The organism is Candidatus Symbiobacter mobilis CR (genome assembly GCF_000477435.1).
Taxonomy (GTDB): domain Bacteria; phylum Pseudomonadota; class Gammaproteobacteria; order Burkholderiales; family Burkholderiaceae_C; genus Rhodoferax; species Rhodoferax mobilis.
The window spans coordinates 518,367-574,312 of the sequence record NC_022576.1 but is presented as its reverse complement, the minus strand read 5'-3'; the positions used below and the strand labels follow the sequence as shown (position 1 = coordinate 574,312).

The following is a 55,946-nucleotide window of genomic DNA, read 5'->3' as shown; positions in this document are numbered from 1 at the left end:
TGCTCGTCGAGATCCAGGCCCTCGTCGATAGCGCAGGCCCCAGCCCGCGCCGCCTAAGCGTGGGGCTGGATCGGGACAGGCTAGCCATGTTGCTGGCGGTATTGCACCGCCATGCCGGGGTGGCCTGCGGAGACCAGGATGTGTTCGTCAACGCTGTCGGCGGGGTGCGCATCGGCGAACCTGCTGCGGATTTGGCGGTGGTGTTGGCCATCGCTTCTTCTCTGCGTGGCCAGCCCTTACCGCGCGGGCTGTTTGCCTTTGGCGAAGTCGGCCTGGCCGGGGAAGTGCGCCCTGCGCCGCGCGGGCAGGAACGCCTGAAGGAAGCCGCCAAACTCGGTTTCGGCATTGCCGTCGCCCCCCGTGCCAACGCCCCCAAAAACCCCCACGCCAAGGAATTCGCAGGCTTGACGATCCACGCCGTCGATCGCGTCGAGCAGGCGATGGAGGTGGTGCGGGGGTTGCCATAGTCAGCAGTCGCGCCCATGCTTATCTCCCATTCGATGCCCTTGCACGATCGCCACAACGGCACAACGGTGGACGCGCTCCACCACGATCCCCATTCCGGGCTGGTGGATCGGGAACGGCTGTATGCCGCTCTGGAGCAGGAATGGGATTTGCCGTGGCAGCCTTGGCATGACTTGCGCCCGCATCTGTTCGCGGCCAATGCCGTGTTTGTGCCGCCTCGGGCGGTCGCTGCGATGGCAGAGGCCGTCGCAGCCATCGAGCGCATCGCCGCCCTGCCCGGTTACGCACAGCATGTGCTGCAAGCAGCCGACCCCCTGGCTTTGCAAGACTGGGGGCTGCGTGGGGCATGCATGGGGTACGACTTCCACGTCGTGGGGGACGAGGCTTTTCTGATCGAAATCAACACCAACGCTGGGGGATGGCTGCCCAATGCCGCGCTGGCCTGCGTTGCTGCGAATGCGGACTGGGCTGCGCAACCCTGCACGGCGTCATCCACCTGCCATCAGGAACACGGCGCTGCCGTGATGCAGATGTTCGAGGCCGAATGGCGCTTGCAGCGTGGGGATGCGCCCTTGCGCACCGTCTGCATCGTGGACGTGGCGCCCGGCGAACAATTCCTGGCCCCGGAGTTCGAGATGTTCCGTGCGCTGTTCGCCCGGCATGGCGTGGAAGCGCACATCGCCGATCCGCAAGCATTGCAATGGTGTGGCGACCACCTTGCCTACGAAGGCCAGCCTGTGGATATGGTCTACAACCGCCTGACCGACTTTGCGCTGCGTGACGCTACATCCCAGGCGCTGCGCGCTGCGGCCGAGTGTGGAGCCGTCGTGCTTACCCCCCATCCCCGTGCGCACGCCCTGCTGGCCAATAAGCGCAACCTGGCTGTGTTGGGCCAGCCCGAGCAGCTTGCTGCCTGGGGCGCGGATGCCGCAGACATTGCCACGCTGGGCCGGGTCGTCCCCGCCACCCTGCCCTTGACTGCCGACAACGCGGCTGCGTTATGGGCGCGGCGGCGGGAGCTGTTTTTCAAACCCGTGTCGGGGTATGGTTCCAAAGCCGCATACCGGGGCGACAAACTCACGCGCGGCGTCTGGGAACAGCTCCAGCAACGCAGGCCACACGACATCGTCGCGCAAACCTTCATCGCCCCCCCCACCCGCTACGTGGACGTCGGCGGACAACCTACCTGGCTGAAGTACGACATCCGCGCCTATACCTACGCCGGTGTCGTGCATCTGTTCGTGGCGCGGCTGTATACAGGGCAGACGACCAATTTCCGCACCCCCGGCGGGGGCTTCGCGCCTGTGTGTGTGGTGTAGTGTGTATGGGGCTTGGATATAGCCTATCTACACTCCCCGAGATCGGCAGGTGGCGCCCTCCCGCAGTGGGTACGGCCTATGTCGTGCGTCAGTTCGTCACCATGGGTTTGCAAGAACTTCTTTCCACGCCTTTCGTCATCCCCAGCATCCCACGGGTCGTGGCACTGGCATTGACGGAACTTGGTCGGCCCCGGCCCGATTTGCGCCGCCTTGCCCAATTGCTGGGTACTGACCCAGCGTTGTCATGCCGTTTGCTGCAAATCGCCAATGCAGCGGGGCTGGCTGGCAAGCTGCACGGGGTGTCAGAAGCGCTCGCCGTGCTGCGCTTGGACGAGGTGCGTACTCTGGTGATGCATGCAGCGTCGAGTGCGACGTTCAAGGCCGTTCCGGGTATCCAGCTTGCGCAGTTCTGGTCGTACAGCCTTGATGCAGCGCGGGTATCACGCGCCATCGCGGGCTTGTTGCACCTGGACCCACAGGCCGCGTATTGCGTCGGGATGATCCACGCCGTGGGCGAGCTGCTGCTGCGCGTGGCTCTGCCGAATATCGTGGCGTTGGATGCCAAAGTCGGCGTTTTCGAACCCAAGCGCGCCCGCGCAGAGTTGCAAGCAGTGGGCTTTTGCTTTACCCAGGTCACAGCCGGGCTGGCACGCCAGTGGAAACTGCCGCACAACATGTTCGATGCGCTGGAGTTTCAACACAAGCCTTTCGACAACGACCCCTACGAGCCTTTGGCGGGGGTGTTGCATCTGGCGCTGTGGCGTGCCCGCGCACGGCAGCTCCAGTGGTCCCAGCGTGCGCTGGCGGTGAGCTTTCCTGCCCTGGTGGCGGAAGTGCTGGGGTTGGACATCGATATGGTGCTGCAACAAGACCCCATCGACTGGACGCCCGTTCGTTCAGGCCCCGCACCGCAACGCAGCCGCACAGCGGTTTCTTGAATCGGCCTTGCCCCGTGGGCTGCCCACGGATTGCAAGATTCGCCCGCGCACGGCGGGCCGTGCAACATAGTTTGGAGGACACGCCGATGATTTCCCTATTGCCGCCCTTTCCTGCGGAATTCGTCTGGGCTGCGGCCATCGCCGTGGCATGGCTATCGGGGGAACTCTGCCACCGGTGGGCTGCACTGCCGCGCATCAGTGGGTATGGCATCGCCGGGTTCAGCATGGCAGCCAGCCAAGGCGGGTTTTTGCCCAACCCTTCCGGCACGCCCCTTGCGCTGTTGGCCAGCTTTGCCATGGCGCTCATCCTGTTCGAGTTGGGGTACCGCGTCCACTTCCCCTGGCTGCGCCGCAACCCTTGGCTGGGAATGATGGGGGTTCTCGAAGCCCTGGGCACCTTTGCAGCGGTGTACTGGGTCGGCTGGATGTGGGGGCTATCCCCTCTGGTCGCTACGCTGCTCGCGGCCTTGTCGATGTCGACGTCTCCGGCAGTGGTGTTGCGCGTATCCAATGAATTGCGCAGCGCCGGGCAGGTGACGGATCGGCTCGTGCATCTGACTGCCATGGACAGCGTGCTGGCCATCCTGTTCTTCAAAGCTGCCGTAGCCTATGTGGTGCTGACCAGCGATGTCGGCATCTTTCCGGCGTTGTGGCACACATTGCTGGTATTGGCTTTTTCCGCAGGGCTGGGCGCATTGTTTGCCGTCGTCGTCCCTGCCATCCTGCGCTCCCTGGCCGTCGCGGATCAGGACGCTACCGTGGCCTTTGCCATCGCTGTGCTCTTGTTGACTGCATTGACGCATGCGCTGCAATATTCCCCGCTCGTCGCCGCGATGGTTTTTGGCTTGGTCAGCCGCCACCGCAGGGTGTTGTTCGGGCAGGCGCAACGCAACTTCGGCGCCCTGGGGGAAGTGTTGACGGTGTGGCTCTTCGTGTTCGTCACGGCCACTTTGCAATGGATTCCCGTGGTCGAAGGCATGGCATTGGCTGTGGCCATCATTGCCATGCGCCTTGCAGTCAAGGTCGGCGTTACGGCCCTGTTGGCCCGACCCAGCGGCATTCCGCTTCGCAAGGGGATATGGACGGGTGTGGCCATGGCACCCATGTCTGCGCTGGCCATCCTATTGCTCGAACAGACGAAGCCCCTGCAATTGCCAGTGCTGGAGCAGTTGCCCGCCATCGCGGCGATGACGTTGGTGCTGGAAATTTTTGGCCCCATCGTCACGCGCTATGCCCTTGTCCACTGCGGCGACGCAGACCACCGTGGAGCACCCTGACCATGCCCCTCGAACCTTTTGCGCGCAGCGAAGCCTTGACCGTCGGCATTGAGCTGGAATTGCAGCTCGTCGACCATTGCGACCACGATCTCACCCCCGCTGCAGCAGACCTGTTGCACTGGCTGGGCCGCAAGCCGTTTCCCGGTGACGTCAAGCCCGAGATCACGGAGAGCATGATCGAGGTTGCGACGGATGTGCATACGTCATATAAGGCGTGGCTGGCGCAGTTGCGCACCATGCGTGACGCGCTGGTTGACGCTGGCGACCGTTTCAATGTGGCGATTTGCGGCGGAGGCACGCACCCTTTTCAGCGCTGGTACGAACGGCGCATCTACGCCACCCCGCGTTTTCGGGAGGTCTCGGAGCTATACGGCTACCTGGCCAAGCAGTTCACGGTATTTGGCCAGCACGTACACATCGGCTGCGCCAGCGCGAACGAGGGGTTGTATCTGCTCCATGCCCTGCATCGCTATCTGGCGCATTTCATCGCGATGTCGGCATCGTCCCCGTTCCTGCAGGGGGTGGATACCTTGTTTGATTCGGCGCGGCTCAACTCCGTGTTTGCCTTTCCCCTGAGCGGGCGGGCACCCTTTGTGCTGGACTGGGATACGTTTGTCGAGTCCTACTTCACGAAGATGGAGCGCACGGGCGTCGTTCGCAGCATGAAGGATTTTTACTGGGACATCCGCCCCAAGCCCGAATTTGGAACAATCGAGCTGCGGGTATGCGACACCCCGCTGACCGTGGACCACGCCGCCGCGCTGGCCGCCTACTTGCAAGCGTTGTGCAAGATGTTGCTCGAACGCAAGGACGTTCCGCTGAACGAAGACATGTACCTTGTCTACAACTACAACCGCTTTCAGGCGTGCCGCTTCGGCCTGGATGGCGTGGTGATCGACCCCGCCACGAACGAGCGCCTATCCTTGCAGGAAGACATCCTCGCCACACTGCGCGCCCTGGAACCTTATGCGGTTTCCCTGGGCAGCCTGCCCGCGCTGGAGCACCTCCACCGCACCGTGGCCTACGCGGGAAACCACGCCAACCAATTGCGCGCCCACCATGCACAGACCGGCAGCATCCAAGCCGTCGTCGATCTGGCTATGCGGATGTTTCGGGGAGAGGGGGGCAATGCAGCGTATCGATGACCCCCTACGCTACACTCCGCGCCCGCTGGAGCGGTGGATGAGCGGTCTAAGTCACACGCCTGGAAAGCGTGCGTGGGGTTATACCCACCGCGGGTTCGAATCCCGCCTGCTCCGCCAGCGATTTTTCTAGGAGGCTGCCCCGGTAATCGTGGCGAAGCCGTTGATTCCCAACCCCGCCCTGTGCGGGGTTTTTTATTACCTCCCCGCCCCGTGCGGGGTTTTTTATTACTTCCGGCCCCGCAATCAACGCCGCCCGACTACCACCTGGGCTACCAGCGCTTGCATCTGTTCCCCAATCTGCTGCTGCAAGGTCTGGTCGATCACGTTGCCTTCGGCGTCAAAGCCGCCCGCAAAGGCATTGGCAAAAACCTCTGGCTTGTTGAGGGGGCGGATGTCGAGATAGACGCATACCTGCCGCAAGTGGTATTGCGCACGGGTACTGCCCATGCCCCCCGCCGCGCCCAGTATGGCCGCTGGCTTGCCAGCCAGGAGCGCATTACCCGGCTCGCGCGAGGCCCAATCCAGGATGTTTTTGAGGGCAGGCGCCATCGAGTAGTTGTACTCGGTGCAGGCCAGTACCAGTGCGTCGGCCTTTCCCATTTGGGCCAGCACGCGTTCCACGCTGGCAGGTTTTGCGGCAATGTCCGGGTTGTACAAGGGGACGTCGGTCAGGTCTGCTATTTCCATGTCAGCGCTGGCTGGCAGGGTGGCCTGGGCGGCGCGCAACATGCCCCGATTGGCCGACGCTTTGCGCAGGCTTCCGCAAATACCGAAAAGGTGGACTGGGGTCATGATGGATCTCCTTGTGGGTCGTGAGGGGTCGTATCGGTGCCATCGTCATAGCTGGGCACTGTGGGCACTCTACCATTGCCGATGGAGACAGCACGCACAGTTTCTTCCATAGAAAATCCGCTCCCCACACGGTCTGCGGGCTGCATTCCAGCGATCTTTCCGGCTTTATCACGACTTCATCACGGCTCTATCACCACACCATGCAACACCCACCCCAAACCCTTGAAGACATTCGCCTGGCTATCGTCGGGCTGGGATACGTCGGCCTGCCCTTGGCCGTGGAATTCGGCAAGAAGCGGCCTGTCACCGGCTTCGACATCAACGCCGCACGCATCCATGCCCTGCAGGCAGGGCACGATGCCACGCTCGAAGTCTCTGATGAGGAACTCCGCACAGCCACCGGCTTGCGCTACACCACGGAATTGGAAGCGCTGCGCCAATGCAATGTCTATATCGTCACCGTCCCTACCCCCATTGACGAGCACAAGCGGCCCGACCTCAGCCCGCTGATTTCCGCTTCGCAAACAATAGGCAAAGTGCTCAAGCCGGGCGATGTGGTCGTGTACGAATCCACCGTCTACCCCGGCGCCACGGAAGAGGATTGCGTCCCCGTTCTGGAGAAAGGTTCCGGGCTGCGGTGCAATACGGACTTTTTTGTCGGCTACAGCCCTGAACGCATCAACCCCGGCGACAAAGAGCACCGCGTGTCGTCGATCCGCAAAGTCACTTCCGGTTCGACCCCCGAAACCGCCGACATCGTTGATCGGCTCTACCAGCAGATCATCGTCGTTGGCACGCACAAGGCGTCCAGCATTCGGGTGGCAGAGGCAGCCAAGGTCATCGAAAACACCCAGCGCGACCTCAACATCGCACTGATCAACGAGCTGGCGATCATCTTCAACAAGATGGGCATCGATACCGAATCCGTGCTCCAGGCGGCGGGAACCAAGTGGAACTTTTTGCCCTTCCGCCCCGGGCTGGTCGGCGGCCACTGCATCGGCGTCGATCCCTACTACCTGACGCACAAAGCCCAGTCCATCGGCTATCACCCTGAAATCATCCTCGCGGGGCGGCGCATGAACGACGGCATGGGGGCGTATGTCGTCTCCCAGCTCGTCAAGGCCATGCTGCAACGGCGCATTCACGTCCAAGGCGCGCGCGTGCTCGTCATGGGCCTGACCTTCAAGGAAAACTGCCCGGACTTGCGCAATACCCGGGTGGTGGACATCGTTCGCGAACTGCGCGAATACCACGCCGTCGCCGAGGTCTACGACCCCTGGGTCAGCGCCGAAGAAGCGCAGCATGAGTACGGCTTCACCCCCATCGCCGCCCCCACCCCCGGCGCGTATGACGCCATCATCCTTGCCGTGGCGCACCGCCAGTTTCGGGAGATGGGCGAGCAGCGCATCCGCGCGCTGGGCAAAACGCCCCACGTGCTCTACGACCTCAAATACTTGCTGCGTGCGGACGAATCCGACTTGCGGTTGTGATTCGTCACTCCGCCACTGCGCCATTCCGTCACTCCATCCCTCCCACCACGCGCCCACCATTCCCACCAGCGCAAGGAACGCCAATGACCCCCTACGAATCCCTGCAAGACACCTTGCGCGCTGCGCCACGCACCTGGCTCGTTACGGGCGTGGCCGGCTTCATCGGCAGCAATGTGCTCGAAGCCCTGCTGGCGCTGGACCAGCGCGTGGTGGGGCTGGACAACTTTTCCACCGGCTACCGCCACAACCTGGAAGAAGTGCAGCGCCGCGTGCAGCCTGCGCAGTGGGGGCGGTTCCGCTTTATGGAAGGCGACATCCGCAACCTGGCGGATTGCCAGCGTGCTTGCAAGTGGGAGGGCTATGAAGGGGACTATGAAGGGGGCTATGCGGTGGACCATGTGCTCCATCAGGCCGCGCTTGGCTCGGTGCCCCGCAGCCTGGCTGACCCCATTGCCACCAATGCCAACAACGTCGATGGCTTTTTGTGCATGCTCACCGCCGCGCGCGACGCCGGGGTGCGCAGCTTCGTCTACGCCGCCAGCAGTTCGACGTATGGCGACCACCCTGGGCTGCCCAAGGTGGAACACACCATCGGCAAGCCGCTATCCCCTTACGCCGTAACCAAGCTCGTCAATGAGCTGTACGCAGACGTGTACGCTCGTTGCTACGGCTTTGCCAGCATTGGCTTGCGGTATTTCAACGTCTTTGGCCGTCGGCAAGATCCCAACGGCGCCTATGCCGCCGTCATCCCTAAGTGGACTGCCGCGATGATCGCTGGCGCAGACGTCATGCTGCATGGCGACGGGGAAACCAGCCGAGACTTTTGCTATGTGGCAAATGCCGTGCAAGCCAATCTGCTTGCCGCCACCGCTACCGAAGAGGCAGCGCGCAACCAGGTCTACAACGTTGCCGTTGGCGGCCGCACCACGCTGCAACAGTTGTTCGATGCGCTGCGCAATGCCTTGGCTGACAACGGCGTCGAGTACGGCCGACCCCCTATCCACGACGACTTCCGCCCCGGTGACGTGCGCCACTCGCAAGCCGACATCGGCAAAGCCGCCACCCTGTTGGGCTACGTTCCGACCCACGATGTGCGTGCAGGCATTCAGGAAGCCATGCCCTGGTACATCGACTTTCTGCGCCGCTAACCCACGCCGTGCCACCATGCGCCTGACTGCGAATAGCAAGCAATGCATCGCACGCCAGGCTAACGCTACTGTGCAGGCTATTCGCGGCCCGGGGTTTTGGCGGCCGTGCTGTGGTCGAGGTCCGGGCGGTTCCATGGGTCCAGGTGCGTCATCAGGCGTAGCACCCTGTGGTGCTGCAGAACACGCTCTTCGGCCTGCACTGCAATCTCGTGGGCGACCTCGATCGTCAGCGTAGGGTCGACTTCGATGTGTACATCAACGACGATCATGTCGCCCATCTTGCGGGTACATACGTCATGGATGCCCAGCACCCCTGGGGTTTCGAGCAAGGTGGCGCGGATGGCGGCTACGTCTTCCACATTGGCAGCGTGATCCATCAGGTCTCGAAAGGCTTCGGCTGTAAAGCTCCACCCCATTCGGCCCACCAAAAAGGCGACGAGCAGCGCGGCGATGGGGTCGAGCAGCGGGTACCCGGCCAGGTTCCCGGCAATGCCCACCACCACGACCAGGGAAGACGCTGCGTCCGACCTTGCATGCCAGGCATTGGCCACCAACATGCTGGATTTGACGCGCTTGGCCACGGCCAGCATGTACCGAAACAGCAGCTCCTTGGCCACCAAGGCACCGCAAGCCACCCACAGCGCCATCACATGTACCTGCGGCACTGCGGACGGCACTTCCAGCTTGCGGAAAGTTGCCCACAGCATTCCTACCCCCACCGCCAACAGCAGCAGGCCCAAGATCAGGGAAGCCGCCGTCTCGAACCGCTGATGCCCATACGGGTGCTCTGCATCGGCGTCCTTTTGGCTATGGTGCCCGGCAAAAAGGACGACGAAATCCGAAATCAGGTCGGAGAAGGAATGGATGCCGTCGGCCACCAGCCCTTGCGACTGCGAAACGACCCCCGCCACCAACTGCGCCGCTGTCAGCAGCACATTGACGACGACGCTGACCCAAGTGCTGCGCATGGCCGCAGCAGCGCGCTCTTCCTGGGAATACAGCCCGTCTGGAGATGCAGGAATGGATTCGATAACGTTCATCGAAAGTTCATGGAAAAACGAACACCGGTTGGATACCCTGCGCATCCCTGCGGCTGCCGCAGCTCCGGCCCCGTGCCCACTTCAACGGGACGCGGGTTCTGCACCCATGCTCTCTGTAGCAACGGTGATGCGGAACTGGGCCATGCATCGTTCCAATTCCGGTATCGCGGTGCGTACCTCGTCGATGTGCCCGGCCAGCGCTTGCTCTTGGATACCCGCAGCGCAGGCGGATAGCGCCATGGCGCCGACGCTGCTCGCTGCGCCCTTGATGCTGTGGACGTGGCGTACCAGTGGCTCGGATTTCCCGGTCTCCAAGGCTGCCTTGATCACGGCGATGTCTTGCACTGCGCCTTGCAACATCAAATCGACCATCTCTTGCAGCAGACGTTCGTTGTGCCCCAACCGCTCCAGGGTGGCCAAGCGGTCGAACACCGGCGGTTTCGCGCCCTGCACTGCTGCATGGGCTACGGCGCTTTCCTGCGGGCGGGGGGCCACTCCAGCACCATCGTCCTTCGGCAGCCATCGTACCAACGCCTCCGCCAAAGCCATGGGGGAGATCGGTTTGGCCAAGTAATCATCCATGCCCGCAGCCAGCGCCTTGTCCCGCGTGCCGGGCATGGCATCGGCCGTCAGCGCGACGATGGGAATGCGCGGTTGCAGCACATGCGAACCCGCAGCGCGAATTTTGCGCGTGGCTTCGTACCCATCCATCTCCGGCATCTGGCAGTCCATCAGTACCAAGTCATGGGGAATCGTGGCAAGCACTTGCAGCACTTCCAACCCATTGCCCACTGCGTCGGCATGGTGGCCCAGCTTGGAAAGCATGTGCAAGGTCACTCTCTGGTTGGTCGGGTTGTCTTCCGCCACCAAAATCCTGCAACGCCGTTGGGGCGTGCCGGACGGCGCCCGGTGGTCTGCCCCCTGCCCTACCCGTAGCCCATGTGGCGCAGCGCCCAGCACCGAAGCAAAACAACGGTACAACTGCGCGTGCTTGACTGGTTTGGAAAGGTACGCCGCCAGCCCACACTCGGCAGCCAGCGCAGCATCGCCGTTTCGCGTCACCGAAGTCAGCATGATGAGCGGCAGCGCCTTCCAATGCGGATCAGCGCGGATGACACGCGCCAGCATCAGGCCATCCATATCCGGCATCTGCATATCCAGCACGCTGACGTCGATGCGCCGCCCCGCCGCAGCCTCCGTCACCAACTGCGCCAAGGCGGAAGTGCCGTCCTCCGCCAGCAGCGGCGTGCAGCCCCAATGGCGCAACAGCACGTCGAGCAAGCGGCGGTTGGTCGCGTTGTCATCGACAACCAGCACCCGTTTGCCTTCCAACCGCCCTTGGGGCTGCGATCCCTGCCTTGTGGGCTGGGTGAGGAAGGGCAAGCGGAACCAAAACGTAGACCCCCGGTTGGGCACGCTCTGCACCCCGATGTCCCCACCCATCCTCTCGACCAACCGCTTGCAAATCGATAGTCCCAGGCCGGTGCCACCGTATTTGCGGGTCATCGACGCATCCACCTGCGTAAAGGCGCTGAACAACTGGGACATTTTGTCCGCCGGAATGCCGATGCCCGTATCGCTGATGGCAAAGTGCAGCAGCACGCTACCTTGCGGGGCGCCCTGTTCTTGCGACACTTCCACAGCCACCTCCCCGGCGGGGGTGAATTTGATGGCGTTGCCGACGAGGTTGATCACGATCTGCCGCAGGCGGCCTGGGTCACCCCGCAAGAGCGTGGGAATGGCGGGGTCTACATGGGAGACCAGTTCCAGGTGTTTTTCCTCAGCGCGGATTGCGAGCAGGTCGGCGGATTCTTCGAGCAGTTCGCGCAGATCGAAATCCGTTTCCTCCAGCTCCAGCTTGCCCGCTTCGATTTTGGAGAAATCGAGGATGTCGTTGATCAACGTAAGCAGGGCCTCCCCGCTGCTGCGCACGATGGATGCATATTCGCGCTGGTCATCGGTCAGCTTTGTCTCCAGCAACAGGCCCGTCATGCCAATCACCCCGTTCATCGGCGTGCGAATCTCGTGCGACATATTCGCCAGAAATTCCGACTTGGTGCGGTTGGCAGTCTCGGCAGCGGCGCGGGCATCTTCCAGCCGCTGGATGCCTTCGAGATGGAAGGCCTTGAGTAATGCCAGCACCGCAGCCGCGATCAACACGGCACACCCAGCGCGGAACAACTGCACGGGGATTTGGGTTGCCTCCACAAAACTTTCCTGGCTGAGCACCGAAGCCGGGAACCAGTCCGCCCGGGGAACCACCAGCCCCCCAAACAGCGCGTACCCCAAAAAAGCAGCACAGGCGGTGTAGCTGGCCCATTGCAGCCTCCGGTGCTCCGACTGCGGCATATACAGCACGAGCCGGTTGCGAAAGTACAGCAGGAACCCCACGCCACATAGCGCGGCGCCGGGCACGCCCGTCAAATAGCGCGACGCAATGTTGAGCGCCAACAAGGGCTTGTCCGACATCCCCACCCAGGCAGCGATGGCAAGCAGGATGGGTGCGTACAACTCCACCCCCAACAAGCGGCCCCATGGCGTGGCCAATGCGGATGGTTCCAGCGACACCCGCACCAGTCGGCGGCCAAACTCCATCAGGAACAGAAAAGACACCAGCAATAACACAGGCCGCGCCACCGTCAGCCAGTCTGGATCGCCACGCACCACGCGCCACAAGTCCGTCCACTCCAACAAGCCGTGGCTGAACCCGAACCCCGCCAGCAGCGGGAGAATGTGCGACAACGCCAATTCGCTTTGGTATTCATAGCGCAAGGCGATTCCCATCCCCATCGCCAAAAAGGCCAAGCCGTACACGAGAAACACGACATCCATACCAGCAGCCCCTTGGACGAGGAGGAATAGGCAGAAGCCCAACAACAGCGCCACAGTTTGCTACAGCAAACCAGAAAATCCCCACGCAATACGGTAGACCGTATACCGCATTGGGATGGGGTCTCGCAGTGTAGAGAAATTCCGCTCCCCTATCGCGGATTTCGATGCGAACAAAGAACCTATTCCAGTAGGGGCTGCGCCATCGCATTGTTCTTGGGTGCGAGGAAGCGATAGAAGTGCTGCACATCAAGCAACGCCGATGGTGCCCACTGTATGACAAGCTTTATGCCATAACGGGCTATAAAAATGCACAAAACTTTCATTTTATGCAAGTATCATGCATGAATGCAGACACTCACAGAAAAGCTCATCCTGGCTGGTTGGGGTGGGCGGGTTATTTCGAAAGCACAGTTGGCGCGTCTACTGGATGGCACGCCACAGCGGCGCTACAACTTGGTGAACCGCGCGTTGCAGCATGGCGAGCTGCTGCAACTGCGCCGTGGGCTATACCTGCTGGCACCGCATCTGCAAAGCCAGCCGCCGCACCCGTTTGTGCTGGCGCAGGCACTGCAACCAGGCTCGTATATCTCGTTCGAAACCGCGTTGCGCTTTCATGGCTGGATTCCAGAAGCGGTGCCGGTCACGCTGTCGGTAGTGCCTGGACGGCGGCGGTTGGAGGTAAATCTGAGGTCTTTGGGCTTGTTTCGCTTTTATCCGCTTGCGCTGCAGGCAGGACATCTTCTGGCGGCAGTAGATCGGCATACGTTTACTGGTCAAACAGCATTGGTGGCCCAGCCCCTGCGGGCATTGCTGGATATGGTTTGCCTGCGCAAGCTGGAGGATACCGACCTCCCAATGCTGACCCAATCCATGCGCATTGATGCAGAGCTATTGCAGCAAACGCCAGCCTCTGCGTGGCAGGCGCTGCAACAGGTGTATGCCCACAAGCGTATGAACACCATCACCACATCACTACAAAAAATGATGCAACCTGTACATGCCGCATGATTGACCTGCTGCGTCAACGCCTGCAAACCCTCGCGGCTGGCAATGCCGTGCAAGAAGAGCAGGCACTGAAAGAAATGTTGCAAGAACTTGCGCTGTATGCACTGTGGCGCGGCGGCTTCTTTGATATTGCTGCCTTCCAGGGCGGCACCAGCCTGCGCATCTTGCACGGCCTGCCACGTTTCTCTGAAGACCTCGATTTCATCCTGCTCCAACCCAACCCGGCCTTTCAATGGGTGCATTACTTTGACGCATTGACGACGGTTTTGGCGCAATTTGGCGTGCAATGCGACTTGACTGACCGCAGCCACATGGACAAGGCCGTGCGCCAGGCCATGCTCAAGGACGACTCCATCGGTCGCCAACTTGATCTATCGTTTTTTGATCCCAAGAACGCCCGCAAGCTCAAGGTCAAACTGGAAATTGACACCAACCCGCCAGCCGGTCCCAATACATGCTGGCACTTTCTGGACTTCCCGGTGGACTTTGAAGTTTGCGCACAAGACCTGCCCAGCAACTATGCCCTCAAACTGCATGCCCTGCTTTGCCGTCCCTACCTGAAAGGCCGCGACTGGTTTGACTTTGCCTGGTACTGCAAGCAAAAGACGCGGCCCAATTTGCTGCATTTGGCGCACGCCTTGCACCAAACCGGCCCATGGCAGGGCCAACATGTGCCAGTAGATGCACCATGGTTAGCCGACGCGCTCACTGCAAAAATCAAGTCGATCAACTGGCCACTGGCAGCGCAAGACGTGGCCCCCTTTCTTCCCCAAGCCGAACAAATGAGCTTGACGCTGTGGAGCGAAAGATTCTTTGCAGATAAAGTCAACAGGCTTACAAAAGCGCTTTTAGCAGAAACAAAACCATAAATTTATTGATAAAGTGAACCCCGAATTTAAGACAAAAATTGAAGATGTCTTTCAATCCAGGGAATCCAGAATCATGAGTGAAAATCGGACATCTTTCTTGACAAACACCGCTTTCCTCCCGATGGGGATTCGGTATGGATGCGAAAGCGGGAATCCCGTGCTATGTGGGTATTTCCGCTCGAAGATGGGTCAGTAACTCCACCAGCTCGACAATCGCTGTGAACGGTTCCGGCTCCGTTCGTGCATTGAATTGGGCAGCCAACGCCTTGGCGCGCTGCGTGGCCACGGACAACCGCTCCCGGGTCATGCTGAAGGCTCGCGTTGCCCCCTTCTCGTAGCCTGGGATATGGATTTTGAGGCGTCGCATGACCTCATTTCGATGCAGCGGGTGCTGAATGTCTTCGTAGTGCAATAGTAGCCAAAGCTCGAAACTCGGCACGGATGCAATCGCCTGAAAACGTACGAATTGCTTGTTGTCGTTTTTCAACTTGCCGTCGAGCGACTCTGCCACCTGCAAGGCATCGAAGTAGCTACCGTGATCATCACGGTCAAAGACAGCGTACACCTGCTCGAATGCTCGCTGCTGGATGTTCTTGTGCTTGTCGCCAAACTCGAACAGCTCCTTGGCGTACCGAACGACCTGGATGGGTGCGGTTCCCAACTCACTGGGATGGACTGCGACATTGGCAGTGTGCAGCCGGTAGGCATGCCGAATCTCGCCGAAGTAGCTTGGCTCTGTCTTGCTGCCTTCTGAGACGATCAAGATGCGGTCATAACTGGCGCGTCGAGCCAGTTTGCGTTCGAGCTGTTTTCGTTGGCGCTCTTTCGGGGAATGGTCGCGCGCCATCAAGGATGCACCCCCAGCGCATGGTCGAGAAAGGGAATGCCGCCATACCGGCCCATCAAATAACCACGCTCCAGGGCCTCATTCTTGCGCGGGCTGAATTCCGACAGACTGACCAACGCGGAGGCTTGGTCTTGATCTTTCTCCACGAACCATATCTGGTCTCGGCGGAAGATATCCGGGGCATCCAGCAAGGACGTATCGTGGGTCGTGAAGATCAGTTGCGCACCACCGGTATTGATTTCGGGACGGTGAAACAGTCGCACAAGCTCACGCACCAACAAGGTGTGCAGGCTGGTGTCCAACTCGTCGATCACCAGCGTCAGTCCTGTACGCAGGATGTGCAGCACAGGGCCAGTCAGAAATAGCAGGTTCCGCGTACCGTTCGACTCATCCATCAGATCCAAGACCGCCCGGCCCTGTGCTGTCACGTGGGAGAAACGAAGCTGGTGCTCCTCGACCTCCTCGTTGCGCACCTCAGTCTTGCCGGCAACAAGATCGAAATGCACAGCCTGGCCAGGCACCTTGCGGGTGACCACTTCAATATCCGCAATGCTGATATCGGCTGCCGACAAGAAGTCACAGATCTGCCGACGACCTTCGGCCTGCTGCAACATCTGGATGGACACCTGCGGGCTGAGCTTGGCCTGTTCATTGAAGATCACCAGGCGATGGACGAACCAATCAAATACTGGGCGCAACACATCGCTGTTGAGCTGGACCGCCATCGACAGGAACAACGCATTCGGACGTGTCGCCCCTTCCCAAAGGTTCTTCGGCCCTTTGAGTCCGGGGCCAAACTCATACACATCCTTGCCCGTCCGGGCATCGTAGCGACGCTCGTACCAACGCTGAGGCTTGAAGGCCTTGTAGACCAGCAAGTGCTCGCTGACGATACGCTGAGTCGTCATTGAAAAACCGTACTGATAGCGGACACCGTCGAGGATGAAAGTCACCTCCAAGGCGGTAGGCTCCTTGGCCGACTGCTCGTCCAGTCGGAATGGCTGCACGGCAAAGGTCTGACCTGGCTGAATGACCGTCGCCGACTCGGCAACAACGCCACGCATGTACTGGAGCGCCTTGATCAGGTTGGACTTGCCGCTGGCATTGGCACCGTAGATGGCTGCACTGCGCAGCAGGCCGGGGGCCGCCTTGAGCCCTGTGTTCACTGTGTGTGTGTCGTGCAGCGTTTTGTCCTTGGAGGCGACAAGGCTCAGCACCTGCTCTTCGCGCAGGGAGCGAAAGTTTTCCACTCTGAACTCGACAAGCATCATTCAACCCCTGCAAACAAAAAGTAAACAAATATTTTGCGCTATGACTACGTAAATGCAAGGTATTTTATAGTTCAGTAGAAAAATAACGAGGCCCACGGCGGATAAGTTGGTGAACCCGTCCAGTGCCCCACTCACGAAGAGCTGCCCGGTACGGAATGAGTCACCCATCGGAACGGTGTGGCTGAACCCACCCAAAGAACATCGGATGATCCCCGGAAGTGAGAGTGTCTGACTAAAAAATCGGACATCTTTCTTGACAAACGCCGCGTTGCATGAGTGGCTGGGGTTGACCGTGTACCGCGCCACACGCTGACCGGCGTGCTCTGAATCCGGGCAGAAACACCACCACACGACTATGGATGAACCCACCGTACTCCCCCTGTTTCGCCATACCATCACGACATGGCTTCCGAACACGATAGCGGCTACAAGTTTCTGTTCTCGAACAGGGAGATGGTGCGCGACCTGATTCTGGGTTTCGTTCCAGATACTTGGCTACGTAGCCTGGATTACGACACGCTTGAAAAGGTTCCGGGCAGCTACATCAGCGACGACTTTCGCCAACGCGCCGACGATGTAGTCTGGCGCGTCCAAGTGGGCGGACAGTGGGTCTACCTGTACTTGCTGATCGAATTCCAAAGCAGCGTAGACCGCTATATGGCGCTGCGAATGCTGGTGTATCTGGGCTTGTTGTACCAGGATTTGGTACGACGGGGTGAAGTTTTGCCCGATGGCCGTTTGCCCCCTGCGCTGCCGATCGTGTTATACAACGGTACCGCCCGTTGGACTGCGGCTAACAATATCAGCGAGTTGATCCCACCCGTGCCGGGCTTGGTCGAGAAATTCAAGCCGAAGTTTCAGTACCTGCTTATCGACCAAAACGATTACACCGACAACACGTTGGCCCCACTCAACAACCTTGTTGCCGCAGTTTTTCGGCTCGAACAGCTTGCATCACCCGAAGCACTCCAACCCTTGATTGCATCCCTGCAAGAATGGCTTGCAGATGAACCGGACTTGCGGAGAATGTTCGCAATATGGATTCGCGCAACATTGATGCGCAAAAAACGATACCAAATAGAGTTACCCCAAATCGATGATTTACAGGAGATCAGAGTCATGTTGTCAGAACGGCTGGAAGAATGGGCGAAAGGATATGAAGCCAAAGGGATGCTGCTAGGCATAGAGCAAGGCATAGAGCAAGGCATGGAGCGAGGCAAACGCGAAGGAGAAGCATCGATCTTGCACAAACTGCTGACCAAGCGTTTTGGCCCTGTGCCAGAAACTTTGATGGCACACATTGATGCAGCATCGTTGGAACAAATCGAAGCATGGATCGACGGTGTTTTGGATGCACCGAATTTGGAATCCCTATTTGCGGATCCACCAGATTTCCCCCTATCGCACTGAATCGCGTCAATCCCCCACCCCCGGTAGCGTGGATGCCTACGTGAAAACCAGGTACCTTTTTTACAACCGCCGCCACCCCTTGCCCAGCCAGCAGCCCTGCACCCGCGTGCCGCCAAGGCTTGGGAGCGTTGGATGCACTGCGGGGAAGCCACCCGGTGCGGAATCGGTCACCCATCGGAACGGTGTGGCTGAACCCACCCACAGAACATCGGACGTACCCCCAAAACCCCCCGCGTACACTCCCCCGCCGTCCACACGGGGTACCCGCCGTGCGGCGGAGAAAGCCCCCTCCCCTTTCCCACGTCCGAAACCGAATCGTTGACATGTGCGGCCTGGCTGGTACTTTTGTTGACAGCAACCAAGCAGCACATGGCTGCATACGCGGCCTCACAGCCTCTATAAGCTCTGGGAGCAAATAGATTGGAAGTATTGGTCACTGGCGCGGCCGGGTTCATTGGGTCTGCATTGGTTTTGCGCCTGCTGGAGCGTGGCGACGTTGTCGTTGGCATCGACAACCATAACAACTACTACGACCCTGCACTCAAAGAAGCCCGCCTCGCACGGCACGCTACCCATCCCCATTACACCCATTTGCGGATGGACTGATGGCGCATCTACAACATCGGCAATAACCACCCTGTCGAATTGATGGATTACATTGCGGCCCTGGAAAAATCCTTGGGCAAAAAGGCGGTTATCAAAATGCTTCCCTTGCAGCCCGGTGATGTTTTGGACACTTTTGCCGATGTGTCTGATCTGGTGGAACAATTTCAATATAAACCAACCACTCTTGTGGAACAGGGCATCGAACACTTTGTGGCATGGTATCGTGAATATTACAAAACATGATATATGTTTGTTGCAGATCCCCCGCTTTATGCGCTTAGTAAAGAAAAGTGGTCGGATTGTTGCATTGCTCACTTGCAATATGCGGTTAGTCTGACAAGTACACCATGAAGCTCTTGCACATTACTCTACAAAATTTCCGTCGCTACGAAGCTGCACGCTTCCACTTCCATGAGCGTTTTACGGTCCTCATCGGTAACAACGGCAAGGGCAAGACCACTGTGCTGGATGCAGTGGCCATGATGCTGAACACCTACTTCCAGGGTTCGCATATGCCCACAGGGGGTGGAAATATCAGCAAAACTGATGCACGTGTGGTATTCACAGAAAAAGAAGGGCAAGTGTTTCGGGAGCAGAAAACCGCCGTTAGCCTCCATGCCACAGCGACGATCCACGGCAGTGCAGTGCATGGCAAGGACGTAGTTTTTACCCACTATCAGCAGGCGCGTGGCGAACTTATCCGGCGCATAGGGGAGTATTGTTCAGGATGATCGCGTTGGTGGGGTTGGACTGCACCCTGCAAAATAGTACTGCCTCTGACCGGCGTTGGCAAAACCGCCGAGAAGCGTGGGATGTGGCGCAAGACTCTCTTCAAAACCTTTTGAGTCAAGACACTCCCGCGATGAGACATCAAATTGTTTTGACGATGCAAGGCACGGGGTATTGGTCTGTTTGGATGACGGTATTTAAAGACCATTCCAATATGTTGCGAGGCCTGATTCAAGCATTGCCAGGTACAGATGCAACTTGTTTTGACCCAGAGCAAGACTACCGGCCAGTACCACGTCTGAATCGCCCCGGGAATGGAGGAGGCTCCACAATTTGAACAATGGATCAAGCTATACAAATAGGTAGCGAGCAAGGGCTTTTCTGGACTTGCCACATCACGCCAGCCAACGCACGGCAAGAAAAGGGCTTGGGCTGGGGCAAGCTCACGCTCCAAGTGCGTGGCCAACCCCTTTGGGGCTGCGCCCCAAGTGCAAGCAGGCAAGTAACCACGCCATGGCCGCTCGTGGATTTTCTGAGCGGCTTGGCACGCATCTGGCCATGGCTCTGTCTGGAAGAAGGCTACCCCATCGACATCAACCCCGAACACATCGGGCACATGATGCGTTCTGCAGAACAGCGTTGGGAAGACCTTTCCCCATCGCAGGCAGAGATGGAAGAAGACATCCTGTTTGATTTTCGGCAACGGCATGACCTCTCCCTGCTCTTTCGTGGCTTGAACGTACACCCGCTCTGGAACAACCCATCGCCGCCCCCCACCACGAAGTCATGGCGGGCCTTGCCCAGCCAACAGCCCTGCACCCGCGTTCCGCCAAGGCTTGGGAGCGTTGGGCGCATTGCGGGAAGCCGCCCGTTGTGGAACAGGTCACCCATCGGAACAGTGTGGCTGAATCCACCCAAAGAACATCGGACGTTCCCCGGAAGTGAGAGTGTCTGACTGAAAAATCGGGCATCTTTCCTGACAAACACCGGTATCACCCCACCACTGATGACCAGAGTCCGCCAGATGGCCAGTGTTGCGAGTAGTCGGCATCAACGTTCGCTGCCGCGATGATTGGGAGCAGAAAATCTCGAAGTGATGCCACGATGTCCTCCAGGTGCAGCGCTTCGAGTCTGTTCTTTCCCAAAAACGCCTGCCACTGCCTCTGCTTTTGCGCATCTTGCGCAAAAGCATCCGTCAGGCCAAAGGGGGTGTCCAGGGGCAACATCGTCTTGCGTCGATCGAAGGTTGCCCGAATCGCACGTCGCAGGGTGTCGCCGTCAAATTCGGTGTACCGCGACAAGATCCAAAGGTCGAAGTAATCCTTCATTCGGCTGTTGGCGATGCCGAGCGAGACCAACGCCTCCAGCTTTTCTGCCACCACGGTGTAGCGCGGATAGACGCGCAGTTTCGGCGCCGCGAACTCCGGTAGCATCACGGGGTACTGGACATCTTCCGGCCCTGGTGTGACGGCATCGCCGAAGCCGATGTCGACCTGAATCGGGCAGCGTGCTCCATCGATCAGTCCAAGTAAGGTCACGCGCACGCCAGCATAGTTGGCCTGCTTGCGAATCTCCGCCGCATGGACAGTGTCCGGTCGAAACGTCACCCCGTCATCAGTCTCCATCGCGCAGATGTCCTTGAAGACCGCCTCGAGGTGCGGCAACTCGGCCGAACCAAAACCCAGCAAGTCCGCGTCCCGCGTCGGTCGATGCGGAATATCGAACCACAAGTCGAACAACAGCGCGCCTTTCAGCAGGAACTGGTCGGCATGATGCGAGACACTGAGCCGGTACAGCAGGCGTTCAAGGGTGTAGCGGGTCAAGACCAGATTGAAGTCTTGCCGGGTCTCGCGGGCGCGGGTGAGCAGGCGCGCCCGCACCGAAGCAGCCGTGTTGCGCTGGTTCATGACAGGCTTTCCATGTAAGGGCGCATTACATTGGCCACGCGACACAGCGTGGCATAGCGCCAGAGTTCGTCCATGCTCACGCGTTTGGTATGCCATGCCTCTTGTAGCGCTTCCATCCCAACATCTATGCCGATCTTGTTGCGAAACTTGAAGCAATCGGCCACGGTACGTGCGACGTTGGTTACACGCACAGTCGCGCCATCGATCTGGTGCTCGTCAATTCCATCCGTCAGCGCGGCACCTGAGAAGCGAACGATGCGCAGCGGTGGGTAATCCATCTTCGGCGCACGCGCTTTGTTGGGAATGGCGACCCAGACCTCGAACGGTGACTGCGTGGTGAGATCGTTCACCCGTAGAGCCGACAGCAGGCAGACGATGGCTTGCGGGTGTTTGCGTGCCACCTCCGCCAGGGAGCCGTGCTCAGATATGCTGCGATCAGGACAGGCATACAGACCGCGACCCACACGGGTGAGCAGCCCCTGCCGAACCAGCCGCGTGAGGGCGACACTGGGCAGACCCCGCGCATCGAGATCGCACGGGCGGATGAGACCGCGCTGGGCGGCGAGATTCAGAATGGTCTGCTGCGAAGTTTCCATACCGCATGATGTTGTATTACGTCGGTAGTTGTCAATATATACCGACAAAACACAACCCACTCGATTTCCTTTGCTCCCCGATGCTGCGATCCAACCGCTGGCGATCGTCTGGCTGGCGATCAATGTGATCCCGCAAGACCTCGCCCGAGCGGGGGGGGGCGATGCAAAGTAATGTGGAATATGTCCCAAAAACCAAGGAGCGAGGGCATCTCGCCCTCGGGTATTTCGAGGGCAAGATGCCCTCGCTCCCAGGGGTACCACATCACTTGGAATCGCACCCGGCTGAAAAATCGGACATCTTTCTTGACAAACACCGGTGCGGGGTTCTCGTCATACCGGCGAAAAATTGTGTGCATACGGTAGGCCACCCAAGGAGAGTGTTTTGGCCACTGTAACGATGGGACCCCTGGAATGCAGTTCAGTTTGCAGCACCTGATGCAACAGAGCGGCCACGGCGCTGCACTGCGCCAGTCTTGTTGCGGCTGGTCGAAAGCTCCCTCCCCAGGTGCTCAATCACCACGGGCGGACGGTTCGGGAACTGCGCCACTAGGTTCAGTTGCCCGCCCATACTCTCAATATAGTGACGCAGGGTGGACAGCAACATGTCACTGCGCTTTTCAAGCCGAGAGATCGTGTCCTGACCAACCCCCAGGGCAGAAGCCAACTGTTCCTGGGTCTGCTGTGCGGCTTGCCGCAAGTCTTTCAGGGTGGCAAGCTCCATTGCGCGGGCCTGCACACGCTGGCGGCGCTCTTTGGGCAAAGCGGCCATCACTTCATCGAGTTTTCTTGCCATGCTTGAACTCCTTTTTCTGCAGCGTTGCCAGATGCTCGTCATACCGGCCATCAGCAATCGCAATCAACCGTTTATAAAAGCGCCGCTGGTCAGCACCGCCTTTGTCACCGCCCACCAAAAGGATGGCCTGGCGTTTGGGATCAAAGGCAAAAGCTACGCGCCAAACCTCTCCATTCCAGTCAAACCGAAGCTCCTTCATGTTGGCGTGCCGTGAAGCTTTGAGGGTGTCAACCGTGGGACGCCCCAGGTTGGGACCAAACTGCGCCAGCAAGTTCGCATGTGCCAGCACCTCGTCCTGCAAGCCCTCAGCCAACAAAGCCAGCTCGTCGAGAAAGGTATCGTGGAGGAGAACAGTCCAATTCATGCAATGGAATTATGGCTTTCAATCCATATTACATCAAGTCTGACCTGCAAGGTGTCGAGGCTGCGCTCCATGGCTGAATTCGAGGCAGTGGGATGCAACGTCACCCCGTATCTGGTGGATTTTCAGACCGGGGATGCAACGCCGTGGACTGAATACTCTCTGGTCCACAGCCTGACCAACAGCCCTGCACCCGCGTGCCGCCAAGGCTTGGGAGCGTTGGGCGCACTGCGGGGAAGCCACCCGGTGCGGAATCGGTCACCCATCGGAACGATGTGGCTGAACCCACCCACAGAACATCGGACGTACCCCCCAAACCCCCCGCGTACACTCCCCCGCCGTCCATGCGGGGTACCCGCCGTGCGGCGGAGAAAGCCCCCTCCCCTTTCCCACGTCCGAAACCGAATCGTTGACATGTGCGGCCTGGCTGGTACTTTTGCTTACAGCAACCAAGCAGCACATGGCTGCATACGCGGCCTCACAGCCTCTATAAGCTCTGGGAGCAAATAGCTTGAAAGTATTGGTCACTGGCGCTGCCGGGTTCATTGGGTCTGCATTGGTTTTGCGCCTGCTGGAGCGTGGCGACGTTGTCGTTGGCATCGACAACCATAACAACTACTACGATCCCGCGCTCAAAGAAGCCCGCCTCGCACAGCACGCCGCCCATCCCCATTACACCCATTTGCGTATGGACTTGGCAGACCGCCAAGCAATGGAAGCATGTTTTGCCACGCACAAACCGCAACGTGTGGTCAACCTGGCTGCCCAGGCCGGGGTGCGGTATTCCATCGAAAATCCACTAGCTTATATTGATAGCAACATCGTTGGATTTGCCCACGTTTTGGAAGGTTGCCGGCACAACGGCATCGATCACCTGGTATATGCCAGCAGCTCCAGCGTATATGGCGCCAATACCAGCATGCCCTATTCAGTACACCACAACATTGACCACCCTTTGAGCCTGTATGCAGCCAGCAAGAAATCCAATGAATTGATGGCGCATACCTATAGCCACCTCTATCACCTGCCTACAACCGGCTTGCGCTTCTTCACCGTGTATGGCCCCTGGGGTCGGCCAGACATGGCTATGTTCCAATTTACCAAGGCCATTCTGGCTGGCGAGCCTGTTATGGTTTTCAACCACGGCAAGCATCGAAGAGACTTTACGTACATTGATGACATCATCGAAGGCATCATCCGGGTGCTGGACAAACCCGCAGCGCCCAACCCTGATTGGTCTGGCGACCAGCCCGACCCCAGCACCAGCAAAGCACCCTGGCGCATTTACAACATCGGCAATAACCGCCCTGTCGAATTGATGGATTACATTGCCGCCCTGGAAAAATCCTTGGGCAAAAAGGCTGAAATCAAAATGCTGCCCTTGCAGCTTGGTGACGTTTTGGACACTTATGCCGATGTGTCTGATCTGGTGGAACAATTTCAATATAAACCAACCACTATTGTGGAACAGGGAATTGAACACTTTGTGGCATGGTATCGTGAATATTACGAAATGTGAGATATGTTTGCTTTATATTCACCGTTTTTCGCGCATAGCAAAGGAAGGCGGTTGGATTGTTGCTGGGCAAATTGCCAGTGTTGTCGGCTCATTTGTTCTGCTGAGAGTTCTTACCGAATACATTGACCCTGCACAGTACGGTCAATTAGCACTGGGTTTGACTGTAGCAGGCCTAATCAACCAGGTTGTGATGGGTGGTGTGATCGCTGGCATTAGCCGTTATTATCCAATCGCTTGCGAAAAATCTGATCTTTACGGTTATTTTCAGGCATCAGTGCAGATCATGGCTTATGCTACGCTTGCAGTTGCAACCCTTGGAACGATATTACTGGCGGGATTATATTGGTTTGACCATGTACAATGGATAGGTCTTGCTAGTGCGGCACTGATTTTTTCAGTATTCAGCGCATATAACGCAGCATTAAGCAGCATTCAGAATGCGGCACGGCAGCGTGCAATTGTAGCTTTTCATAGCAGTTTGGACTCATGGCTTAAGATTGTGCTAGCCGTTGCTGCAATACGGTGGATAGGTAGTTCAAGCACGGCAGTTGTAATTGGATACACAGTGTCAGCTTTACTTGTTAGTAGTTCACAATTCTTGTTTTTAAATAAATTAGTCCATTCTGAAGTGCAAATGAAAAATACGGCGGACAACTGGCGGAAGCAGATGTGGCTTTATTCATTACCAATATCAACCTGGGGTATCTTTACTTGGGCACAGCAAGCTTCTGACCGATGGGCTTTGCAGCGCTGTGCATCCACCGATCTGGTAGGCCAATATGCAGTAGTTTTTCAGCTTGGCTATACACCGATTATGCTTGCGACGGGTTTGGCCACGACCTTGCTTGGGCCGGTACTTTTTCAAAAATCAGGGGATGCTACAAATCAGCAACGCATTGCCAACGTCCAAAGCTTGAGTTGGAGACTGGTATATCTTTGTCTAGGGTTAACGCTGCTGGCATTCTTGTTTGCTATGGGTACTCATCGTTGGATATTTTCACTATTGGTAGCACCAGTCTATAGATCAGTATCCTATTTGCTGCCATGGATGCTGCTTGCCGGTGGTTTATTTTCTGCCGGGCAACTATTGGGCTTGAAATTGTTATGTGACCTAAAACCCCATGCAATGATTTGGCCAAAAATATTTACAGCCATTTTGGGCGTTGCCCTAAATATTTTAGGAGCAAATATCGCAGGACTGCCAGGCGTTGTGATTGCAGCCATCCTATTTTCTTCAATATATTTTTTATGGATGTGCATTTTAAATTTTGGCTCAATCTATAATCCCAGAAATATTAAATAAAATCATTTATAATTAAATATAATGCAACTAAATCACATCTACAAATATTTTAAATACATTCCATCAACAATCTATGTAAATCTAATATTGAAAAGCCCGTTTTTTATGACGGCGCCTTTTTTCCCGATAATTATAACATCTCGACTCAAACTATTCTGTGCATCAGATGTTAAAATTAGAACGAAAAATAATGGAGATTATATCAGATTAGGATACGGCAGCGGTGGTATTGGATCTTTTGAACATACAGGCATCAACCTTGAATTTTATGATGCGGCAACGCTTGATTTGTCTGGAATATCTATTATTGGTTATGGCTCATCAATTTGCATTTATGAAAACGCCACTCTTGAAATTGGAAATAACACCTACATTGCATCCAATGCAGTCATTAAATGCAAAAAGAAAGTAAAAATAGGTGACGAATGTGCTGTATCCTGGAATGTAACAATTCTTGATTCAGACTTCCATCCTTGGTCATCAGAGGGAGTCGCTAATGTGATTTCTGAAGATGTGATCATAAATAATCGAGTCTGGATTGGAAATAATGTGATCATCCTCAAAGGCGTAACTATAGGAAATGGTTCAATCGTCGGAGCGGGTAGCGTTGTAACAAAGAACGTTCCAGACAATTGCCTTGTTGCTGGCAACCCGGCCAGAATAATCAAAAAGGGGGTTGCGTGGTAATTGATAATACGAATGAAATAACGCGGCAAGTCTGGCTGCAGAAAACCCTTGCAGCGTTACCTTCCGGGGTTCGACTACTGGATGCTGGTGCTGGTGAACTAAAAAACAAAAAGTTTTGTTACCACTTAAATTATGTGTCTCAGGATTTTTATTAATAAAAAGGCGCAGTCGGTAGCGTCAATGAAAGCTTGTAAAATGAGTCATGGGACACGAGTCACGTTGATCTGGTTAGCGATATCACGGCCATGCCAGAATCAGATGCCAGTTTTGATGCTATTCTCTGCAGCGAAGTGCTGGAGCACGTACCAGAACCCACTCACGCACTCGATGAATTTGCACGCTTGCTCAAACCGGGAGGTTGCTTGATCCTCACCGCCCCTTTCGCCTCGAATGTACACATGGCCCCCTATCACTTTTGCAGCGGATTCTCAAAATATTGGTACCAACACCATCGGGAGCAGCGCAGATTTCGCATCGAATCGTTAGTGGCCCATGGTGACTGGTATGCGCTGCTGAGACAGGAAATCAGTCGATTGGGCAGCATGGAGCGCCAACGCGGCAACTAGGTATGGCCGCTAGCTTATATGCTTACGGTTTGATGGGACTGGCGTATTTTGCGCTTCGGGCTAACAAGGAAGCGGAGGATCTGGCGTGTTTCGGCTGGCAGTGCGTGGCGGTGAAAGTGTGAGCTAAATACCTTAGCATCAATTCGGCCATGGTTGTTATGAACAAATTCATATTCCCCAAAAAACTCCTCAGTCGCCTGGGGCTTCTCAGCCTAGTTATTACCTTGGCGCTGCTCCTTGCTGATCAGGCTGAAACAGCGATCGCTTGGTGGATCATGATGGCCTGCATGCTACCTGCTTTGATCTGGGTAAGTAGCAGCCGCTTTTTATCATTCAAAGTGTTTGTCTGGTCAGCCTTTGTTACTCAGGCTGTCACTATGCCATATTTCTACCTGTTCCCTGATAAATATCAGTTTCAGATACACAGACCGTTCTACTACACTGGCTTGGAGTCCTTGCAAATTTTCTATAAAGTAGGCATATTCCTCCTAGTATTTCTGTTTATCGCAGGTATTTTGACCCGGATATTGAAGAAGTCTATCCAAGACCATCATTTAATTCGACTGGTAGCAAATATCCATCAGGTGCCTACATCCGACAACTTGTTCGCTACGGAGAAAATTAGCCTCACGACATCCTTAATATCCACGGGGCTCATTATTTTGATAGTCTTGTTGATGATCCCGCTAAACAATTGGATGTTTCATATGGGGATTGGACTTACCGGTGTTCTTCCACCTGAACTTCCATATAGACTGAGCGGCATCCTTACCTATTTGGCAAAACTTGTCATTCCCGCTTTGTTGGTCTTTCTTTATCTAAGAACCCGCCGACGCTCATTCCTGCTAGTCGTAGTACTGGGACTGTACAGCGCCTTTTTGGGTGTCAGCACTGTCAGTCGATCGGCTGCGCTTATGGTAGTTTTGGCACCGTTGGCATTTTCCTTACTAGATCGCCGATGGCCTTTATTTATTGTGGCAGGAGTGTTGGCCACTGTCTCACTAAGTTTGACAACCTATAGTCGCAACATTGTTTATCTAGTCTTATTTGGTAGCTCTGGTAGCGTTACAGGGCTAGATGTTATCGGTGTTTTGCTTAAAACAGCAAGGGATATAATTGATTGGGATCAATTGTGGCTAATTATTCCTAGCATTATTGGACGGTTCGAAAGTTTTGAGCAGCTCTGGCGGGTATCATTTGTCAATCCAGAAATCTTAGGTGGTGGATGGGCGATTATTACAAAATCGGTAGATTGGCGTTTGATTGATTTAGGACATGATGCCATTCATCTGGAAGTGTTGGGTTACACTGTTCCTGAAGGATTTTATATGGGTTTGGGGGGGGTGCTTGAATATATGTTGGCGGCCGTGAATCAATCCATATTTTTTTATATTCCCTTTGCCATCGTGGCAGCATCACTTCTGATTTTGCAGGAGACTGCATTACGCGTTATTGGCAATCGCTATTATATAAATCCTATGCTACTGAGTCTTTTAATCTTTTTTTTATCTCTCAACTACTTTGTTGCGCCCGGATATGATATTATGAATTTTTTCTTTATTGTATTATGCATTTCCTCACTGTTTCCACGGTTTGCGGTAATCCAGACTTTTCTGGTATTAGTCGGCGCATGTTCCCAACAGCTTCGAGTAACAGGCAGGTCATTGCCTTGATCTCAATAGGACCATGTCTGCCGCAGCCGTGAAAGGGTAATTAGTTTGGCTTCGAAAATATCAAAAATCATTCCCCGTATCTTCGGCGGTCTAGGCAATCAGCTTTTCATCTATGCCGCTGCTCGTCGCTTGGCGTTGGTCAATGGTGCCGAGTTAGCCCTTGACGACGTCAGCGGTTTTGTGCGCGATCATGAATACAACCGACACTACCAACTCGATCACTTCAATATTCCCTGCCGCAAGGCTACGGCTGCGGAAAGGCTGGAGCCATTTGCGCGCGTACGTCGCTACCTCAAGCGCAAGTGGAATCAGCGGCTGCCATTCGAACAGCGAAAATATCTTGTGCAAGAGAGTGTTGATTTCGATGAACGGTTGCTCACTTTCAAACCCCGTGGCACGGTATATCTGGAGGGCTATTGGCAGAGCGAAGATTACTTCAAGGACATCGAGCCCCAGATCCGGGCCGACCTGCGCATTCACCCACCCACGGATACCGTTAATCAGCAGATGGCGGAGCGTATTCGGGCCACGAATGCCGTTGCCGTTCATGTCCGCTTTTTTGATGCACCGGCCCAATCAGCGCTAGGCGTTGGTGGAAATAACGCCCCCGGAGACTATTACCAGCGTGCAATTAAGGTCATGCAAGAGCAGGCGCCGGATGCGCAGTACTACATTTTCTCCGATCAACCCCAGGCCGCGCGAGCACGTATTCCTCTGCGCGATGATCACGTTACGCTCGTGAATCACAACCAATGCGATGCCGTGGCCTACGCCGACCTCTGGCTGATAAGCCAATGTCAGCATTTCATCATCGCCAATAGCACCTTTAGCTGGTGGGGGGCTTGGTTGGGCAAAACTCCAGAGAGTATCGTCATTGCGCCGGGGTTCGAAAAGCGCGAGGGGGCGATGTTTTGGGGGTTTCGTGGATTGTTGCCTGATCGCTGGGTAAAGTTATGATCGTTCCTATTACCGTACTCATGTCCGTTTACAACGGCGAACGCTGGCTCCGCGAAAGCATTGAGAGCGTCTTGGGGCAAACGTTCACTGACTTTGAATTCATCATTGTCAACGACGGCAGCCGGGATTCAACGCTCGATATCATCAATGGCTTTGCAGCCAGAGATCGGCGAATACAGGTCATCAACAAGCCGAACACCGGCCTGGCCGATTCGCTCAATGTCGGTATTGGCCAGGCCAGGGGGGAATGGATCGCACGCCTCGATGCCGATGATCTGTGCGAACCCAATCGATTGAGCGTTCAATACGCCCTGGCTAGTTCAAAGAAAGAATTCGTATTGATCGGTTCCGGGCTGACCGGAATAGATGAGAGCAGCCAACCCACCAAGTTTTATAAGTACCCACCCTACCACCAGGATTTGGTAAACCGTTTGATTACGAAAAAGGGATTCTTTGCGCACTCCTCGGCATTTGTGCGAACCAAAACGATAAAGGCGGTGGGGGGGTACCGCACTCGAATCAAGCGCGCCGAAGACTACGATCTCTGGCTGCGCCTGTCGGAAGTCGGTGAGCTAGGCTGTGTAGATGAGTCTCTCGTGCGTATCCGGCATCACGTCGATCAAATATCCCATGACGAGGGGGGGCGCAGACAAAAGATCGACTCGCGTGTGGCTTTGGTCAGTTATCTTCTTCGCCAGCGGGGGCTAGCTGATCCTGTGGCTGCGGAAAGCACGGATAGCGAATTCGCCAAGTTTTGGCAGTTTGTCGAGCGCGGGGTCGCGCTCGACCAGCTAGTCGGATTCCGACGTTTTATTAGTGAACTCAAGGCTCGGCGTGACACGGCGACGCTTGCCGGTTTGTTTTCGGCGCTGGCTTTTTCAGTTGGTTCGCCGCATTTTGTGCTTCGTTATTTTCGGGAAGCGTTCTTGGGCGAGAAACTTGCCATGCGACTGGCCGATGAGTGGATCAGGAAAATTACAACATGTGCGGAATAGTCGGCGCAGGCAGTACGGCACCTCAGGCGGATCGCGCTTGGTTAGCCCCTGCCCGCGACACCCTGATTCACCGGGGCCCGGATGATGCGGGCAAATGGTGGTCGGACGATGGCCGGGTGGGCCTCGCGCATCGTCGTCTATCCATCCTCGACCTCTCGCCCCTGGGCCATCAGCCCATGCATCTGGCGGAGCGGGGATTGTCCATCGTCTTCAACGGCGAGATTTACAACTTCGCAGAATTGCGGCGGGAACTGGAATCGTTGGGCCACCATTTTCGTTCCCATAGTGATACCGAGGTACTGCTGGCAGCTTACGCCCAGTGGGGCAACGAGTGTTTGGCGCGGCTCAATGGCATGTTCACTTTTGCCCTCTTCGATGCGCCGCGCCAAGAGCTGTTTTTGGCGCGCGACCGCGCGGGCGAAAAGCCCCTTTTTTACCGGCTGGATCAGGGCGTGCTCTATTTCGCCTCCGAATTGAAGGCTCTGCTGGCCCACCCGAATCTGCCGAGGCGCATCGATCCCGATGCGCTGGATTGTTACCTCGCCATGGGTTACGTTCCAGGCGAGCGTTGCATTCTGGCGGGGTATCACAAGTTGTCGGCGGCTCATGCCCTGCGCTTCGACCTGCATAGTGGCACGGCAAAGGTGTGGCGATACTGGCAACTGCCCGAACTGGATGCCGCCGCCGATAGCGCCGACGAAACCGCGCTGCTGGATGAACTGGAGTCCCTGCTGGAGGAGGCCGTGGGCCGGCAACTGGTGGCGGATGTGCCGGTGGGCATATTGCTCAGTGGCGGCGTGGATTCCAGCCTGGTCACGGCCATGGCCGTGCGTCGCTCAAGCCAGGTGCGCACCTTTAGCATCGGCTTTCCCGGCCACGGCAAGCTGGATGAAACCCCCCATGCGCGCCTGATTGCCCGGCATTTTGGCACCGAGCACACAGAGCTAATGGCCGAGTCCACCACGGCCGACCTGCTGCCTACCCTGGCACACCAGTTCGACGAGCCCATGGTGGATTCCTCCATGTTCCCCACCTGGCTGGTTTGTCATCTGGTGCGCCAGTATTGCACCGTGGCCTTGGGTGGCGATGGCGGCGATGAGTTGTTCGGGGGGTATGGTCATTACAGCCGTCTTCTGTGGATGCGGCGGCGGCTCACTCACGTTCCCGGATGGTTACGCCGTGGCGTGGCCCAGGCGGCTGAACACTGGTTGCCGGTTGGGCTAAAAGGACGCAATTGGCTGCAAGGGTTGGATGTGGACTTGAGAGACGGCCTGCCGCTGATCGCCAGTTATTTCGACACCACTACGCGGCGGCATTTGATGCGCGGTCACGCAGGCCATCCGCTGGTCGCCGAGTCCATCCGTGTCGGACGCATTCCTAAGCAGCATGACTTGTTGCAACGGGCCACCCGCATGGATTTCGAAAACTACCTGGCGGACGACATCCTGGTCAAGGTGGATCGGGCCAGCATGTTGAATTCGCTGGAGGTGCGCGCACCGCTGCTGGATTATCGGGTGATCGAGTTTGCGTATCGCAGGGTGCCCTCGCGTCTGAAGGCGACCGAGCAGGAAAAGAAGGTTCTGCTCAAGCGTCTGGCGGCGCGGGTGCTGCCGCCGGAGTTCAATAGGCAGCGCAAGCAAGGTTTTTCCATTCCCCTGTCCGAGTGGCTGAAAACCGGGCCATTCCGTGAATTGTTCTGGGATACCTTGACCAGCCGAAATTGTCTGTTCGATCAAATGACAGTGCGTAGTTTGCTGCAAGGGCAAGACCGGGGCCGTGGCAATGGCGAGCGCCTATTTGCTCTGGTGCAGTTCGAACTATGGAGCAAAATTTATCGGGTCAGCCTGTGATAGACATCGGATTCACTATCCACTGAATATGGCACGCTGTTTTGAATGAGCACTGCTAATCATTTCTCTGACAACGCGTACGGTATTACTGTGGGTATCGACGCAACCAACCTGAGCGCTGGCGGTGGGCGTACGCATCTGATCGAACTGCTTCGCGCCGCCGACCCCACGGCGTTTGGAATTGGTAGGGTGGTCGTCTGGGGGAGTTTGGCCACGCTTGCGCTTCTGGATGATCGCCCGTGGCTGGAGAAGGTCGCCCCTCCGGCACTGGAAGGCAACTTATTGAAAAGAACCCTATGGCAGAGGTTTAGCCTTTCGGCTACGGCACGAGAGGCTGGTTGCGATGTTTTATTTGTGCCCGGGGGCAGTTATGCCGGTGATTTTCACCCGGTAGTCACTATGAGCCGGAACATGTTGCCCTTCGAATGGGGGGAGTTGCTGCGGTATGGTTGGTCTATGAAGACGCTCAGATTCATCATGCTCCGCGCAGTGCTGCAACGATCATTCCGCTCGGCAGATGGCTTGATATTTTTGACCCATTATGCCAAGGAAGGCGTAGAGAAAGTCACCGGTAGTTTATTAAACACCGCCATCGTGCCGCACGGCCTGAATAATCGATTTTTCCAACCGCCGCGCGTTCAAAGCCCAATTAAAACTTATACGGCCGATAAGACATACCGTATATTGTATGTTTCCACCGTTACAGCATACAAGCATCAATGGCATGTCGTTGAAGGAGTTGCTCGACTGCGAAAACGCACAGGGTGGCCGGTGATTTTGGAGCTTGTAGGTCCAGCAGATCCTTCGGCATTGTCCCGCTTGCAAGCGGATATAGTACGGTGCGACCCTGAGCATGCGTGGGTGCGTTACCACGGCCCTATACCATTCGAGCAGTTACACGCGATTTACAATAGGGCTGACTTGGGCCTGTTTGCCTCCAGTTGCGAAAACATGCCCAACATCCTCCTCGAGACCATGGCCTCGGGTTTGCCTGTGGCTTCATCTAATCGAGGGCCTATGCCGGAGATATTGCAGGGTGCAGGGTTGTATTTCGATCCAGAAAGCCCGAATGACATTGCTAGGGCTTTGGAGGGAGTAATCGCCGACCCTCAAATGCGATCATGTTTAGCCGGAACTAGTTACGCTGCTGCTGGCCAATATACTTGGAAGCGTTGCGCGGACGGGACGTTTTCTTTTATTTCAGCAACTTGGCAGCGTAATGCTAACTCCGCTTCCGTTGTGCAGAACCCAATAAAACAATGAGGAACAACGCTTGATACGTGAACAAATCTGTCCACTCTGCGGCAAGCAAGGATTTCAAGCGTACCCGTTAGGCTTGTTGCGTTGCGAATCGTGCCGTCTGGTGCTTTCCCCGTCAATCTGGCAGCCGCAGGCTAATGAGCGGATGGAGGACGAGTGGTTTGGCGAGGGTTACGAAGCGCGGAAGTCTTCGGTCTGGGTGGAATGGTTCGAGGCTTGGAACAACCGTAAGACCTTGGCACGCCTGGCCGCTCATTCACGGCAGGGCAACCGGCTGCTTGAAATAGGTGTCGGCAGCGGCAGTTTCCTGAAAGTGGCCAAGACCAAGGGATTTGATGTGATGGGCTGCGATTTGTCCGCCCCTATATGCCGCCACGTTGAACGGGAATGCGGCATTGCAATGCACTGCGGGTTTTTGTCTGAATTGCCGGACGACAGGCAATGCGACGCGGTGGTCATGAATCATGTGCTGGAGCATGTGCAGCAACCGGTCGAATTTCTGCAAGACGTGTTTCGGCTGCTGAAGCCGGAGGGCATCGTCCACATCGCTGTGCCGAACATTGATTGTTGGGAAGCATGCTTGCCGGGATGGACAAGTTACGAGCCATACCATCTGACTTACTTCAATCGGCAGACGCTGTTAAAAGCTGTCGAGGCGGCGGGGTTCTCCGCAGAGAGGGTGCTGACGAGTGATTCGTTTTCCGGCTGGTTTCTCGCCCTGCTGCGCACCGCACTAGGCATCAACCGCACGCAAGGGGTGGTTACGCGCCCCGTTGCGGCATCGGAAAATCGTCCGGCAAATTCGCGCTCCGGCTGGGTCGAGCATGCTTATCGTCTCGCCATGGTTGTCGTGGGGGGGGGGGCTATGGCCGCTGCGATGGCTGCAAGGCAAGCTGGGTTATGGCGACGAGGTTACATGTATCGCGCGCAAAACCGCTTTGCGTCAAGAGGGCCAGTCCATGCCTGACAAACCCCAAGCCATGGCATGGCCGCCCGGTATCGCCCCTGTCGCTGTGGTGATGATCTCCCTCAACGAGGGCCACAACATGGAGGCCGTGCTGGATAACCTGAAGGGCTGGGCGCAGGAGGTATTTCTGGTGGATAGCTACAGCCAGGACGACACGGTGGAGATTGCCTTGCGCCATGGTGTGCATGTGGTGCAGCGCCGTTTCCGTGGCTTTGGCGACCAGTGGAATTTCGCTCTGCGGGAGTTGCCAATCAGCGCGCCCTGGACTATGAAGCTGGACCCGGATGAGCGGTTGTCCGCCAATTTGAAGGCGAATTTGTGTGCAGCCATGCGATCCGGCAAAGCGGCTGGTTTATCGATGGAACGTCGTCTATGGCTGATGGGCAGAGAACTCCCCGTCCATCAACGCTTGGTTCGAGCATGGTGCACCGACAAATGCCGTTTTACAGACATTGCTGTCAATGAGCATCCTATTGTTGAGGGGCACATCGAGTACGTTGCAGGCGTTATGGAACACCACGATAGCCCGGACCTCGACCATTGGCTGGAAAAGCAGAACCGCTATACGACGGCCGAGGCCGTGATTGCGTTCAATAACTCGGCGCTGGCCGATACCCCGCGTTTGTTTGGCTCTGCTTTGCAGCGGCGCATGTGGCTGAAAAAGAATTTCTATCGCGTTCCGTTCCGTTATCTCTTGTTATTCCTCTACCACTGGCTATGGCAAGGTGCCTGGCGCACGGGCTGGGTCGGCTATGCCTGGGCGCGGCTGCGGGCAGATGTGATGCGACTGATTGAATACAAGGTGCGCGAGATGCGGCTGACGGGGCGGCTGCCGGTGAAGCGGGTGTATGGGCCGGGTCGGCCGGACCCGCGCGTACCTCAGTACGATTGAGGCCACAAGAGCATGTGCGGGCTGGTCGGTATCTCCTTTTCCCCGCCCTTCACCTTGCAGGAAGACAACCTTCGTGCGGCGCTTGCCGCCCTGCAACATCGGGGGCCGGACGATGCGGGTGTGTTTATGGATGCCGAGCGTGGTATTGGCCTTGCACATGCGCGGCTCTCGATACTCGACCTCTCGCCCCTCGGCCATCAGCCCATGCTCAGCGAAGACGGCCGCGTGGCGCTGGTGTTCAACGGCGAGATTTACAACTTCCGCGAACTGCGCGCCGAACTGGAGGCCGTAGGCCATGTCTTTTGCGGCCATTCCGATACCGAGGTCTTGCTGCATCTGTATCTGGCCTGGCGTGCGCACGGCGGCGACCTGGCCAAAACTCTGCGCCGACTGAACGGCATCTTTGCCTTCGCCCTATGGGATGCGGAGCGCGGCGCGCTGCTACTGGCACGCGATGCCTTGGGGGTGAAGCCTTTGTATTACTGCGCGGATGCAGGCCATTTCGCCTTCGCCAGCGAGATCAAGGCGCTGCTGCCTTTGATTGGTAGGCTTGGCCCGCTGGACGCGACGGCGCTGCATCGTTACCTGAGCTTTCTCTGGTGCCCTGGTGAAGGCACACCGGCCAGCAATGTGAAAAAGCTCGGCCCCGGTGAATGGATCTGGGTGCGGAACGGGGTGATTGAGGAAAGGGTGGTTTGGTATCGCCTGCCCGCGTTCCGTCATGCTCCGTCTGCCATGGATGAATTGGCGGCGGTAAGCGGTACCGTGCAACACTTGCGTGCGGCGGTGCATCGGCAGTTGGTGGCGGATGTGCCGGTGGGGGCCTTTCTTTCCGGGGGGCTGGATTCCAGCAGCGTTGTGGTGTTTGCCCGGGAGCGGAATCCGAATATCCGCTGCTTCACCATCGAGTCGGCCGGGGGCACGGAAGCGGGCACCGCTGACGATCTGCCTTATGCGCGGCGCGTGGCCGAACATCTGGGCGTGCTGCTGGAGGTGGTGCGTGTCGATGCGGCGCGGATGGCCGAGGATCTGGCCGGGATGGTCGCCCAGCTCGACGAACCGCTGGCCGACCCGGCGCCGCTGAATGTGCTGTACATCAGCCGCCTGGCGCGCGAGTGCGGCATGAAGGTTTTGCTGTCGGGGGCTGGCGGGGACGACCTGTTTACTGGCTACCGTCGGCATCGTGCAGTGTTGGCGGAGCGCTATTGGCACTGGCTTCCCCGCCCGGTGCGCCAAGGGCTGGCCGGACTGGCAGGCACTCTGGACCAACGCTGGGCCTGGGGGCGGCGCTTGCGCAAAGCGTTCGACTGCGCGGCGTTGGATGGCGATGCGCGGCTGGTGAATTACTTTGCCTGGAGCCGACGGGACGACCTGATGGCGCTATACACGCCGGAATTCCGTGCCGCCGTGGGCGAGGCGGAAGCCGGTGCGCCGATGCTGGACTTTCTTGCCGGGCTGCCGAGTGACCTGGTGCCGCTGGAGCGAATGCTGGCCTTGGAGCAGCGCTTCTTCCTCGCCGACCATAACCTGATCTATACCGACAAGATGTCCATGGCCGCCGGGGTGGAAGTGCGCGTGCCTTTCCTAGACCTGGAGTTGGTGGAGTTCGCGCAGCGGATTCCGATCCGCTTCAAGCAGCGCGGCAGCGAGGGGAAATGGGTATTGAAGAAGGCCATGGAGCCCTATCTGCCCAAGGACGCGATCTATCGGCCGAAGAGCGGCTTCGGCGCGCCTTTGCGGCGCTGGATGCGTTTCGAGTTGCGGGAATTGCTGGGGGACGTGCTGGGCGAAGCCAGCCTGCGCCGACGCGGTTTGTTCGACCCGATTGCCGTGCAGAAATTGATCGCCGCCAACGATGCGGGCCGGGTGGATGCCAGCTATACCCTGCTTTCGTTGCTGTGCGTCGAGCTGTGGTGCCGACGGTTTATGGATGAGGCTGGGGAACACTCACCGGTTTTTGGAGGAAGCCTTGCATGACTGAACAACACGATGCGGAAAAGCGGCAGGTGCATGATTTTGGAATCGCGCCTCCTGCGGGGAGGACTTGTATCTGGTGGGAAGTGACCGTGCCGCCTGATTCCGCGTCCGGTGCGCAGTCCCCAAGAGAACAACGAGGAACAGCGCATGCATAAGTGATCAAGTCTGCCCACTTTGTGGTGGGCAAACGTTCAAACGACAACGGTTGGGCTTGTTGCGTTGCGAATCGTGCCGACTGGTACGGGTGTATGGGCCTGGACGGCCCGATCCCAGGGTGGAACAGTATGGAGAGCAGTGAACGGGTCTTGTGATACGCTTATTCCTATGAAACATGCCTACTGGAGATAGGAATGGAAACGGTGAATGTCAGTAGTTTGAAAAACAACCCCAGCGAAGCCTTGCGACTGGCTCATCATGATGTGGTGGTCGTCATGAATCGCAACGCGCCGGATGCGGTGATGATCGGCATCGATTCCTTGGGTGTTCTGGAAGCCAGAGGGGTTCGTCCGGCATTCGCTACCGCATTATTTCGTGATGGAAATCTGTCGCTGTCGCGTGCCGCGCATTTGGCCGGGATGCGCGTGTCCGAGTTTGCCTCGCATGTTTCCCGTCTGGGAATTCCCGTTGTCAGGCTGGATGGTGCCGAGGCAGCACGGGATATGGATACGCTGGACGAATGGCTCGCCTCGTCCTGACCGATGCCAGCCCGTTGATTGGCCTGGCGCGGGTGGAGGGTTTGACATGGCTGGTGACGTTGTTTGGCGTGGTGTGGATGCCCGACGAGGTGCGACGGGAGGTGTTGTCGGGGTTGGGGACCGGCGATGAACAGGCGATCAAGGCTGCCAAAGCTGCGGGCTTCTTGCGCGTTTGGCCGTCGGCGGTGCCTGACAAACCGGACTTGCCGGACCTGGACGAAGGCGAGTCTGCTTGTATTCGCATTGCTTTGGCAGAAGGTGGGGATGCCTTGCTGCTGATGGACGAGCGCGCAGGTCGGGCCGTGGCGCAAGAACATGGCTTGCGCGTTGCGGGTACGGCGGCGGTGATCGGGATGGCCAAATCGCGCGGATTGATTCCTTCGGCGAAAGCGGTGTTCTCTCGCCTGCATGATTCCGATTTCCGCATCTCGGCGGCCGTGATCGAAACGATACTTCGCCGGGTGGGGGAGCGATGAGGCGAGTAGTACCGTACCGCCAGCACCAACTTTGGGGATGGATGAGCGAGGCCGTGCCGACTTGGGGGAAGCATCTATATCTGGCCTGGCGTGCGCACGGCGGCGGTGCATCGGCAGTTGGTGGATGAGGCTGGGGAACACTCACCGGTTTTGGGAGGAAGCCTTGCATGACTGAACAACAGGATGCAGAAAAGCGGCAGGTGCATGATTTTTGGAATCGTGCATCCTGCGGGGAGGACTTGTATCTGGCGGGAAGTGACCGTGCCGCCTAGTTCGCTGGTTGTTTCCCAAGGCAGGGTTGTTCATGTTGATTGAGGCTAGAAAATAAGTGAAACAGATACTCCAATCTCTTAAAACGGGTGCGACCGAAGTGGCCGAAGTTCCCGTTCCCAGCGTTAAACGTGGTCAGCTATTGGTTAGAACCACCAACACACTGGTTTCCGTCGGCACTGAACGGATGTTGGTTGAGTTCGGCAAAGCGGGCTGGATTGAAAAAGCGCGGCAGCAGCCGGACAAGGTGCGCATGGTGCTTGACAAGATCAAGACCGATGGTTTGCAGCCCACGATTGAGACGGTGTTTAACAAGCTCGATCAGCCTTTGCCGCTAGGGTATTGCAATGTGGGCCGGGTGGCCGAGATTGGAACCGGTGTGACCGGGTTTGAAGTGGGTGAGCGGGTTATCAGCAATGGCAAGCATGCCGAGGTGGTGAGCGTGCCCATCAATCTCTGTGCCAAGGTGCCCGATGCCGTATCCGACGAAGAGGCGGCTTTTACGGTGCTGGGGGCCATTGCCCTGCAGGGGATTCGCCTGGTACAGCCGACCCTGGGGGAGACCGTCGTGGTCACCGGTCTGGGGTTGATCGGTCTGGTGACGGTGCAGCTTTTACGCGCCCATGGTTGTCGTGTGCTTGGCCTGGACTTCGATAAGGAGAAGCTGGCGCTGGCCCACCGCTTGGGCGCCGAGGTGGTGGATCTGGCCGCAGGGCAAGATCCGGTCAAGGCTGCGGAGCTGTATTCCCGCAGGCGCGGCGTGGATGCCGTGATCGTGACGGCGGCCACCAAGAGTAGTGAACCAATGCATCAGGCGGCGTTGATGTGCCGCAAGCGTGGGCGCATTGTGTTGGTGGGGGTTACCGGTCTGGAATTGTCGCGAGATGATTTTTTCAAGAAGGAGCTGACCTTCCAGGTTTCGGCCTCCTATGGGCCGGGGCGTTACGACCCGAATTACGAAGAGAAGGGTCAGGATTATCCGGTGGGGTTTGTGCGTTGGACGGAACAGCGCAATTTTGAGGCCGTGCTGGATATGATGGCGGATGGGCGTTTGGATGTTAAACCGTTGATTTCGCACCGTTTTTCCATTTCCGAGGCTGAAAAGGCTTACGAACTGGTGGGTGGGGCGGGGCCTTCGCTGGGTATTTTGTTGGCATACCCGGGTTTGGAAATTTCGGCGGCCGCAAGGACGGTTTCGCTGAAAGCCACGCCGATCTCGGTTGCTGAGGCTGGATCGGGCAAGGCTTCAGTGAGTTGCATTGGGTCAGGCAATTACGCGACGGCCGTATTGATTCCGGCCTTCAAGGGAGCGGGTGCACATCTTCGCAGTGTGGCTTCCAGTGCGGGGGTGAGTGGTGTGCATGCCGGGCGAAAATACGGTTTCGACGAAACCACTACCGATACCGGCCGTATTTTTTCAGACCCCGCGACGAATGCGGTTGTGATTACGACCCAGCACGACAGCCATGCCCGTTTCGTGCTGCAGGCACTGCGTGCGGGAAAGCACGTTTTCGTTGAAAAACCCCTGTGTCTGACTTTGGCTGAGTTGGCGGAAATCGAATCAGCCTACGCCGAGTGCTGCCAGCGTCAGTCATCTGAACCCATGGTGATGGTGGGGTTTAACCGTCGTTTTGCTCCCCAGGTGCAGAAGATCAAGCAGTTGTTGGCAGGCGTTACCGGGCCGAAATCTTTCATCATGACGGTGAATGCCGGGGCGATTCCGGCCGACCATTGGACACAGGACCCGGAGGCGGGCGGTGGGCGGATCATCGGCGAAGCCTGCCATTTCATTGATCTTCTCCGCTACCTGGCCGGGGTGCATCTGACTTCCTGGCAGCGGACGAGCATGGACTCCCCGACCCAGGACACGGTGAGCCTGCAGCTAGGCTTCGCGGATGGTTCTATCGGGACGGTGCATTACTTTGCTAACGGTAGCAAAGCATTCCCCAAAGAGCGGCTAGAGATATTTGCTGCTGGGCGCGTTTTGCAACTCGACAACTACCGCAAGCTGACCGGGTTTGGTTGGCCGGGCTTCAGCAAGATGAATTTGTGGCGACAGGATAAGGGGCAGAAGGCCTGTGCCAAAGTCTTTGTTGATGCAATGGAAGGCTATGCTCCAAGCCCTATCCCATTTGATGAGGTTCTAGAGGTGAGTCGGATCAGCATTGAGCTTGCAGGAGTGACTCAGTGAAGTTCATTGACATCATCGCCGGGGCACGGCCAAATTTCATGAAAATCGCCCCGATCATTCGTGCGCTGGAACGCAATAATGACAATAAGGAGTTAGTGCGACCGCTTTCGTATCGGCTTATTCATACTGGCCAGCACTACGATGCACGAATGTCCGGTGACTTCTTCACCCAGTTAGGAATCCCCGAACCACATGTGAACCTGGAAGTGGGTTCCGGCACGCAAGCCGAGCAAACCAGCACCATCATGACACGCTATGAGCGCTTGTTGCTGGAGGCACCAAGCGACCTGTGCTTGGTGGTAGGCGATGTGACATCCACCATGGCTTGCGCCATTGCAGCGCAGAAGCTGCATGTATCTGTGGCTCACGTCGAAGCCGGGATTCGGTCGGGGGACTGGACCATGCCGGAGGAGATCAACCGCATGGTCACGGACGCTATTACCAACTGGTTTTTCACTACCAGCGAGGTGGCCAACACCAATTTGCGTAGGAGCGGTGTGGGGGACGAGCGGATTTTTTTCGTGGGTAACACCATGATCGACACGCTGCTGGCCAACATGAACCGCCTGCAGAAGCCTGACTTCTGGGACGCGCTGGGCTTACAGTCAGGTGAATACTTTGTAGTGACCTTGCACCGCCCTGCCAACGTAGACCAGGGCGACGGCTTTGCCCGTTTGCTGCGCGCCATTGCTGATGGCACACACGGTCTGCCGGTAGTGTTTCCAGTTCATCCACGCACGGCCAACACGCTGCGCGACCTGAATGAGGTGCCCGACAGTTTCCACTTGGTCGACCCGCAGCCTTACTTGGAATTCAACTACCTGGTGAAGCACGCCAAGGCTGTCATCACCGATTCGGGTGGCATTACCGAAGAAACCACTGTGATGGGCGTGCCCTGCCTGACCTTGCGCGACAGCACCGAACGCCCTGAGACCGTCACCATCGGTACGAACGAGCTGATTGGCACCAACCCCGCTGCCATTGCCCCTGCCCTGGACAAGCTGTTTGCCGGGCGCTGGAAAAAGGGCGCCATCCCGGAAAAGTGGGATGGCCGCACGGGTGAACGCATTGTGAAGGTGCTTACAAAGTTGCTTGCCGATAAACGTCAATTGGCCGGCTGACCATCATGGGCTGGTTGAGCCAGGCAGGCCTTTATTGGCACACGCTGCGCTATCTGCGCCCGGTACAGTTGTACGGCCGGGTGTGGTTCCGGGTTTGGCGGCCCAAGCCTGACCTGCGCCCAGCGCCGCAACGCACAGCACCCTCAGGCGGCTGGCAATTACCCGCCCGACGCTTACCGTCTATGACTGGCCCACGCAGCTTCGTTTTTTTGCACGAAGCGGGTCAACTAAATGAAATAGGCTGGGATGGGCCACAACGCCAGAAACTCTGGCGTTACAACCAGCATTATTTCGACGACCTCAATGCCATCGATGCCCCAGCCCGCCATGCTTGGCACACGGCGCTGGTAGAGGATTGGATTGCACATACCCCCCCAAGCCTGGGCAATGGCTGGGAGCCTTACCCACTGTCATTGCGGATAGTGAACTGGATCAAATGGGTATTGCGTGGTACGGAACTTGCCCCTGCCGCTTTGCACAGCCTGGCTATTCAGGTGCGCTGGCTAACCAACCGATTGGAAATTCACCTACTAGGCAATCACCTGTTTGCGAATGCCAAGGCCCTGGTATTGGCGGGATTGTTTTTCGAGGGCAAAGAGGCGGATGCCTGGCTGGCAAAAGGCTTGCGAATACTGGCCCGTGAAGTGCCAGAACAGGTACTACCGGACGCCGGCCACTTTGAGCGCAGTACCATGTACCACGCTCTGGCCCTGGAAGACATGCTGGATTTGGTCAATGCCACCAAGGCTTTTGCTTCCAGACTGAGCACCGCGCAAAAGTTGCAGGTAGCGGACTGGCCTCATCGTGCCCGCGCCATGCATGCATGGTTGCAGACCATGTGCCACCCAGACGGTGAGATCAGCCTGTTCAACGACACAGCGTTCGATATTGCCCCCAGCGTGTTCGAACTGGATGGCTATATGCGCCGGGTACTGCCCGATGTTCCAGCCCCCCCGAAACCAGCCTTTGTACACCTTACGAACAGTGGCTATGTGCGCTTGGCCCGTTGTCAGGCCGTGGCATTGCTGGACGTAGCTCCGATGGGGCCAGACTACCTGCCCGGCCATGCCCATGCTGACACTTTGAGTTTTGAGCTGTCTGTGGGTAAACAGCGGGTATTGGTGAATTCAGGCACTTCCTGCTACGGCACCAGCGCCGAAAGGTTGCGTCAACGCGGCACGGCTGCCCATAACACCGTGGTGGTGGACGGACGAGATTCGTCGGAAGTGTGGGACGGGTTTCGGGTGGCACGCCGGGCTTACCCCGTAGGGCTGCATATCGAGCATGAAGCGAACGCTTCAACTACCCAAGTCAGTTGTGCTCACAACGGCTACGGTCGCCTGCCCGGCAAGCCCATGCACCACCGCACTTGGCGTATGGACGAAGAGGGTTTGACCGTGATGGATTGGGTAGATGGCCCGCACCATACGGCCGAGGCCAGATTCCACTTCCACCCTGACCTGCAGGTGCAGATACACCCCAACCAAAAAGAAGGCACCGCTTTGCTTCCTAGCAGTACTACGCTGACATGGCAGATTGAGCATGGCCAGGCCCGGCTGGAACCGAGTACTTGGCACCCCCGGTTTGGAAGCTCGCTGCCCAATGTTTGCCTGGCAGTGCAGTTGGTAGAAGGCACCTGCACACTACGTTTCCGTTGGGCCCATTCAATCGCTTGAAAGCCTGCCCCCCATCACATGCACATCTTATTTTTGACTGACAACTTCCCACCCGAGGTGAATGCCCCGGCCAGCAGAACCTTTGAGCACTGCCGCGAGTGGGTGAAAGCCGGTCACCAAGTGACGGTGATTACCGGTGCGCCAAATTTCCCCAAAGGCAAGGTGTTTGACGGCTACCGAAACCGGCTCTGGCATGAAGAAACCATGGTCGGCATCCGCGTAATCCGCGTCTGGACATACATCACAGCCAACGAGGGTTTTGCCAAGCGCACACTGGACTACCTGAGCTATATGGTCACGGGCTTCCTCGCCAGCTTGTTCGTACGCCGAGTGGACATTGTGGTGGGCACATCCCCACAGTTCTTCACAGTTTGTGCAGCTTACGCGTGTGGCCTATTCAAGTGCGTGCCATGGGTATTTGAGCTGCGCGATATCTGGCCTGAATCTATCCGCGTGGTGGGTGCCATGAAAGCTAGCAAGGTGCTGGACCTGCTGGAAAAGGTAGAGCTGTTCTTGTACAGAAAAGCCAGCGCCATTGTGTCTGTCACGCATGCGTTCCGCACTGCGTTGATGCGTCGTGGCGTGGATGGCAACAAGATTCATGTGGTGACCAACGGCGTGGACATTACGCGTTTTTCCCCTACGGAAAAAGACACTGCGCTTTTGCAGCAGTATGGGCTGCAAGGCAAGTTTGTGGCTGGCTACATTGGCACGCATGGTCTGGCACACGCACTTGATACGGTGTTGGATGCAGCCAAGGCACTGAAATCCGCACCTGACGGTGACCGCTTCCGCTTCATTTTGCTGGGCGACGGCGCCAACAAAACCGCCCTGCGCCAACGCGCACAAGCCGAAGGACTGGACAGCGTCATCTTTGTGGATTCGGTGCCTAAAGACCAGGTAGTGCGGTACTGGTCGCTGCTGGATGCATCCATCATCCACCTGAAGAAGGACAAACTGTTCACCACCGTCATCCCGTCCAAGCTCTTCGAATGCATGGGCATGGCTATACCGGTGCTACACGGGGTACAGGGTGAATCAGCAGGCATTGTTGAGCGGGAAGATGTTGGTTTGCTATTCGAGCCTGAAAATCCGGAGGCATTGATTCAAAACCTGCGACGCTTGGCAGATGAATCACTATTGCTCAATCGCTTTAAGGCTAATGGACCAATTGCAGCAAAGCATTACGACAGAGTGGCTTTAGCGACAAACATGCTGAATATTCTTGAAACACAGGCAAAGAGGGTATGTTGAGGGGTACTGGCCCCAGAGTACCCAACCACACTGTGCGAACTGGCCGCGCAGATCAAGGCATTCGGCGCGTGCCGTACCACGCTGTTGACAGAGCGCGTGGGCACCGGCCTGGCGCGTGCGCTGTATGCCACGTATGTGAGCTACCTGCCCACAGAACGTTTTGCCTACGAGGTGCCCCAGTACGCAGACCCACGCGGCGTGTTCGTCGAAATGCTCAAAACGCCGGATTGCGGCCAATTCAGTTGCTTCACAGCCCACCCCGGCATTACGCGCGGCGGACATTACCACCACACCAAGACGGAGAAATTCTTGGTCATCAAGGGGCAGGCGCTATTCCGCTTTCGCCACCTGTTGACCAATGAACGGGTGGAATGGCGAACGTCCGGTGACAAGCCACAGGTGGTAGACACCATCCCCGGCTGGGCGCATGACATCACCAACGTGGGCACCGACGAAATGGTGGTGCTGCTATGGGCCAATGAGGTGTTTGACCGGGAAAAGCCGGATACGGTGGGGTGTGGGGTGTAGTTCAGTGCGACAGGGGCGCACCCGTGTGATCGGCGAAGACCGATTCCAGAGTCGGCGCGTCCAGGGCAAAGTCGAACCAGCCTTCAATTTGTTCGAGCGGCGCCGCCTCAATGCGCGCCATCAGCGCCTCTGGCACATCGCCAAAACGCTTGGCCAGCAGCTTGTGCAGGGTACGGATTGCTTCTAGGTGCTGGCCTTGATTCATGCCGGTTTGCATCCCTTGCAACAAGCCTTGCTCAATACCTTTCTCTATCCCAACCTGCATCCCCTTGGCTTCATACCCTTTGGCCCATTCTTCAATCCGTTCTGACAACATGATGCTGATCTCCTGTAAATCATCCACTTCGGGTAACTGCATTTGGTATGGTTTTTTGCGCATCCATGTTGCGCGAAGCCATATCGCGAACATTCTGCGGACATCTGCGTCATTCTCATGCCATTCTTGCAGGGACGCTATCAACGGCAGAAGCGCCTCGGGCGAGGAAACCTGTTCCAGCCGAAAAAGCGCTGCAACGAAATTCTTGACCGGGGGCAAGGTGTTTTCGGTGTAGTGATTCTTCGCAATCAACAAGTATTGGAACTTCGGCTTGAATCTTTCCACCAAACCCGGCACGGGCGGGATCAATTCGCTGAATTCGGTCGCCGCCGTCCAACGGGCAGCGCCGTTGTACAGCACGATCGGCAGCACAGGGGGCAGGCGGCCATTGGGCAAAACCTCGCCGCGTCGAATCAAATCCTGGTACAGCAGGCCAAGGTACACCAGCATTCGCAAGGCCATGTAGCGGTCTACGCTGCTTTGGAATTCGATCAGTAGGTACAGGTAGACCCACTGCCCTCCCACTTTGATGCGCCAGACCACATCGTCAGCCCGTTGGCGAAAGTCTTCGCTGATGTAACTGCCGGGTACCTTTTCGAGCGAGTCGTAATCAAGGCTGTAGAGCCAGTCATCGGTTACAAACCCCTGAATCAGGTCACGAACCATCTTCCGATTCGAGAACAGAAATTTGTAGCTGCTATCGTGTTCGGTGGCCATGCCCCTATGGTATGGCGAAACAGCTACCTGCCCACCGAACGTTTTGCCTACCAGGTACCCCAGTACGCGGACCCGCGCGGCGTGTTCGTGGAAATGCTCAAAACGCCGGATTGCGGCCAATTCAGTTGCTTCACAGCCCACCCCGGCATTACGCGCGGCGGGCACTACCACCACACCAAGACGGAGAAATTCCTGGTCATCAAGGGGCAGGCCCTGTTCCGCTTCCGCCACCTGTTGACCGATGAACGGGTGGAATTGCGAACGTCCGGCGACAAGCCACAGGTGGTGGACACCATCCCCGGCTGGGCGCATGACATCACCAATGTGGGCACCGACGAAATGGTGGTGGTGCTATGGGCCAATGAGGTGTTTGACCGGGAAAAGCCGGATACGGTGGGGTGTGGGGTGTAGCCGATCGTTCCCACGATCCAGCGTGGGAACGCAGCCCGCACCGCTGAAGCGGTGCAACTGACCCTCTGTCACGACCGGTACCCCGTTCCCCCACCCCCAGCGCCAACACAATCCGGCGCTACACGCGCCCAGCCAGATGGAGCGATGCGCGAAGCATGTCATTGATGCGCGTTTGCCAGCCGTCCCCGGTCGCACGTAGTGCAGCAAGCACGTCGGCATCCAGACGCAATGCAATCGGTTCATGTTGCACTTGTTTTGTTTATTGCACTTGTTGTGCTATCCTGTAGGCAGACAAGTTAGCCCCCCTGGGGGTAAAGGAGAGACATATGCGAACGATCGATCGTGTTAGGAAGGTGGCTCCCCCACCACTGAACGCCAAGGATAAGGAGATGGTTCGCGTGGCTCAACGCTGCATCATGGCCTCCCTTGACCACTCTCGGGCAGCGGCCATTACGTTGACCACAGACTCTGGGGAGCATCCAACCGTCGAGGTTCCACCGGCTGCCCTCAAGTTGATCGGTCAGCTCTTGGGCATCATGAGCGAGGGGCATCCTGTCGTTTTGATGCCAACCGAGCAAGAATTGACAACGGTTGAGGCAGCCAATTTTCTAAATGTTTCCAGACCCTTCGTGATCAAGGAGATGGAGGCGGGGCGCTTGCCGCACAGGAAGGTGGGCTCGCATCGCCGCATTGCTGTAGAGGATTTGCTGGCATACGCACAAAACATGCGCGCCCAGCAGGCCAACGCTTTGGAGCGACTCGCCGACAACGCCCGTGAGTTGGGGTTGGATTACTGATGGCTGGGCACGCTCGCTACACGGCACTGCTGGATGCGTGCGTTCTGTTTCCACTGGCCATGACAGATGCGTTGATGAGCTTGGCCACTGCCGGATTCTTTGCTGCGAAATGGACGACGAAGATTGAGGACGAGTGGATACGGTCCCTCGAAAAGCAACGCCCCGATCTGGCCGGAAAACTGTGGACAAGACGCGATGGCATGCGTGATGCAATTTCCGACTGGGAGGTGCCGGAGTCTGCCTGGTCATCGATTGCCGGTGGGATCGTGTTACCCGACCCGAATGACGTTCACGTCCTTGCCGCTGCCATTGCGGGTCATGCCGATTGCATCGTGACTTCGAATTTGAAGGACTTTCCGAATTCGGTATTGATGGAGTACGGCATTGAGGCGATCGACCCTGACACCTTCATCGTCAACCAGTGGGATTTGGATTCCGTGAATGCCATTGCTGCATTCAAGCGAATGCGCGCGAGACGGAAAAAGCCGCAGTCCAGCCCAGAAGATTTTGCTTACGCCTTGGAGTTGGGCGGTCTGCCTACGACGGCAGAGAGATTGCGCCTGGCCGCAGAGTTGATTTGAGCGTAAGCCGAACTGGCAGTGTCGGTATTTCGCTACCCGGTGGTGTCGGCTGCAATGGACTGCAACATTCCTCTACGGATAGCAATCGTCTGCAATGGCACCGATGCTGTAGCTTGGTTTGGGTCGCATGCCCACCAGCGCCAACACAATCCGGCGCTACACACGCCCAGCCAGATGGAGCGATGCGCGAAGCATGTCATTGATGCGCGTTTGCCAGCCGTCCCCGGTCGCACGCAGTGCAGCAAGCACGTCGGCATCCAGACGCAATGCAATCGGTATTTGGGTCGATGCGGATTTGGGGCTACCACGCCGTAGCAATTGCTCGCCTTCGTACTGGTCTGCGCGCTCGAAAAATTCTTCTGTCAGTTCCGGCGCATCGTCTGGGTCAATCCATGTAGCGTGCATATCGCTCGATTTTTGCGCGTGTTCTATCACTTTAGGGTTCAGTGCGACAGAGGCGCACCCGTGTGATCGGCGAACACCGATTCCAACGTCGGCGCGTCCAGGGCAAAGTCGAACCAGCCTTCAATTTGTTCGAGCGACGCCGCTTCGATGCGCGCCATCAGCGCTGCTGGCACATCACCAAAACGCTTGGCCAGTAGCTTGTGCAGGGTACGTATTGCTTCCAGGTGCTGGCCTTGATTCATGCCGGTTTGCAAGCCTTGCTGCATTCCTTGTTGCATCCCTTGTTGTCTACCTTGCAGCAAGCCTTGTTCCATTCCTTGCTCTATCCCAACCTGCATCCCCTTCGCTTCATACCCTTTGGCCCATTCTTCAATCCGTTCTGACAACATGATGCTAATCTCCTGTAAATCATCGACTTGGGGTAACTGAATTTGGTATGGTGCTTTGCGCATCAACGTTGCGCGTATCCATATCGCAAACATTCTCCGAACATCTACGTCATTCTCATGCCATTCTTGCAGGGACGCTATCAACGGCAAAAGTGCCTCGGGCGAGGAAACCTGTTCCAGCCGAAACAGCGCTGCAACGAAATTCTTGACCGGGGGCAAGGTGTTTTCGGTGTAGTGATTCTTCGCAATCAACAAGTATTGGAACTTCGGCTTGAATTTCTCCACCAAACCCGGCACGGGCGGGATCAATTCGCTGAATTCGGTCGCCGCCGTCCAACGGGCAGCGCCGTTGTACAGCACGATCGGCAGCACAGGGGGCAGGCGGCCATTGGGCAAAACCTCGCCGCGTCGAATCAAATCCTGGTACAGCAGGCCAAGGTACACCAGCATTCGCAAGGCCATGTATCGGTCTACGGTGCTTTGGAGAATGGCGAACGTCCGGCGACAAGCCACAGGTAGTAGACACCATCCCCGGCTGGGCGCATGACAATTACCAATGTGGGCACCAACGAAATGGTGGTGTTGCTATGGGCTAATGAGGTGTTTGACCGGGAAAAGCCGGATACGGTGGGGTGTAGGTATGAAAAAACTCAAAGTGATGTCGGTCGTCGGTACGCGGCCGGAGATCATTCGTCTTTCCCGCGTGCTGGCGGCGTTGGATAGGCACTGTGAGCATGTGCTGGTGCATACGGGCCAGAACTATGACTATGAATTGAATCAGGTGTTCTTCGACGACTTGGGTGTGAAGAAACCGGACTACTTTTTGCACAGCGCCGAAGGCAGCGCCAGCGCCGCCAACACGATTGGCAATCTGATCACGACCGTGGACGGCGTTTTGGCGCAGGTGCAGCCGGATGCCATGCTGGTGCTGGGCGATACCAATAGCTGCTTATCGGTCATCCCGGCCAAACGGCGCAAAGTGCCGATCTTCCACATGGAGGCTGGCAACCGTTGTTTTGACCAGCGGGTGCCGGAGGAAATCAACCGCCGCATCGTTGATCACACGGCAGATATCAACCTGACCTATAGCAGCATTGCGCGCGAATACCTGCTGCGCGAAGGACTTCCGCCGGACCAAGTCATCAAAACCGGCAGCCCCATGTATGAAGTGCTGCACCACTACATGCCGCAAATTCAGGCTTCTGACGCGCTGGCGCGTTGGGATGTGGCCCAAGACCAGTACTTTGTGGTGAGCGCGCACCGGGAAGAAAACATCGAACCCGATACCGCTTTTGCCAAATTGGTCGCCGTGCTCAACATGGTGGCAACGGAGTACCAATTGCCCGTCATCGTCTCCACCCACCCGCGCACCCAAAAGCGCGTGGATGCCACCGGCGTGCGTTTTCATCCCTTGGTGCGGCTACTCAAACCACTGGGGTTTCACGATTACGTCAGGCTGCAAATGGGGGCCAGGGCTGTGTTGTCGGATAGCGGGACGATCAACGAGGAGGCATCGATTCTGAACCTGCCCGCCCTGAACTTGCGTGAAGCGCATGAGCGCCCCGAGGGGATGGAGGAAGCCGTGGTCATGATGGTGGGGCTGGAAGTGGACAGGGTGCGGCAGGGGTTGGCGATTCTGTCGAGCCAACCACGCGGTGCCGACCGCGCGCTGCGCCTGGTGGCAGATTACGCCATGCCGAATGTTGCCGACAAGGTGGTGCGGATCATCCACAGCTATACAGACTATGTGAACCGCGTGGTTTGGAAGCGGTATTAGGGCGACTAGGTGGCCAGGAGCAAGGAACGATGCGGATCGCGCTGATTGCAGATACCTTTCCACCATTGCGCACTTCGGGCGCAGTGCAGCTTCGCGATTTGTCGCGGGAGTTCGTACGCCAAGGCCATGCGCTGACGGTTCTGCTCCCCACCCCGGGGCTGGAAACGCTCTGGCGGATCGATGACTACGAAGGCGCGGAGGTATTGCGCCTGCGCGCCAGCCCTTTGTCCGCCCAACGGTGGGATGGCGTCGTCTGGTATTCCCCTTCCATCTTCCATGGGCCTTTGGCCGGGGCGCTGAAGTGCTATGCGCAAATTCACACAAAGTGTGATTTCCTATACCAACAACCTTCGCCGGATTGCGGCCAGTTCAGTTGCTTCACAGCCCACCCCGGCATGACGCGCGGCGGGCACTACCACCACACCAATTCAGTAGGCTCTTATGCATGGTTCATAAAAAAGCCATATCATCGCTGGTGAATCATCAATGAATCAAACATGGCCAAGCCTGCATCCCGCCCCTATTCCCAACGCAGTTTGCTCGCAATGCAGTTGCTTGGTGCCCTCATCCGCGAAGGGCGCTTGGAAAACGCGATGACCACGACTGACCTTGCCATGCGTGCGGGGGTTTCCCGCGCTTTGTTGCAACGCATCGAGCGGGGCGACCCCACGTGTTCCATCGGTGCCGTGTTTGAGGTGGCATCGATTTGCGGCGTGGCCCTGTTTGAACAGGATGAACGCTGTCTGGCATCCACACTGGCCCACCACCGCGAAAAACTGGCTTTGCTGCCCAAAGCCGTCAGAGCCAAAGCCAAGGTTGTGCAGGATGATTTCTGACGCAGCCGTTGCGTATGCACAGGCCTATGTCTGGGTGTGGCTACCACAGGCCGATGCACCCGTGGTGGCGGGTTTGCTGTCCCGTCAGGGGCCGCGGCTGGCGTTCCACTATGGCCGTAGTTATCTTGCCCGCAAGGATGCCATCCCGCTGTATGCACCGGAATTGCCTTTGCAGCCCGGGTATATCCCCCTGGCGCCGGGTTGGAATATGCCCGGCTGCATCCGCGATGCGTCTCCAGATGCCTGGGGCCGCCGTGTGCTGATTCATCGCACACTGGGTGCAAAAGGGGCAGATGCGGCGCAGGTGGAACTGGATGAGTTGACGTATCTGTTGGAATCGGGTTCCAACAGGGTGGGCGCGCTGGACTTTCAACGTTCGCCCACGCACTATGCGCCACGGCTGGCGCAGCAGGCCACTTTGGTGGAATTGCAGACCGCTGTGGAAAAGATCGAGCAAGGTATCCCCTTGTCCCCCGATCTGGATCAGTCGCTGCTGCATGGAACGTCGTTGGGCGGCGCCAGGCCGAAGGTGTTGATCGATGACGTTGACAGCAAATTCATCGCCAAGTTTTCCACAAGCAGCGATTGGTACAACGTGGTCAAAGCCGAGTTCCTTGCCATGCGCTTAGCCGCCAAGGTTGGGCTGGATGTAGCGCCGGTGCAATTGCGGTCGGCTTTGGGCAAGGACGTGTTGCTGGTTGAACGGTTCGACCGTGTGCGGCAGGGCAGCGCGTGGCACCGTCGGGCGATGGTTTCCGCACTGACGATGTTGGAGCTGGACGAGATGATGGCTGCCTATGCCAGCTATGAAAAGCTGGCAGAGATCATCCGCCATCGTTTTGTGAACGCCAGGGAAACTTTGCGGGAACTGTTCAGCAGGCTGGTTTTCAACATCTTGTGCGGGAATACGGATGACCACGCCCGCAACCATGCTGCTTTTTGGGATGGGCAGCGTTTGACGCTGACACCCGCCTACGACATTTGCCCTCAGCCCCGCGTAGGGCAGCAGGCATCGCAGGCCATGCTGATTCACGGCGGTGACCGAAGCAGCCAGCTTGCGACGTGCATTGCAGCGTCGTCAAGTTACTTGCTGAGCCGTGAAGAGGGTATCGACATCGTGAATCGCCAGCTTGAGGTGATCATGAACGCATGGCAACCCACGTGCGATGAGGCCAATCTCAACGCTGTGGATCGCGCCATGCTTTGGCGCAGGCAGTTTCTGAATCCATTTGCCTTTTTCAACCTGCCTGAAGGCATCCGCTGGAACCTGGACGGGCAAACATGGTGATGTCCGGTGGTGCGGTATGACCCATGCGACAAGGATTTTGATGAACGGCTGGAATTGCGAACGTCCGGTGACAAGCCACAGGTGGTGGACACTATTCCCGGCTGAACGCATAACATCACCAACGTGGGCACCGACGAAATGGTGCTACTGCTGTGGGCCAATGAGGTGTTTGACCGGGAAAAGCCCGATACGGTTGGGTGTGGGGTGTAGTTCAGTGCGACAGGGGCGAATCTGTGTGATTGGCGAAGACCGGTCACGTTGGACTGGAATACTCACAATCAGGTCTTCAAATCGGTTGATAGTCATGGGACCGACGTCATGACACCTGTAGGTGCAACTCCTTACCGCAGGCCTTGACGTACTTTCTGAGGGTGGCGACCGAGGGCGAGTGCTTGCCCGTGGCCAGTGCACGCTCAAGACGGGCAACGGCAGGGGCTTGCGTGCCCATGCGGGCGGCAAGCTCGGCCTGGGTCAAGCCCGCCTCGTGGCGCGCTTTGAGCAGCGCATCCAGAAGCTCCCCTTCTTCGCGCTCAATGCGTTCAACTTCGGCGGCTACGCCGGGACGGCTCATCAGCTTCTTGATGACTTCATCGTGTGTGGCCATGTTTCACCTCTTTCATGCGGTTCAGTGCAATTTCTAGTTCACGCGGTGGTGTGCGGCTGGTCTTCTTGATGAAGCTGTGCAGCATCACGATGCGCCGGCCCACTTGCGTGCAGTAGAAGACCCGGGCAATGCCTTCCGCGCCCTTGAGGCGCAGTTCCAGCAGGCCATCCCCCATCGACTTGGTGTGCGGCTCTCCAAGGTTCGGACCAACAGCCACCATGCGCCGCGTCAAGACAACATAGCGCGCCGCCAAGGTGTCTGGCAGCGCCAGGATTTCTTGCTCCACGCCTTCGCTGTAGTAATCAATCGCGTATTCCATGTCTTAGAATAACATAAATGTTATGCGAGTGCTGAGGGCTGAGTGCTCAGCACTGGGTGAAACCATGTGCCACAACGGGGAGAGGCCGTCTCTGTGGTGGCCACGTTCTGCCACAACATTGCGCCTGGTTGTGGAGGACGTGGTGTTGGCCTGGCGCGTGCCCTGTATGCCACGTATGTGAGCTACCTGCCCACCGAACGTTTTGCCTACGAGGTACCCCAGTACGCAGACCCGCGCGGCGTGTTCGTGGAAATGCTCAAAACGCCGGATTGCGGCCAATTCAGTTGCTTCCCAGCCCACCCCGGCATTACGCGCGGCGGGCACTACCACCACACCAAGACGGAAAAATTCTTGGTCATCAAGGAGCAGGCGCTGTTCCGCTTTCGCCACCTGTTGACCGATGAACGGGTGGAATTGCGAACGTCCGGTGACAAACCACAGGTGGTGGACACTATTCCCGGCTGAGCGCATAACATCACCAACGTGGGCACCGACGAAATGGTGGTGCTGCTATGGGCCAATGAGGTGTTTGACCGGGAAAAGCCGGATACGGTGGGGTGTGGGGTGTAGGTACCGCGTACTCGCAGCGTTGGACAGGCACTGTGAGCATGTGCTGGTGCATACAGGCCAAAACTATGACTACGAATTGAATCAGGTGTTCTTCGACGACTTAGGCATAAAGAAAACGGACTACTTTCTGAACAGTGCCGAAGGCCGGATGGCTGAAGCGGCTGGGCGACGGCAAGCGCTGGGTCATGACCACTACCGCCGGTGAACGGTTGAATCTGAAACGCCCGGTATGTACAGCAGTGACATCGAAGCGCATCAAAGGGGCCAGGTGCAATAAATTGTGCTAGAGTACAAAAATTCATAAGTTTTTATGGGGACAATATATGCCAACTATAAGTATATTTTACGGAATCCTTATCACCATTCTATTTGAAGACAACGAGCGGCATCACCTACCGCACTTTCATGTTCGCTATTAAAACTTCAAGGCATCGATTGCCATGGAAGATGGTCGTGTATTAGCGGGAAATTTTCCACCAAAGCAGTTGAAGCTTGTTCAAGCATGGGTGGAATTGCACCGCGACGATCTTTTTGCCGATTGGGAACTCGCCGTAAACGGTGAAGAGCCTTTCCGGATTGCTCCGCTGCAATAAGTGGATGTTGAAATGAATGATCTTCTTGATGTGCTGAGTGTTCAGGCTTTGCCAGGCTATAAACTGATGCTGAAATTCGAGAATGGGGAAAGTCGTCTTTTTGATATGTCGCCATTGATTGATAAAAGGCCATTTAGCCGACTGAAGGTTTCTAATGCTTTCTTTGGCGCACATGTCGATTACGGCACGGTTGTTTGGCCAGGAAATATCGACATCGCCCCGGAGACTCTTTACGACCGCTCGGTTCTGCTGGGTGATTGAGCGTGCCCAAACAACCATCCCATCGGGCATCTACTGTGACATAGTGTCTGACAGAAAAAGGGAAAACCATGCAAAATCAACAGGGTACGCTACGTTTGGGGGGTTGAAGATTGAGCCGCTTTCCTGCGATTTCCATGAGATTATGCATAAGATGCCGCATTACACACCAATTTTTTCATTTTGATATAATACTTTCATCCTATTTCAATCTTCATTAAAATAATTGGGGGCTACATGCGCTCTGTCATCAATCCTCAGATGAAATTAGGCGAAGATCCTATCGCTAACATTCAGCTTGATCTGCGTTCTCGCGATGATATCCCCAAATTGCTGCTAGGACTTCAGTACATCTACACAACACCAGACGTACGCAAAGAAGTTTTCT

59 protein-coding genes, 1 tRNA gene and 3 pseudogenes (2 of these 63 cut by a window edge) are annotated in these 55,946 nt (G+C 57.0%); 48 read left to right on the top strand and 15 right to left on the bottom strand.

Annotated features, from left to right (window positions below; translation table 11 throughout):
- The 6 genes from radA to CENROD_RS02330 all read left to right on the top strand — a co-directional run.
- A protein-coding gene (gene radA / locus CENROD_RS02355; RefSeq protein WP_022771476.1) for a DNA repair protein RadA crosses the window boundary here: on the top strand, positions 1-467 show its final stretch. 934 nt of this gene lie to the left of the window's left edge; 467 of the gene's 1,401 nt are visible here — the last part of the coding sequence; its start codon lies beyond the left edge, outside the window; the stop codon is at positions 465-467.
- Between the two features lie 15 nt (positions 468-482).
- Positions 483-1,784, top strand: coding sequence for a hypothetical protein (locus CENROD_RS02350; protein ID WP_041193200.1), 1,302 nt, complete (start codon positions 483-485; stop codon positions 1,782-1,784).
- A 65-nt stretch (positions 1,785-1,849) separates the two neighbouring features.
- The gene (locus tag CENROD_RS02345) at positions 1,850-2,722 is read left to right on the top strand and encodes an HDOD domain-containing protein (RefSeq protein WP_338010378.1); all 873 of its coding nucleotides are present in this window, start codon (positions 1,850-1,852) and stop codon (positions 2,720-2,722) included.
- 86 nt (positions 2,723-2,808) lie between these two features.
- Entirely contained in the window at positions 2,809-3,999 is a 1,191-nt protein-coding gene (locus CENROD_RS02340) for a cation:proton antiporter (RefSeq protein WP_022771473.1), read from the top strand.
- A 2-nt stretch (positions 4,000-4,001) separates the two neighbouring features.
- Positions 4,002-5,144 (top strand): YbdK family carboxylate-amine ligase, encoded by a 1,143-nt coding sequence (locus CENROD_RS02335; protein WP_022771472.1) that lies wholly within the window; start codon positions 4,002-4,004, stop codon positions 5,142-5,144.
- Between the two features lie 27 nt (positions 5,145-5,171).
- Positions 5,172-5,261 (top strand) — tRNA-Ser (locus CENROD_RS02330).
- A 126-nt stretch (positions 5,262-5,387) separates the two neighbouring features.
- Here the strand turns inward: CENROD_RS02330 and CENROD_RS02325 are convergent.
- The gene (locus CENROD_RS02325; protein ID WP_022771471.1) at positions 5,388-5,936 is read right to left on the bottom strand and encodes an NADPH-dependent FMN reductase; all 549 of its coding nucleotides are present in this window, start codon (positions 5,934-5,936) and stop codon (positions 5,388-5,390) included.
- Between the two features lie 200 nt (positions 5,937-6,136).
- Here CENROD_RS02325 and tviB point away from each other — a divergent pair, with 200 nt between their 5' ends.
- Both tviB and CENROD_RS02315 read left to right on the top strand, forming a co-directional pair.
- The gene (gene tviB / locus CENROD_RS02320; RefSeq protein ID WP_022771470.1) at positions 6,137-7,426 is read left to right on the top strand and encodes a Vi polysaccharide biosynthesis UDP-N-acetylglucosamine C-6 dehydrogenase TviB; all 1,290 of its coding nucleotides are present in this window, start codon (positions 6,137-6,139) and stop codon (positions 7,424-7,426) included.
- Positions 7,427-7,509: 83 nt separating this feature from the next.
- On the top strand, positions 7,510-8,574 hold the full coding sequence (locus CENROD_RS02315) for an NAD-dependent epimerase/dehydratase family protein (RefSeq protein ID WP_022771469.1): 1,065 nt from the start codon (positions 7,510-7,512) through the stop codon (positions 8,572-8,574).
- 77 nt (positions 8,575-8,651) lie between these two features.
- On the opposite strand, the gene CENROD_RS02310 is transcribed toward CENROD_RS02315, so the two are convergent.
- Both CENROD_RS02310 and CENROD_RS02305 read right to left on the bottom strand, forming a co-directional pair.
- Positions 8,652-9,614, bottom strand: a complete 963-nt coding sequence (locus CENROD_RS02310) for a cation diffusion facilitator family transporter (protein WP_022771468.1) — start codon at positions 9,612-9,614, stop codon at positions 8,652-8,654.
- An 81-nt stretch (positions 9,615-9,695) separates the two neighbouring features.
- Entirely contained in the window at positions 9,696-12,500 is a 2,805-nt protein-coding gene (locus CENROD_RS02305; protein ID WP_051360277.1) for a hybrid sensor histidine kinase/response regulator, read from the bottom strand.
- A gap of 291 nt (positions 12,501-12,791) precedes the next feature.
- Between CENROD_RS02305 and CENROD_RS02300 the strand changes: the two genes are divergently transcribed.
- Positions 12,792-13,454, top strand: coding sequence for a type IV toxin-antitoxin system AbiEi family antitoxin domain-containing protein (locus tag CENROD_RS02300; RefSeq protein ID WP_022771465.1), 663 nt, complete (start codon positions 12,792-12,794; stop codon positions 13,452-13,454).
- Positions 13,451-14,320 (top strand): nucleotidyl transferase AbiEii/AbiGii toxin family protein, encoded by an 870-nt coding sequence (locus tag CENROD_RS02295; protein ID WP_022771464.1) that lies wholly within the window; start codon positions 13,451-13,453, stop codon positions 14,318-14,320. The genes CENROD_RS02300 and CENROD_RS02295 overlap by 4 nt, the downstream gene beginning before the upstream one ends.
- A gap of 160 nt (positions 14,321-14,480) precedes the next feature.
- Here the strand turns inward: CENROD_RS02295 and CENROD_RS02290 are convergent, their stop codons facing one another.
- Both CENROD_RS02290 and CENROD_RS02285 read right to left on the bottom strand, forming a co-directional pair.
- Positions 14,481-15,167 (bottom strand): RloB family protein, encoded by a 687-nt coding sequence (locus CENROD_RS02290; protein ID WP_022771463.1) that lies wholly within the window; start codon positions 15,165-15,167, stop codon positions 14,481-14,483.
- Positions 15,167-16,417, bottom strand: a complete 1,251-nt coding sequence (locus tag CENROD_RS02285) for an AAA family ATPase (protein ID WP_238551808.1) — start codon at positions 16,415-16,417, stop codon at positions 15,167-15,169. The genes CENROD_RS02290 and CENROD_RS02285 overlap by 1 nt, the downstream gene beginning before the upstream one ends.
- Before the next feature lie 423 nt (positions 16,418-16,840).
- Between CENROD_RS02285 and CENROD_RS02280 the strand changes: the two genes are divergently transcribed.
- The 5 genes from CENROD_RS02280 to CENROD_RS02265 all read left to right on the top strand — a co-directional run bounded on the left by CENROD_RS02280 (position 16,841) and on the right by CENROD_RS02265 (position 20,138).
- Complete coding sequence (locus CENROD_RS02280) at positions 16,841-17,848, top strand: Rpn family recombination-promoting nuclease/putative transposase (RefSeq protein WP_022771460.1); 1,008 nt, start codon at positions 16,841-16,843, stop codon at positions 17,846-17,848.
- A 420-nt stretch (positions 17,849-18,268) separates the two neighbouring features.
- On the top strand, positions 18,269-18,454 hold the full coding sequence (locus tag CENROD_RS14465; protein WP_022771458.1) for an NAD-dependent epimerase/dehydratase family protein: 186 nt from the start codon (positions 18,269-18,271) through the stop codon (positions 18,452-18,454).
- 42 nt (positions 18,455-18,496) lie between these two features.
- Positions 18,497-18,697, top strand: coding sequence for a nucleoside-diphosphate sugar epimerase (locus tag CENROD_RS13810; protein WP_022771457.1), 201 nt, complete (start codon positions 18,497-18,499; stop codon positions 18,695-18,697).
- Between the two features lie 104 nt (positions 18,698-18,801).
- Positions 18,802-19,185 carry an ATP-binding protein gene (locus tag CENROD_RS02270; RefSeq protein ID WP_022771456.1) on the top strand — a complete coding sequence of 128 codons (384 nt, stop codon included), beginning with the start codon at positions 18,802-18,804 and terminating at the stop codon, positions 19,183-19,185.
- Between the two features lie 338 nt (positions 19,186-19,523).
- Positions 19,524-20,138: a hypothetical protein gene (locus CENROD_RS02265; protein ID WP_022771454.1), complete on the top strand. Its 615-nt coding sequence runs from the start codon at positions 19,524-19,526 to the stop codon at positions 20,136-20,138.
- A 37-nt stretch (positions 20,139-20,175) separates the two neighbouring features.
- Here the strand turns inward: CENROD_RS02265 and CENROD_RS02260 are convergent, their stop codons facing one another.
- The 4 genes from CENROD_RS02260 to CENROD_RS02245 form a co-directional block, all read right to left on the bottom strand.
- The gene (locus CENROD_RS02260; RefSeq protein ID WP_081699793.1) at positions 20,176-21,090 is read right to left on the bottom strand and encodes a nucleotidyl transferase AbiEii/AbiGii toxin family protein; all 915 of its coding nucleotides are present in this window, start codon (positions 21,088-21,090) and stop codon (positions 20,176-20,178) included.
- On the bottom strand, positions 21,087-21,686 hold the full coding sequence (locus CENROD_RS02255; RefSeq protein WP_022771452.1) for a type IV toxin-antitoxin system AbiEi family antitoxin domain-containing protein: 600 nt from the start codon (positions 21,684-21,686) through the stop codon (positions 21,087-21,089). Before CENROD_RS02255 ends, CENROD_RS02260 begins: the two co-directional genes overlap by 4 nt.
- A gap of 418 nt (positions 21,687-22,104) precedes the next feature.
- On the bottom strand, positions 22,105-22,479 hold the full coding sequence (locus tag CENROD_RS02250; RefSeq protein WP_041193199.1) for a helix-turn-helix domain-containing protein: 375 nt from the start codon (positions 22,477-22,479) through the stop codon (positions 22,105-22,107).
- Entirely contained in the window at positions 22,460-22,843 is a 384-nt protein-coding gene (locus CENROD_RS02245) for a type II toxin-antitoxin system RelE/ParE family toxin (RefSeq protein ID WP_022771450.1), read from the bottom strand. Before CENROD_RS02245 ends, CENROD_RS02250 begins: the two co-directional genes overlap by 20 nt.
- Before the next feature lie 508 nt (positions 22,844-23,351).
- Here CENROD_RS02245 and CENROD_RS02240 point away from each other — a divergent pair.
- The 19 genes from CENROD_RS02240 to CENROD_RS02160 all read left to right on the top strand — a co-directional run bounded on the left by CENROD_RS02240 (position 23,352) and on the right by CENROD_RS02160 (position 45,697).
- Complete coding sequence (locus tag CENROD_RS02240) at positions 23,352-24,359, top strand: NAD-dependent epimerase (RefSeq protein WP_022771448.1); 1,008 nt, start codon at positions 23,352-23,354, stop codon at positions 24,357-24,359.
- The gene (locus tag CENROD_RS12955; RefSeq protein WP_187292320.1) at positions 24,340-25,662 is read left to right on the top strand and encodes a lipopolysaccharide biosynthesis protein; all 1,323 of its coding nucleotides are present in this window, start codon (positions 24,340-24,342) and stop codon (positions 25,660-25,662) included. Before CENROD_RS02240 ends, CENROD_RS12955 begins: the two co-directional genes overlap by 20 nt.
- 105 nt (positions 25,663-25,767) lie before the next feature.
- Entirely contained in the window at positions 25,768-26,349 is a 582-nt protein-coding gene (locus tag CENROD_RS13450) for an acyltransferase (protein ID WP_202961173.1), read from the top strand.
- Between the two features lie 224 nt (positions 26,350-26,573).
- A complete protein-coding gene (locus CENROD_RS14040; protein ID WP_338010384.1) occupies positions 26,574-26,915 on the top strand; it encodes a class I SAM-dependent methyltransferase in 342 nt (113 codons plus the stop codon).
- A 149-nt stretch (positions 26,916-27,064) separates the two neighbouring features.
- A complete protein-coding gene (locus tag CENROD_RS02230; protein WP_022771444.1) occupies positions 27,065-28,588 on the top strand; it encodes a hypothetical protein in 1,524 nt (507 codons plus the stop codon).
- 45 nt (positions 28,589-28,633) lie between these two features.
- Entirely contained in the window at positions 28,634-29,545 is a 912-nt protein-coding gene (locus CENROD_RS02225; RefSeq protein WP_022771443.1) for an alpha-1,2-fucosyltransferase, read from the top strand.
- Entirely contained in the window at positions 29,542-30,540 is a 999-nt protein-coding gene (locus CENROD_RS12315) for a glycosyltransferase (RefSeq protein ID WP_022771442.1), read from the top strand. Before CENROD_RS02225 ends, CENROD_RS12315 begins: the two co-directional genes overlap by 4 nt.
- Positions 30,528-32,390 (top strand): asparagine synthase (glutamine-hydrolyzing), encoded by a 1,863-nt coding sequence (gene asnB / locus CENROD_RS02215; RefSeq protein WP_022771441.1) that lies wholly within the window; start codon positions 30,528-30,530, stop codon positions 32,388-32,390. The genes CENROD_RS12315 and asnB (CENROD_RS02215) overlap by 13 nt, the downstream gene beginning before the upstream one ends.
- 45 nt (positions 32,391-32,435) lie before the next feature.
- Entirely contained in the window at positions 32,436-33,653 is a 1,218-nt protein-coding gene (locus tag CENROD_RS02210) for a glycosyltransferase family 4 protein (RefSeq protein WP_022771440.1), read from the top strand.
- A gap of 142 nt (positions 33,654-33,795) precedes the next feature.
- Complete coding sequence (locus CENROD_RS02205) at positions 33,796-34,617, top strand: class I SAM-dependent methyltransferase (RefSeq protein WP_022771439.1); 822 nt, start codon at positions 33,796-33,798, stop codon at positions 34,615-34,617.
- Positions 34,618-34,630: 13 nt separating this feature from the next.
- Positions 34,631-35,509 carry a glycosyltransferase family 2 protein gene (locus tag CENROD_RS02200; protein ID WP_041193831.1) on the top strand — a complete coding sequence of 293 codons (879 nt, stop codon included), beginning with the start codon at positions 34,631-34,633 and terminating at the stop codon, positions 35,507-35,509.
- A gap of 12 nt (positions 35,510-35,521) precedes the next feature.
- Positions 35,522-37,486 (top strand): asparagine synthase (glutamine-hydrolyzing), encoded by a 1,965-nt coding sequence (gene asnB, locus CENROD_RS02195; protein WP_022771437.1) that lies wholly within the window; start codon positions 35,522-35,524, stop codon positions 37,484-37,486.
- 350 nt (positions 37,487-37,836) lie between these two features.
- A complete protein-coding gene (locus CENROD_RS02190) occupies positions 37,837-38,181 on the top strand; it encodes a UPF0175 family protein (protein WP_022771435.1) in 345 nt (114 codons plus the stop codon).
- Positions 38,163-38,657: a PIN domain-containing protein gene (locus CENROD_RS02185; protein ID WP_041193198.1), complete on the top strand. Its 495-nt coding sequence runs from the start codon at positions 38,163-38,165 to the stop codon at positions 38,655-38,657. The genes CENROD_RS02190 and CENROD_RS02185 overlap by 19 nt, the downstream gene beginning before the upstream one ends.
- A gap of 328 nt (positions 38,658-38,985) precedes the next feature.
- On the top strand, positions 38,986-41,118 hold the full coding sequence (locus CENROD_RS02180) for a bi-domain-containing oxidoreductase (protein WP_022771432.1): 2,133 nt from the start codon (positions 38,986-38,988) through the stop codon (positions 41,116-41,118).
- Positions 41,115-42,239 (top strand): non-hydrolyzing UDP-N-acetylglucosamine 2-epimerase, encoded by a 1,125-nt coding sequence (gene wecB / locus CENROD_RS02175; protein ID WP_022771431.1) that lies wholly within the window; start codon positions 41,115-41,117, stop codon positions 42,237-42,239. The genes CENROD_RS02180 and wecB (CENROD_RS02175) overlap by 4 nt, the downstream gene beginning before the upstream one ends.
- 5 nt (positions 42,240-42,244) lie before the next feature.
- Positions 42,245-43,915 carry a heparinase II/III family protein gene (locus CENROD_RS02170; RefSeq protein ID WP_022771430.1) on the top strand — a complete coding sequence of 557 codons (1,671 nt, stop codon included), beginning with the start codon at positions 42,245-42,247 and terminating at the stop codon, positions 43,913-43,915.
- A gap of 33 nt (positions 43,916-43,948) precedes the next feature.
- The gene (locus CENROD_RS02165) at positions 43,949-45,169 is read left to right on the top strand and encodes a glycosyltransferase family 4 protein (RefSeq protein WP_202961172.1); all 1,221 of its coding nucleotides are present in this window, start codon (positions 43,949-43,951) and stop codon (positions 45,167-45,169) included.
- 84 nt (positions 45,170-45,253) lie between these two features.
- Positions 45,254-45,697 (top strand): polysaccharide biosynthesis C-terminal domain-containing protein, encoded by a 444-nt coding sequence (locus tag CENROD_RS02160; RefSeq protein ID WP_238551807.1) that lies wholly within the window; start codon positions 45,254-45,256, stop codon positions 45,695-45,697.
- Between the two features lies 1 nt (position 45,698).
- Here CENROD_RS02160 and CENROD_RS02155 read toward each other — a convergent pair whose 3' ends face one another.
- Positions 45,699-46,730 (bottom strand): Rpn family recombination-promoting nuclease/putative transposase, encoded by a 1,032-nt coding sequence (locus tag CENROD_RS02155; RefSeq protein WP_022771427.1) that lies wholly within the window; start codon positions 46,728-46,730, stop codon positions 45,699-45,701.
- A gap of 6 nt (positions 46,731-46,736) precedes the next feature.
- On the opposite strand from CENROD_RS02155, the gene CENROD_RS02150 reads away from it, so the two are divergent.
- Positions 46,737-47,141, top strand: coding sequence for a polysaccharide biosynthesis C-terminal domain-containing protein (locus CENROD_RS02150; protein WP_022771426.1), 405 nt, complete (start codon positions 46,737-46,739; stop codon positions 47,139-47,141).
- A 118-nt stretch (positions 47,142-47,259) separates the two neighbouring features.
- Here CENROD_RS02150 and CENROD_RS12945 read toward each other — a convergent pair whose 3' ends face one another.
- The gene (locus CENROD_RS12945; protein ID WP_081699791.1) at positions 47,260-47,391 is read right to left on the bottom strand and encodes a BrnA antitoxin family protein; all 132 of its coding nucleotides are present in this window, start codon (positions 47,389-47,391) and stop codon (positions 47,260-47,262) included.
- 76 nt (positions 47,392-47,467) lie between these two features.
- On the opposite strand from CENROD_RS12945, the gene CENROD_RS02145 reads away from it, so the two are divergent.
- Both CENROD_RS02145 and CENROD_RS02140 read left to right on the top strand, forming a co-directional pair.
- A complete protein-coding gene (locus tag CENROD_RS02145) occupies positions 47,468-47,938 on the top strand; it encodes a helix-turn-helix domain-containing protein (protein WP_022771425.1) in 471 nt (156 codons plus the stop codon).
- Positions 47,938-48,519 carry a PIN domain-containing protein gene (locus CENROD_RS02140; RefSeq protein WP_041193197.1) on the top strand — a complete coding sequence of 194 codons (582 nt, stop codon included), beginning with the start codon at positions 47,938-47,940 and terminating at the stop codon, positions 48,517-48,519. The genes CENROD_RS02145 and CENROD_RS02140 overlap by 1 nt, the downstream gene beginning before the upstream one ends.
- A gap of 156 nt (positions 48,520-48,675) precedes the next feature.
- Here the strand turns inward: CENROD_RS02140 and CENROD_RS02135 are convergent, their stop codons facing one another.
- Both CENROD_RS02135 and CENROD_RS02130 read right to left on the bottom strand, forming a co-directional pair.
- Complete coding sequence (locus CENROD_RS02135) at positions 48,676-48,924, bottom strand: BrnA antitoxin family protein (RefSeq protein WP_022771423.1); 249 nt, start codon at positions 48,922-48,924, stop codon at positions 48,676-48,678.
- Between the two features lie 38 nt (positions 48,925-48,962).
- Complete coding sequence (locus tag CENROD_RS02130) at positions 48,963-49,826, bottom strand: Rpn family recombination-promoting nuclease/putative transposase (RefSeq protein WP_274518151.1); 864 nt, start codon at positions 49,824-49,826, stop codon at positions 48,963-48,965.
- 30 nt (positions 49,827-49,856) lie between these two features.
- Between CENROD_RS02130 and CENROD_RS14645 the strand changes: the two genes are divergently transcribed.
- The 6 genes from CENROD_RS14645 (at position 49,857) to CENROD_RS14640 (ending at position 53,424) form a co-directional block, all read left to right on the top strand.
- The gene (locus CENROD_RS14645) at positions 49,857-50,036 is read left to right on the top strand and encodes a polysaccharide biosynthesis C-terminal domain-containing protein (protein ID WP_476577875.1); all 180 of its coding nucleotides are present in this window, start codon (positions 49,857-49,859) and stop codon (positions 50,034-50,036) included.
- Positions 49,954-51,090: a non-hydrolyzing UDP-N-acetylglucosamine 2-epimerase gene (gene wecB / locus CENROD_RS02125; RefSeq protein WP_022771421.1), complete on the top strand. Its 1,137-nt coding sequence runs from the start codon at positions 49,954-49,956 to the stop codon at positions 51,088-51,090. The genes CENROD_RS14645 and wecB (CENROD_RS02125) overlap by 83 nt, the downstream gene beginning before the upstream one ends.
- Before the next feature lie 29 nt (positions 51,091-51,119).
- Positions 51,120-51,569: a colanic acid biosynthesis glycosyl transferase gene (locus CENROD_RS13805; protein ID WP_022771420.1), complete on the top strand. Its 450-nt coding sequence runs from the start codon at positions 51,120-51,122 to the stop codon at positions 51,567-51,569.
- An 18-nt stretch (positions 51,570-51,587) separates the two neighbouring features.
- Positions 51,588-51,926, top strand: a complete 339-nt coding sequence (locus tag CENROD_RS02115) for a helix-turn-helix transcriptional regulator (protein WP_022771419.1) — start codon at positions 51,588-51,590, stop codon at positions 51,924-51,926.
- A complete protein-coding gene (locus tag CENROD_RS02110; protein WP_041193196.1) occupies positions 51,916-53,214 on the top strand; it encodes a type II toxin-antitoxin system HipA family toxin in 1,299 nt (432 codons plus the stop codon). The genes CENROD_RS02115 and CENROD_RS02110 overlap by 11 nt, the downstream gene beginning before the upstream one ends.
- Positions 53,215-53,328: 114 nt before the next feature.
- Complete coding sequence (locus CENROD_RS14640; protein ID WP_476577878.1) at positions 53,329-53,424, top strand: polysaccharide biosynthesis C-terminal domain-containing protein; 96 nt, start codon at positions 53,329-53,331, stop codon at positions 53,422-53,424.
- 106 nt (positions 53,425-53,530) lie between these two features.
- Here the strand turns inward: CENROD_RS14640 and CENROD_RS02105 are convergent, their stop codons facing one another.
- Both CENROD_RS02105 and CENROD_RS02100 read right to left on the bottom strand, forming a co-directional pair.
- The gene (locus tag CENROD_RS02105; protein WP_041193195.1) at positions 53,531-53,818 is read right to left on the bottom strand and encodes a helix-turn-helix domain-containing protein; all 288 of its coding nucleotides are present in this window, start codon (positions 53,816-53,818) and stop codon (positions 53,531-53,533) included.
- A complete protein-coding gene (locus CENROD_RS02100) occupies positions 53,802-54,137 on the bottom strand; it encodes a type II toxin-antitoxin system RelE/ParE family toxin (RefSeq protein ID WP_022771416.1) in 336 nt (111 codons plus the stop codon). Before CENROD_RS02100 ends, CENROD_RS02105 begins: the two co-directional genes overlap by 17 nt.
- A gap of 66 nt (positions 54,138-54,203) precedes the next feature.
- On the opposite strand from CENROD_RS02100, the pseudogene CENROD_RS02095 reads away from it, so the two are divergent.
- From CENROD_RS02095 to CENROD_RS02080, 5 genes and pseudogenes are all read left to right on the top strand, one after another.
- Positions 54,204-54,707 (top strand): annotated as a pseudogene (locus CENROD_RS02095) (polysaccharide biosynthesis C-terminal domain-containing protein).
- Positions 54,658-54,876: pseudogene (locus tag CENROD_RS02090) on the top strand (UDP-N-acetylglucosamine 2-epimerase); the annotation flags it as partial. The pseudogenes CENROD_RS02095 and CENROD_RS02090, both read left to right, overlap by 50 nt.
- 154 nt (positions 54,877-55,030) lie before the next feature.
- Positions 55,031-55,300, top strand: a pseudogene (locus CENROD_RS14635) (DUF4160 domain-containing protein).
- 12 nt (positions 55,301-55,312) lie between these two features.
- Entirely contained in the window at positions 55,313-55,561 is a 249-nt protein-coding gene (locus tag CENROD_RS12935) for a DUF2442 domain-containing protein (RefSeq protein WP_081699909.1), read from the top strand.
- 234 nt (positions 55,562-55,795) lie between these two features.
- Positions 55,796-55,946: the 5' end (the start) of an ISNCY family transposase gene (locus tag CENROD_RS02080; RefSeq protein ID WP_022771411.1), read on the top strand. 1,355 nt of this gene lie beyond the right edge of the window; 151 of the gene's 1,506 nt are visible here — the first part of the coding sequence; it begins with the start codon at positions 55,796-55,798; the stop codon falls past the right edge of the window.

What these genes read in the sequence shown, in the direction of transcription:
- CENROD_RS02350 (WP_041193200.1), top strand. Translation starts at nt 483, where the DNA reads ATGCTTATCTCCCATTCGATGCCCTTGCACGATCGCCACAACGGCACA.
- CENROD_RS02340 (WP_022771473.1), top strand. Translation starts at nt 2,809, where the DNA reads ATGATTTCCCTATTGCCGCCCTTTCCTGCGGAATTCGTCTGGGCTGCG.
- CENROD_RS02335 (WP_022771472.1), top strand. Translation starts at nt 4,002, where the DNA reads ATGCCCCTCGAACCTTTTGCGCGCAGCGAAGCCTTGACCGTCGGCATT.
- CENROD_RS02325 (WP_022771471.1), bottom strand. Translation starts at nt 5,936, where the DNA reads ATGACCCCAGTCCACCTTTTCGGTATTTGCGGAAGCCTGCGCAAAGCG.
- tviB (WP_022771470.1), top strand. Translation starts at nt 6,137, where the DNA reads ATGCAACACCCACCCCAAACCCTTGAAGACATTCGCCTGGCTATCGTC.
- CENROD_RS02315 (WP_022771469.1), top strand. Translation starts at nt 7,510, where the DNA reads ATGACCCCCTACGAATCCCTGCAAGACACCTTGCGCGCTGCGCCACGC.
- CENROD_RS02310 (WP_022771468.1), bottom strand. Translation starts at nt 9,614, where the DNA reads ATGAACGTTATCGAATCCATTCCTGCATCTCCAGACGGGCTGTATTCC.
- CENROD_RS02300 (WP_022771465.1), top strand. Translation starts at nt 12,792, where the DNA reads ATGCAGACACTCACAGAAAAGCTCATCCTGGCTGGTTGGGGTGGGCGG.
- CENROD_RS02295 (WP_022771464.1), top strand. Translation starts at nt 13,451, where the DNA reads ATGATTGACCTGCTGCGTCAACGCCTGCAAACCCTCGCGGCTGGCAAT.
- CENROD_RS02290 (WP_022771463.1), bottom strand. Translation starts at nt 15,167, where the DNA reads ATGGCGCGCGACCATTCCCCGAAAGAGCGCCAACGAAAACAGCTCGAA.
- CENROD_RS02280 (WP_022771460.1), top strand. Translation starts at nt 16,841, where the DNA reads ATGGCTTCCGAACACGATAGCGGCTACAAGTTTCTGTTCTCGAACAGG.
- CENROD_RS13810 (WP_022771457.1), top strand. Translation starts at nt 18,497, where the DNA reads ATGGATTACATTGCGGCCCTGGAAAAATCCTTGGGCAAAAAGGCGGTT.
- CENROD_RS02270 (WP_022771456.1), top strand. Translation starts at nt 18,802, where the DNA reads ATGAAGCTCTTGCACATTACTCTACAAAATTTCCGTCGCTACGAAGCT.
- CENROD_RS02265 (WP_022771454.1), top strand. Translation starts at nt 19,524, where the DNA reads ATGGATCAAGCTATACAAATAGGTAGCGAGCAAGGGCTTTTCTGGACT.
- CENROD_RS02260 (WP_081699793.1), bottom strand. Translation starts at nt 21,090, where the DNA reads ATGAACCAGCGCAACACGGCTGCTTCGGTGCGGGCGCGCCTGCTCACC.
- CENROD_RS02255 (WP_022771452.1), bottom strand. Translation starts at nt 21,686, where the DNA reads ATGGAAACTTCGCAGCAGACCATTCTGAATCTCGCCGCCCAGCGCGGT.
- CENROD_RS02250 (WP_041193199.1), bottom strand. Translation starts at nt 22,479, where the DNA reads ATGGCAAGAAAACTCGATGAAGTGATGGCCGCTTTGCCCAAAGAGCGC.
- CENROD_RS02245 (WP_022771450.1), bottom strand. Translation starts at nt 22,843, where the DNA reads ATGAATTGGACTGTTCTCCTCCACGATACCTTTCTCGACGAGCTGGCT.
- CENROD_RS13450 (WP_202961173.1), top strand. Translation starts at nt 25,768, where the DNA reads ATGACGGCGCCTTTTTTCCCGATAATTATAACATCTCGACTCAAACTA.
- CENROD_RS02230 (WP_022771444.1), top strand. Translation starts at nt 27,065, where the DNA reads ATGGTTGTTATGAACAAATTCATATTCCCCAAAAAACTCCTCAGTCGC.
- CENROD_RS12315 (WP_022771442.1), top strand. Translation starts at nt 29,542, where the DNA reads ATGATCGTTCCTATTACCGTACTCATGTCCGTTTACAACGGCGAACGC.
- asnB (WP_022771441.1), top strand. Translation starts at nt 30,528, where the DNA reads ATGTGCGGAATAGTCGGCGCAGGCAGTACGGCACCTCAGGCGGATCGC.
- CENROD_RS02210 (WP_022771440.1), top strand. Translation starts at nt 32,436, where the DNA reads ATGAGCACTGCTAATCATTTCTCTGACAACGCGTACGGTATTACTGTG.
- CENROD_RS02205 (WP_022771439.1), top strand. Translation starts at nt 33,796, where the DNA reads ATGGAGGACGAGTGGTTTGGCGAGGGTTACGAAGCGCGGAAGTCTTCG.
- CENROD_RS02200 (WP_041193831.1), top strand. Translation starts at nt 34,631, where the DNA reads ATGGCATGGCCGCCCGGTATCGCCCCTGTCGCTGTGGTGATGATCTCC.
- asnB (WP_022771437.1), top strand. Translation starts at nt 35,522, where the DNA reads ATGTGCGGGCTGGTCGGTATCTCCTTTTCCCCGCCCTTCACCTTGCAG.
- CENROD_RS02190 (WP_022771435.1), top strand. Translation starts at nt 37,837, where the DNA reads ATGGAAACGGTGAATGTCAGTAGTTTGAAAAACAACCCCAGCGAAGCC.
- CENROD_RS02185 (WP_041193198.1), top strand. Translation starts at nt 38,163, where the DNA reads ATGGCTCGCCTCGTCCTGACCGATGCCAGCCCGTTGATTGGCCTGGCG.
- CENROD_RS02170 (WP_022771430.1), top strand. Translation starts at nt 42,245, where the DNA reads ATGGGCTGGTTGAGCCAGGCAGGCCTTTATTGGCACACGCTGCGCTAT.
- CENROD_RS02155 (WP_022771427.1), bottom strand. Translation starts at nt 46,730, where the DNA reads ATGGCCACCGAACACGATAGCAGCTACAAATTTCTGTTCTCGAATCGG.
- CENROD_RS02150 (WP_022771426.1), top strand. Translation starts at nt 46,737, where the DNA reads ATGGTATGGCGAAACAGCTACCTGCCCACCGAACGTTTTGCCTACCAG.
- CENROD_RS02145 (WP_022771425.1), top strand. Translation starts at nt 47,468, where the DNA reads ATGCGAACGATCGATCGTGTTAGGAAGGTGGCTCCCCCACCACTGAAC.
- CENROD_RS02140 (WP_041193197.1), top strand. Translation starts at nt 47,938, where the DNA reads ATGGCTGGGCACGCTCGCTACACGGCACTGCTGGATGCGTGCGTTCTG.
- CENROD_RS02135 (WP_022771423.1), bottom strand. Translation starts at nt 48,924, where the DNA reads ATGCACGCTACATGGATTGACCCAGACGATGCGCCGGAACTGACAGAA.
- CENROD_RS14645 (WP_476577875.1), top strand. Translation starts at nt 49,857, where the DNA reads ATGACAATTACCAATGTGGGCACCAACGAAATGGTGGTGTTGCTATGG.
- wecB (WP_022771421.1), top strand. Translation starts at nt 49,954, where the DNA reads ATGAAAAAACTCAAAGTGATGTCGGTCGTCGGTACGCGGCCGGAGATC.
- CENROD_RS13805 (WP_022771420.1), top strand. Translation starts at nt 51,120, where the DNA reads ATGCGGATCGCGCTGATTGCAGATACCTTTCCACCATTGCGCACTTCG.
- CENROD_RS02115 (WP_022771419.1), top strand. Translation starts at nt 51,588, where the DNA reads ATGGCCAAGCCTGCATCCCGCCCCTATTCCCAACGCAGTTTGCTCGCA.
- CENROD_RS02110 (WP_041193196.1), top strand. Translation starts at nt 51,916, where the DNA reads ATGATTTCTGACGCAGCCGTTGCGTATGCACAGGCCTATGTCTGGGTG.
- CENROD_RS02105 (WP_041193195.1), bottom strand. Translation starts at nt 53,818, where the DNA reads ATGGCCACACACGATGAAGTCATCAAGAAGCTGATGAGCCGTCCCGGC.
- CENROD_RS02100 (WP_022771416.1), bottom strand. Translation starts at nt 54,137, where the DNA reads ATGGAATACGCGATTGATTACTACAGCGAAGGCGTGGAGCAAGAAATC.
- CENROD_RS12935 (WP_081699909.1), top strand. Translation starts at nt 55,313, where the DNA reads ATGAATGATCTTCTTGATGTGCTGAGTGTTCAGGCTTTGCCAGGCTAT.